Origin of the sequence: Maritalea sp. S77 (assembly GCF_049801075.1) — a bacterium.
Taxonomy (GTDB): Bacteria; Pseudomonadota; Alphaproteobacteria; order Rhizobiales; family Devosiaceae; genus Maritalea.
The window spans coordinates 1-56,460 of the sequence record NZ_JBNAGG010000006.1 but is presented as its reverse complement, the minus strand read 5'-3'; the positions used below and the strand labels follow the sequence as shown (position 1 = coordinate 56,460).

General features: G+C 51.4%; 58 protein-coding genes (1 of these 58 only partly in view). 24 read left to right on the top strand and 34 right to left on the bottom strand.

Translation table 11 applies throughout. The features are described 5' to 3' along the window. Positions 1-349 carry the 5' portion of a DNA-3-methyladenine glycosylase family protein gene (locus ACP15Y_RS15825; RefSeq protein WP_424984083.1) on the bottom strand. 299 nt of this gene lie to the left of the window's left edge, so only the first 349 of its 648 coding nucleotides appear in the window; the start codon lies at positions 347-349; its stop codon lies off the left edge, out of view. Between the two features lie 48 nt (positions 350-397). Between ACP15Y_RS15825 and gluQRS the strand changes: the two genes are divergently transcribed. Beyond that, positions 398-1,255 carry a tRNA glutamyl-Q(34) synthetase GluQRS gene (gluQRS, locus tag ACP15Y_RS15820; protein WP_424984082.1) on the top strand — a complete coding sequence of 286 codons (858 nt, stop codon included), beginning with the start codon at positions 398-400 and terminating at the stop codon, positions 1,253-1,255. Here the strand turns inward: gluQRS and ACP15Y_RS15815 are convergent. Continuing rightward, entirely contained in the window at positions 1,252-2,238 is a 987-nt protein-coding gene (locus tag ACP15Y_RS15815) for an NAD-dependent epimerase/dehydratase family protein (protein WP_424984081.1), read from the bottom strand. The two genes, gluQRS and ACP15Y_RS15815, sit on opposite strands and share 4 nt — an antisense overlap. A gap of 90 nt (positions 2,239-2,328) precedes the next feature. Between ACP15Y_RS15815 and ACP15Y_RS15810 the strand changes: the two genes are divergently transcribed. Genes ACP15Y_RS15810 through ACP15Y_RS15795 form a run of 4 tightly spaced genes read left to right on the top strand, consistent with a single transcriptional unit; the run spans position 2,329 to position 4,748 of the window. After that, entirely contained in the window at positions 2,329-3,237 is a 909-nt protein-coding gene (locus ACP15Y_RS15810; protein ID WP_424984080.1) for a LysR family transcriptional regulator, read from the top strand. Positions 3,238-3,249: 12 nt separating this feature from the next. Continuing rightward, positions 3,250-3,447: a twin transmembrane helix small protein gene (locus ACP15Y_RS15805; protein WP_342775948.1), complete on the top strand. Its 198-nt coding sequence runs from the start codon at positions 3,250-3,252 to the stop codon at positions 3,445-3,447. A gap of 9 nt (positions 3,448-3,456) precedes the next feature. Next, entirely contained in the window at positions 3,457-4,032 is a 576-nt protein-coding gene (locus ACP15Y_RS15800) for a cob(I)yrinic acid a,c-diamide adenosyltransferase (RefSeq protein WP_424984079.1), read from the top strand. Between the two features lie 35 nt (positions 4,033-4,067). Beyond that, positions 4,068-4,748 carry a rhomboid family intramembrane serine protease gene (locus ACP15Y_RS15795; protein ID WP_424984078.1) on the top strand — a complete coding sequence of 227 codons (681 nt, stop codon included), beginning with the start codon at positions 4,068-4,070 and terminating at the stop codon, positions 4,746-4,748. Positions 4,749-4,757: 9 nt separating this feature from the next. Here the strand turns inward: ACP15Y_RS15795 and ACP15Y_RS15790 are convergent, their stop codons facing one another. The 5 genes from ACP15Y_RS15790 to ACP15Y_RS15770 all read right to left on the bottom strand — a co-directional run bounded on the left by ACP15Y_RS15790 (position 4,758) and on the right by ACP15Y_RS15770 (position 7,626). After that, a complete protein-coding gene (locus ACP15Y_RS15790; protein ID WP_424984077.1) occupies positions 4,758-5,351 on the bottom strand; it encodes a TetR/AcrR family transcriptional regulator in 594 nt (197 codons plus the stop codon). Then, the gene (locus tag ACP15Y_RS15785) at positions 5,351-5,953 is read right to left on the bottom strand and encodes a GNAT family N-acetyltransferase (RefSeq protein ID WP_424984076.1); all 603 of its coding nucleotides are present in this window, start codon (positions 5,951-5,953) and stop codon (positions 5,351-5,353) included. Before ACP15Y_RS15785 ends, ACP15Y_RS15790 begins: the two co-directional genes overlap by 1 nt. Next, positions 5,954-6,547, bottom strand: coding sequence for a hypothetical protein (locus tag ACP15Y_RS15780; protein WP_424984075.1), 594 nt, complete (start codon positions 6,545-6,547; stop codon positions 5,954-5,956). It abuts the gene before it with no gap. A 220-nt stretch (positions 6,548-6,767) separates the two neighbouring features. Next, positions 6,768-7,265, bottom strand: a complete 498-nt coding sequence (locus tag ACP15Y_RS15775) for an SRPBCC family protein (protein ID WP_424984074.1) — start codon at positions 7,263-7,265, stop codon at positions 6,768-6,770. Continuing rightward, the gene (locus ACP15Y_RS15770) at positions 7,258-7,626 is read right to left on the bottom strand and encodes an ArsR/SmtB family transcription factor (RefSeq protein WP_424984073.1); all 369 of its coding nucleotides are present in this window, start codon (positions 7,624-7,626) and stop codon (positions 7,258-7,260) included. Before ACP15Y_RS15770 ends, ACP15Y_RS15775 begins: the two co-directional genes overlap by 8 nt. A 121-nt stretch (positions 7,627-7,747) precedes the next feature. On the opposite strand from ACP15Y_RS15770, the gene ACP15Y_RS15765 reads away from it, so the two are divergent. Both ACP15Y_RS15765 and ACP15Y_RS15760 read left to right on the top strand, forming a co-directional pair. Beyond that, positions 7,748-7,939, top strand: coding sequence for a hypothetical protein (locus ACP15Y_RS15765; protein ID WP_424984072.1), 192 nt, complete (start codon positions 7,748-7,750; stop codon positions 7,937-7,939). Between the two features lie 75 nt (positions 7,940-8,014). After that, positions 8,015-8,602 carry a sugar O-acetyltransferase gene (locus ACP15Y_RS15760; RefSeq protein ID WP_424984071.1) on the top strand — a complete coding sequence of 196 codons (588 nt, stop codon included), beginning with the start codon at positions 8,015-8,017 and terminating at the stop codon, positions 8,600-8,602. Positions 8,603-8,605: 3 nt separating this feature from the next. On the opposite strand, the gene ACP15Y_RS15755 is transcribed toward ACP15Y_RS15760, so the two are convergent. Then, positions 8,606-9,316, bottom strand: a complete 711-nt coding sequence (locus ACP15Y_RS15755) for a TlpA family protein disulfide reductase (protein ID WP_424984070.1) — start codon at positions 9,314-9,316, stop codon at positions 8,606-8,608. A gap of 23 nt (positions 9,317-9,339) precedes the next feature. On the opposite strand from ACP15Y_RS15755, the gene argH reads away from it, so the two are divergent. Both argH and lysA read left to right on the top strand, forming a co-directional pair. Next, positions 9,340-10,725 carry an argininosuccinate lyase gene (gene argH, locus ACP15Y_RS15750; protein WP_424984069.1) on the top strand — a complete coding sequence of 462 codons (1,386 nt, stop codon included), beginning with the start codon at positions 9,340-9,342 and terminating at the stop codon, positions 10,723-10,725. Between the two features lie 12 nt (positions 10,726-10,737). Continuing rightward, a complete protein-coding gene (lysA, locus tag ACP15Y_RS15745) occupies positions 10,738-12,000 on the top strand; it encodes a diaminopimelate decarboxylase (protein ID WP_424984183.1) in 1,263 nt (420 codons plus the stop codon). A 67-nt stretch (positions 12,001-12,067) separates the two neighbouring features. Here lysA and ACP15Y_RS15740 read toward each other — a convergent pair whose 3' ends face one another. Both ACP15Y_RS15740 and ACP15Y_RS15735 read right to left on the bottom strand, forming a co-directional pair. Next, positions 12,068-12,475, bottom strand: coding sequence for a response regulator (locus tag ACP15Y_RS15740; protein ID WP_424984068.1), 408 nt, complete (start codon positions 12,473-12,475; stop codon positions 12,068-12,070). A 36-nt stretch (positions 12,476-12,511) separates the two neighbouring features. Further along, on the bottom strand, positions 12,512-13,528 hold the full coding sequence (locus ACP15Y_RS15735; protein ID WP_424984067.1) for a zinc-ribbon domain-containing protein: 1,017 nt from the start codon (positions 13,526-13,528) through the stop codon (positions 12,512-12,514). 145 nt (positions 13,529-13,673) lie between these two features. Here ACP15Y_RS15735 and ftsE point away from each other — a divergent pair, with 145 nt between their 5' ends. The 4 genes from ftsE (at position 13,674) to ACP15Y_RS15715 (ending at position 16,652) form a co-directional block, all read left to right on the top strand. Beyond that, positions 13,674-14,333 carry a cell division ATP-binding protein FtsE gene (ftsE, locus tag ACP15Y_RS15730; protein WP_424984066.1) on the top strand — a complete coding sequence of 220 codons (660 nt, stop codon included), beginning with the start codon at positions 13,674-13,676 and terminating at the stop codon, positions 14,331-14,333. After that, entirely contained in the window at positions 14,326-15,252 is a 927-nt protein-coding gene (locus ACP15Y_RS15725; protein WP_424984065.1) for a cell division protein FtsX, read from the top strand. Before ftsE ends, ACP15Y_RS15725 begins: the two co-directional genes overlap by 8 nt. A gap of 33 nt (positions 15,253-15,285) precedes the next feature. Then, a complete protein-coding gene (locus ACP15Y_RS15720) occupies positions 15,286-16,077 on the top strand; it encodes a lysophospholipid acyltransferase family protein (RefSeq protein WP_424984064.1) in 792 nt (263 codons plus the stop codon). Between the two features lie 140 nt (positions 16,078-16,217). Further along, on the top strand, positions 16,218-16,652 hold the full coding sequence (locus ACP15Y_RS15715) for a hypothetical protein (RefSeq protein WP_424984063.1): 435 nt from the start codon (positions 16,218-16,220) through the stop codon (positions 16,650-16,652). Between the two features lie 44 nt (positions 16,653-16,696). On the opposite strand, the gene ACP15Y_RS15710 is transcribed toward ACP15Y_RS15715, so the two are convergent. Next, positions 16,697-17,215: a gamma-glutamylcyclotransferase gene (locus ACP15Y_RS15710; RefSeq protein ID WP_424984062.1), complete on the bottom strand. Its 519-nt coding sequence runs from the start codon at positions 17,213-17,215 to the stop codon at positions 16,697-16,699. A gap of 109 nt (positions 17,216-17,324) precedes the next feature. On the opposite strand from ACP15Y_RS15710, the gene ACP15Y_RS15705 reads away from it, so the two are divergent. Further along, the gene (locus tag ACP15Y_RS15705) at positions 17,325-18,299 is read left to right on the top strand and encodes a DUF2125 domain-containing protein (RefSeq protein WP_424984061.1); all 975 of its coding nucleotides are present in this window, start codon (positions 17,325-17,327) and stop codon (positions 18,297-18,299) included. Positions 18,300-18,308: 9 nt separating this feature from the next. On the opposite strand, the gene ACP15Y_RS15700 is transcribed toward ACP15Y_RS15705, so the two are convergent. The 3 genes from ACP15Y_RS15700 to ACP15Y_RS15690 all read right to left on the bottom strand — a co-directional run bounded on the left by ACP15Y_RS15700 (position 18,309) and on the right by ACP15Y_RS15690 (position 21,189). Beyond that, positions 18,309-19,253, bottom strand: a complete 945-nt coding sequence (locus tag ACP15Y_RS15700; RefSeq protein WP_424984060.1) for a prephenate/arogenate dehydrogenase family protein — start codon at positions 19,251-19,253, stop codon at positions 18,309-18,311. After that, the gene (gene hisC / locus ACP15Y_RS15695) at positions 19,246-20,340 is read right to left on the bottom strand and encodes a histidinol-phosphate transaminase (protein ID WP_424984059.1); all 1,095 of its coding nucleotides are present in this window, start codon (positions 20,338-20,340) and stop codon (positions 19,246-19,248) included. Before hisC ends, ACP15Y_RS15700 begins: the two co-directional genes overlap by 8 nt. A 108-nt stretch (positions 20,341-20,448) precedes the next feature. Then, positions 20,449-21,189 carry a class I SAM-dependent methyltransferase gene (locus tag ACP15Y_RS15690; protein ID WP_424984058.1) on the bottom strand — a complete coding sequence of 247 codons (741 nt, stop codon included), beginning with the start codon at positions 21,187-21,189 and terminating at the stop codon, positions 20,449-20,451. A gap of 87 nt (positions 21,190-21,276) precedes the next feature. On the opposite strand from ACP15Y_RS15690, the gene gloB reads away from it, so the two are divergent. Together gloB and ACP15Y_RS15680 are read left to right on the top strand one after the other, a co-directional pair. Further along, positions 21,277-22,050: a hydroxyacylglutathione hydrolase gene (gene gloB / locus ACP15Y_RS15685; protein ID WP_424984057.1), complete on the top strand. Its 774-nt coding sequence runs from the start codon at positions 21,277-21,279 to the stop codon at positions 22,048-22,050. A 140-nt stretch (positions 22,051-22,190) separates the two neighbouring features. Further along, positions 22,191-22,451: a hypothetical protein gene (locus ACP15Y_RS15680; RefSeq protein ID WP_424984056.1), complete on the top strand. Its 261-nt coding sequence runs from the start codon at positions 22,191-22,193 to the stop codon at positions 22,449-22,451. Between the two features lie 15 nt (positions 22,452-22,466). Here the strand turns inward: ACP15Y_RS15680 and fumC are convergent, their stop codons facing one another. After that, positions 22,467-23,858: a class II fumarate hydratase gene (gene fumC / locus ACP15Y_RS15675; RefSeq protein ID WP_424984055.1), complete on the bottom strand. Its 1,392-nt coding sequence runs from the start codon at positions 23,856-23,858 to the stop codon at positions 22,467-22,469. Between fumC and ACP15Y_RS15670 the strand changes: the two genes are divergently transcribed. After that, positions 23,852-24,523 carry a DUF2867 domain-containing protein gene (locus tag ACP15Y_RS15670; RefSeq protein ID WP_424984054.1) on the top strand — a complete coding sequence of 224 codons (672 nt, stop codon included), beginning with the start codon at positions 23,852-23,854 and terminating at the stop codon, positions 24,521-24,523. The genes fumC and ACP15Y_RS15670 overlap by 7 nt on opposite strands. A 62-nt stretch (positions 24,524-24,585) precedes the next feature. Here ACP15Y_RS15670 and rpmF read toward each other — a convergent pair whose 3' ends face one another. Next, a complete protein-coding gene (gene rpmF / locus ACP15Y_RS15665; RefSeq protein WP_236115093.1) occupies positions 24,586-24,768 on the bottom strand; it encodes a 50S ribosomal protein L32 in 183 nt (60 codons plus the stop codon). 203 nt (positions 24,769-24,971) lie between these two features. Here rpmF and ACP15Y_RS15660 point away from each other — a divergent pair, with 203 nt between their 5' ends. Further along, a complete protein-coding gene (locus tag ACP15Y_RS15660) occupies positions 24,972-25,874 on the top strand; it encodes a polyprenyl synthetase family protein (protein ID WP_424984053.1) in 903 nt (300 codons plus the stop codon). After that, on the top strand, positions 25,874-26,437 hold the full coding sequence (locus ACP15Y_RS15655) for a class I SAM-dependent methyltransferase (protein WP_424984052.1): 564 nt from the start codon (positions 25,874-25,876) through the stop codon (positions 26,435-26,437). Before ACP15Y_RS15660 ends, ACP15Y_RS15655 begins: the two co-directional genes overlap by 1 nt. 3 nt (positions 26,438-26,440) lie before the next feature. Here ACP15Y_RS15655 and ACP15Y_RS15650 read toward each other — a convergent pair whose 3' ends face one another. From ACP15Y_RS15650 to ispG, 3 genes are read right to left on the bottom strand one after another with little or no spacing between them, the layout of a single operon-like run. After that, the gene (locus ACP15Y_RS15650) at positions 26,441-27,826 is read right to left on the bottom strand and encodes a pyridoxal phosphate-dependent decarboxylase family protein (RefSeq protein ID WP_424984051.1); all 1,386 of its coding nucleotides are present in this window, start codon (positions 27,824-27,826) and stop codon (positions 26,441-26,443) included. Further along, entirely contained in the window at positions 27,816-28,316 is a 501-nt protein-coding gene (locus tag ACP15Y_RS15645) for a GNAT family N-acetyltransferase (RefSeq protein WP_424984050.1), read from the bottom strand. The genes ACP15Y_RS15650 and ACP15Y_RS15645 overlap by 11 nt, the downstream gene beginning before the upstream one ends. Further along, the gene (ispG, locus tag ACP15Y_RS15640) at positions 28,309-29,541 is read right to left on the bottom strand and encodes a flavodoxin-dependent (E)-4-hydroxy-3-methylbut-2-enyl-diphosphate synthase (protein ID WP_424984049.1); all 1,233 of its coding nucleotides are present in this window, start codon (positions 29,539-29,541) and stop codon (positions 28,309-28,311) included. The genes ACP15Y_RS15645 and ispG overlap by 8 nt, the downstream gene beginning before the upstream one ends. A 267-nt stretch (positions 29,542-29,808) precedes the next feature. On the opposite strand from ispG, the gene ACP15Y_RS15635 reads away from it, so the two are divergent. Beyond that, positions 29,809-31,005, top strand: a complete 1,197-nt coding sequence (locus ACP15Y_RS15635) for a multidrug effflux MFS transporter (protein WP_424984048.1) — start codon at positions 29,809-29,811, stop codon at positions 31,003-31,005. 121 nt (positions 31,006-31,126) lie between these two features. Beyond that, complete coding sequence (locus tag ACP15Y_RS15630; protein ID WP_424984046.1) at positions 31,127-31,447, top strand: YkvA family protein; 321 nt, start codon at positions 31,127-31,129, stop codon at positions 31,445-31,447. An 89-nt stretch (positions 31,448-31,536) separates the two neighbouring features. Here the strand turns inward: ACP15Y_RS15630 and pyc are convergent, their stop codons facing one another. Together pyc and ACP15Y_RS15620 are read right to left on the bottom strand one after the other, a co-directional pair. Continuing rightward, positions 31,537-34,980: a pyruvate carboxylase gene (gene pyc / locus ACP15Y_RS15625; RefSeq protein ID WP_424984045.1), complete on the bottom strand. Its 3,444-nt coding sequence runs from the start codon at positions 34,978-34,980 to the stop codon at positions 31,537-31,539. Positions 34,981-35,059: 79 nt separating this feature from the next. After that, positions 35,060-35,470, bottom strand: a complete 411-nt coding sequence (locus ACP15Y_RS15620; RefSeq protein ID WP_424984044.1) for a TIGR01244 family sulfur transferase — start codon at positions 35,468-35,470, stop codon at positions 35,060-35,062. Positions 35,471-35,693: 223 nt separating this feature from the next. Here ACP15Y_RS15620 and glpK point away from each other — a divergent pair, with 223 nt between their 5' ends. Continuing rightward, positions 35,694-37,199: a glycerol kinase GlpK gene (glpK, locus tag ACP15Y_RS15615; RefSeq protein ID WP_424984043.1), complete on the top strand. Its 1,506-nt coding sequence runs from the start codon at positions 35,694-35,696 to the stop codon at positions 37,197-37,199. A 1-nt stretch (position 37,200) separates the two neighbouring features. On the opposite strand, the gene ACP15Y_RS15610 is transcribed toward glpK, so the two are convergent. The 4 genes from ACP15Y_RS15610 to ACP15Y_RS15595 form a co-directional block, all read right to left on the bottom strand. Then, positions 37,201-38,232: a quaternary amine ABC transporter ATP-binding protein gene (locus ACP15Y_RS15610; RefSeq protein WP_424984042.1), complete on the bottom strand. Its 1,032-nt coding sequence runs from the start codon at positions 38,230-38,232 to the stop codon at positions 37,201-37,203. Continuing rightward, complete coding sequence (locus tag ACP15Y_RS15605) at positions 38,229-39,113, bottom strand: ABC transporter permease (protein WP_424984041.1); 885 nt, start codon at positions 39,111-39,113, stop codon at positions 38,229-38,231. Before ACP15Y_RS15605 ends, ACP15Y_RS15610 begins: the two co-directional genes overlap by 4 nt. A 75-nt stretch (positions 39,114-39,188) precedes the next feature. Beyond that, complete coding sequence (locus ACP15Y_RS15600; protein WP_424984040.1) at positions 39,189-40,187, bottom strand: ABC transporter substrate-binding protein; 999 nt, start codon at positions 40,185-40,187, stop codon at positions 39,189-39,191. Positions 40,188-40,431: 244 nt separating this feature from the next. Next, positions 40,432-41,409: a glycine betaine ABC transporter substrate-binding protein gene (locus tag ACP15Y_RS15595; protein ID WP_424984039.1), complete on the bottom strand. Its 978-nt coding sequence runs from the start codon at positions 41,407-41,409 to the stop codon at positions 40,432-40,434. A gap of 342 nt (positions 41,410-41,751) precedes the next feature. Here ACP15Y_RS15595 and ACP15Y_RS15590 point away from each other — a divergent pair, with 342 nt between their 5' ends. Beyond that, entirely contained in the window at positions 41,752-42,951 is a 1,200-nt protein-coding gene (locus ACP15Y_RS15590) for an ABC transporter substrate-binding protein (RefSeq protein ID WP_424984038.1), read from the top strand. A 112-nt stretch (positions 42,952-43,063) separates the two neighbouring features. Further along, positions 43,064-43,657: a class I SAM-dependent methyltransferase gene (locus ACP15Y_RS15585; protein WP_424984037.1), complete on the top strand. Its 594-nt coding sequence runs from the start codon at positions 43,064-43,066 to the stop codon at positions 43,655-43,657. A 54-nt stretch (positions 43,658-43,711) separates the two neighbouring features. On the opposite strand, the gene ACP15Y_RS15580 is transcribed toward ACP15Y_RS15585, so the two are convergent. The 9 genes from ACP15Y_RS15580 to ACP15Y_RS15540 all read right to left on the bottom strand — a co-directional run. Further along, the gene (locus ACP15Y_RS15580) at positions 43,712-44,998 is read right to left on the bottom strand and encodes a branched-chain amino acid ABC transporter permease (protein ID WP_424984036.1); all 1,287 of its coding nucleotides are present in this window, start codon (positions 44,996-44,998) and stop codon (positions 43,712-43,714) included. Next, the gene (locus ACP15Y_RS15575; protein WP_424984035.1) at positions 44,995-45,996 is read right to left on the bottom strand and encodes a branched-chain amino acid ABC transporter permease; all 1,002 of its coding nucleotides are present in this window, start codon (positions 45,994-45,996) and stop codon (positions 44,995-44,997) included. Before ACP15Y_RS15575 ends, ACP15Y_RS15580 begins: the two co-directional genes overlap by 4 nt. Positions 45,997-46,013: 17 nt before the next feature. Next, entirely contained in the window at positions 46,014-46,718 is a 705-nt protein-coding gene (locus ACP15Y_RS15570) for an ABC transporter ATP-binding protein (protein WP_424984034.1), read from the bottom strand. Further along, positions 46,715-47,485: an ABC transporter ATP-binding protein gene (locus tag ACP15Y_RS15565; protein ID WP_424984182.1), complete on the bottom strand. Its 771-nt coding sequence runs from the start codon at positions 47,483-47,485 to the stop codon at positions 46,715-46,717. Before ACP15Y_RS15565 ends, ACP15Y_RS15570 begins: the two co-directional genes overlap by 4 nt. A gap of 97 nt (positions 47,486-47,582) precedes the next feature. Next, positions 47,583-47,951, bottom strand: coding sequence for a methylglyoxal synthase (locus ACP15Y_RS15560; protein WP_424984181.1), 369 nt, complete (start codon positions 47,949-47,951; stop codon positions 47,583-47,585). A gap of 246 nt (positions 47,952-48,197) precedes the next feature. Further along, positions 48,198-50,567, bottom strand: coding sequence for a methyl-accepting chemotaxis protein (locus tag ACP15Y_RS15555; RefSeq protein WP_424984033.1), 2,370 nt, complete (start codon positions 50,565-50,567; stop codon positions 48,198-48,200). 122 nt (positions 50,568-50,689) lie between these two features. Continuing rightward, the gene (locus ACP15Y_RS15550) at positions 50,690-52,798 is read right to left on the bottom strand and encodes a methyl-accepting chemotaxis protein (RefSeq protein WP_424984032.1); all 2,109 of its coding nucleotides are present in this window, start codon (positions 52,796-52,798) and stop codon (positions 50,690-50,692) included. 157 nt (positions 52,799-52,955) lie between these two features. After that, positions 52,956-55,307 (bottom strand): methyl-accepting chemotaxis protein, encoded by a 2,352-nt coding sequence (locus tag ACP15Y_RS15545; protein ID WP_424984031.1) that lies wholly within the window; start codon positions 55,305-55,307, stop codon positions 52,956-52,958. Positions 55,308-55,419: 112 nt separating this feature from the next. After that, positions 55,420-56,460: methyl-accepting chemotaxis protein (locus ACP15Y_RS15540; RefSeq protein ID WP_424984030.1), on the bottom strand; the 1,041-nt coding region annotated here is incomplete at its 5' end.

Below are 56,460 nucleotides of genomic sequence, written 5' to 3'. Positions count from 1 at the left end.
CAAACTGCAGCGCGCCAGATTGCTCAGCCTCTGCCACAACGCACAGGGTGCGAAATTTACTGGCCGACAGCCCGGCACCACGCACTTTTTCTTCAGGATGAGTTAAAAACTCAGCGGCACACACATTTTCCATAAGCGCTGCAAAGCGCCCCCAAATGGCAGACGCGGCAGCAACAGACACCTGCTGCCCCACCACAATCTTGGCCATGCCTTCAAACCCATCGGTCGACTCGCGCAATGGCACTTCGCCGCAGTCGGCGATCACAGATTTCAAGCGCGGATCGCACGCAGCCAACCCATCCAAATGCGCCTCTAAAGCCGCGCGGCTTTTCAATCGTTCTTTATGCATGGCGTTCGCTCGTGTATGAAGAAAGCAACTTTTCAATAGCTTTGACTTATGACAGCAAAAACACAACCCGTTTTCCGCTTTGCGCCCAGCCCCAATGGCCATTTACATTTAGGTCACGCCTATTCTGCGCTGCTGACCAACAAAATTGCGCGCCAATTTAACGGAAAAACCTTGCTGCGCATTGAAGATATTGATCAAGGCCGCTGTACACCAGAACTCCTGTCTCAAATGCTTGCCGATTTGGAGTGGATTGGCTTTGAATTTGAAGGCACGCCAGAAAAACAATCTGATCATTTCGACCGCTATCGTACTGCTGCCGACACCCTAAGGCAGCGCGACCTAATCTATCCCTGCTTTTGCAGCCGCAAAGATATTCGCAAAAATGCCAGTGGCCAAACCGATCCTGACGGCGCGCCGATTTATCCAGGCACCTGCCGCCATTTATCATCTAGCGAAGTTGAAGAGAAACTGGCGCAAAATATCCCGCACAGTTGGCGGCTGGATATGAAAAAAGCGCTAGTGGAAACCGGCGCTTTGACATGGCGTGAACTTCACGCCGACCTTGAAACAATCAGCACCATTGAAGCTGATCCCATGAATTGGGGCGATGTGATTTTGGTGCGAAAGGATACGCCAACCTCCTATCATCTGAGCGTGGTGATAGACGATGCCGCCCAACAGATCACCCACATCACCCGCGGCAAAGATCTATATGCTGCCACATCGATCCATCGTGTGTTGCAAAAACTCTTTGATCTGCCCGAACCGCTCTATCATCACCATGATTTAATCCGCGATGAAGCGGCGGAAAAACTGTCCAAATCAAAAAAGGCACAAAGCCTCAAGGAGCTGCGCGCGCAAGGCTGGAGCGCGCACCAAGTACGCGCCGCCATCGGCTTGGACTAAGCTGCACGCTTAGCCTTGATTTTCGCCAATTCATGTTCGGGCAACAGACTATAAGTTGTTTCCGCCACGGCGCGATCAAACGGCGTGCCAAAATCCGGGCCTAAAATCGCATCCAGTTTGGGGTCCACCAATTCATGTGGCTCCTGCCACAGATAGCGCATTTTCACAATTTCCCGCATCATAGGGTTGAAAACCGCCATGGCGTTGAACACCCACCACGGCAATTGCACCACCTTATAAGGCGTCGGCAAGGCAGCTTGGATCAAAGTAATCAATTCGTCACCTGTCGCACGGTAGCCCGCAAAATGGAAATTCTCATAGGCACCCAATTGATCGCGCTGCGCAGCAACCTTTTCAAATGCACGACCTAAATCTGGCAGATAGGCCCAGCTATGCTTGGTTTTACCATCACAAATCCGTGTGATTTTACCCTTGTTAAACTCCCGCGCAATCGCCAAATCAAACCAACTACCCGTCGCATCAGGTCCAAAATAATCACTGGCGCGGATCACAATCACTTGGAAATTATAGGCTCGCCCGGCCTCAACCAACTCTTTCTCCATCTGCACCCGAATGTCGCCCTTGTCCGTGGCAGGGGTTTGCGGCAAATCCGGCGTTAGCCGATGGTCCTTCGCACCATAATTATAAACATTGCCAGCAAAGATGAGCGTCTTGCCGCTGCCTTTCATCGCCTCAATCACCACCCGATTGAGCACCACCGCACCCTTTTCCTTATCTGCCCATTTGTCATAGGGCAGGTTAAGCGCGTGCACCACCACTTCTGCACCAGAAACGGCGCGTTGCACATCTTGCAGATTAAAGCCGTCGCCCTTCACAAATTCAAAGCCATCAAATGGTGCGCGATTTTCACGGCCAAAGCCCTTCGCTTGCCACCCGGCATCGATAAATGCCTTGGCGGCAAATTGGCCAATGCGTCCATTAATGCCCAGAATAGAAACTGTTTGCGTGCTGTTCTCAGTCATTTTCAAAATCCCTTCATTGCTGATGGGACTAAGATGATATATTCATATTCAAATGAAAATTGACTGAAACCGCATTTGAGATATTCAAATATGAATACCACGACAATTGAACCTGACTGGTTTTTGTGGCGATCCTTTCTCGCGGTGATGGAGGAAGGCTCTCTTTCAGCGGCTGCACGTAAACTGGGCGCCTCCCAACCCACCATTGGCCGCCATATCGAAGAATTGGAAAACAGCCTGAGCGCGGTTTTGTTTGACCGTACCGGCCGCGGCTTAAACCCAACCCCTTTGGCGCATCAAATGCTCAATTCTGTGCGCGGCGCAAAGTCTGCACTGGCTGAGGCGCAATTGATGGCCAGCGGCAGCACCCAAATGCTGGACGGCACCGTGCGGATCACAGCATCACAAGTGCTTTCCCATCATATTTTGCCCGGCATTTTGAAAAAGGCACGGCAAACCTACCCCACCATTCAATTGGAAATTGTTCCGTCCGATTCGGCTGAAAATCTTTTGCTGCGCGAAGCAGATATTGCCATCCGCATGTTCCGCCCCAGCCAATTGGATGTGGTCGCGAAGAAGATCGGCCTTGTGCCCCTTTGCGCCTGCGCCCACCAATCCTATCTCCAGCAGCATGGGACGCCAGAAACCATCAATGATCTATTCAGCCATGAATTATTGGGGCTCGATCGGCAGGAAGATATTATCAAAATTGCCCGCATGATCGGGTTTGAGCTTAAACGCGAAGACTTCACCATTCGCACCGACAGCCAAACCGCCATTTGGCAAATGGCAACGCAAGGGCTAGGCGTCTCCTTCGCCCAGAAAAGCCTGATTGATAGCACACCGGGCATGGTGCGGCTGGTGCCAGAGTTGCAAATCCCCCCCATGGAAATGTGGGTCGCCGCCCACAAGGAAGTGCATCGCGCAAAGCGCATCCGCGTCATTTATGACCTATTGGCCAAGGAACTTATCCCCTATACTAGCCACCAAATCACCTAACCAAAAAGATTGATGATGGATCAAATACTCAACTATCTCATTTTTGCGGCCATCGCCGTGGTCGCGATCATTCTTGGTGCTGGCCTGATCAATATGTTCCGAGGCGGCAACCCAAATCTCAGCCAAAAACTAATGCGCGCACGGGTGATTGCCCAAGCTGTTGCGCTGTTGCTTTTGTTTATTGCAGCATTCTTTTTTGCACCCAAATAGGAGGCGAAAATGGTCAAACTGAATAAGATTTACACCAAAACCGGCGATGACGGCACAACAGGCTTAGTTGTTGGCCCGCGCCGTCCAAAGTTCGATCTGCGCGTGGCCGCCTATGGTACCGTGGACGAGGCAAACTCCGCCCTTGGGTTGGTGCGCTTACACACCGCAGATCATAAGGAAATGGATAAGGTGATCTTGCGCGTGCAAAATGACCTCTTTGACCTCGGGTCAGACTTGGCAACCCCTGACACAGGTGAGGATTTGGGCTTTGAACCGCTGCGGATCATCGCAAGCCAGGTGACTTGGCTGGAAGAAACCATAGACCAATTCAATGAGCATCTAGCGCCCATCAAAAGCTTCACCCTGCCCGGCGGTTCGGCGTTGGCCGCTCATCTGCATTTGGCCCGTACAATCGTGCGCCGCGCAGAACGCGACGCCATCGAATTGAAGGCGCAAGAAGCCGACGTGAATGCAGAGGCGATCAAATATCTCAATCGTCTGTCGGATTTATTGTTTGTCTTGTCGCGCATTGCCAATGATAATGGCAAAAGCGATATCTTATGGACACCGGGCAAGCACCGTTAAGGCGCGCCCCGACACACTGACAAAGCGAAGCGTTTATGTTTTTGCCCCTATATGACCAAAACCCAAAACGCTTCGTCATCAAGCCTTATGTGAATTATGGCCTGATTCTCATCACGACGCTTGCCTTCACCATTCAATATATCCTGCCGCAAAATGCGGAGAATTATGTGATCGCGACATTCGCCATGGTGCCCTATTGGTTCGCCGATGGCCGGATTGACCAGATTCCATTTGTGCCGGATGAATTCACTTTTATCACCTATGCGTTCCTGCACGGGGATTGGCTGCACCTTCTGTCTAACATGCTGTTTTTATGGGTGTTTGGCGACAATATTGAGGATGCACTCGGCCATTTCCGCTATTTGCTGTTTTATTTACTTTGTGCAGCGGGCGGCGCAGGATTGCATTTCCTCATGTTTCAAGGCGACCTCTCGCCACTGGTCGGCGCGTCCGGTGCTGTCGCAGGCGTCATCGGGGCCTATATCTTGCTCTATCCAAAAGTGCGGGTTTATGTGCTGGCGCGGATCATCATCCCGCTACCTTTACCCATTCCAGCGCTTTGGGTGCTCGGCGCCTGGATCATCATGCAATTTGTCTATGTGATTTTGCCGCAAACCGATTCGGTTGCATGGTGGGCCCATATTGGCGGCGTTCTTACAGGCATGGCCCTTGTGTTTTTGCTCAAGCGCCCGGAAGTAAAAATCTTCCAAGGCTAGGGACAAAGCTTAAAGCCCAGCGCCATCCAGCAGCAATCCCATATTGGTTTTCATTTTGCTATACAAGCCAGGTTCCCATTTGATCAGCGAGCCGATCAAATTTGCGCCTTCAAACTGCGTAATCAGGCCAAATGCAATTTGCGGCGCAATATCAGTTGGCTTGCGCTTCTTCAAAAGAGCCGTCTCAATCATTTCAGTGAGCAGCTGCTGATATTCTAAAAAGAAGCCCCGCACCATCTCTTTCGCTTGCGCATCACGGCCTGCAAATGAATAGAATTCCAAACCGATCGCGACAAACACATCATTTTCCGCCAGCACTTCTTCCGTCTGGTCGATCCATTCCATCAAAACCTGCCGAAAGTCACCTTCGGTTTGCCGCAAATGATGCAACACGTCCATGTTTTGTTCGAAAAAGCGCTTCATCAGCGCCGAAATCAAATCATCTTTGCTCTTAAAATATAGATAGATGGTGGCCTTGCTCACCCCGGCAGCTAACGCCACTTCCTCCAGCTTGGCAGACTGCAAGCCATTTCTAGAAAACACCAACATCGCGGCATCAAGTATTTGGGGAATCCGCTTCGCGCTCATATTGGGGCGGGGCATTATGTTTCCTCACTAAGCGATTTGGTCATCACGACATATTCAACGCCATCATCTTCATAGCGCGCAACCACCTGATAGCCCATATGTTGATAAATCACCACATTTTGCGGATTTCCCGTTTCCAGCGCTACGTTTGCTGGCCGTTCGACCAACCCATAAACTGCATCAAACAAACGCCCAGCGAGCCCTTTTCCCCGCGCGCGCTGATCCACCGCCACAAATTCAATAACCAACGCAGATGTGTGCGGATAGATTTTGAAACGCTTTCGCTCATGTTGCACCATATGCAGTGGTACGTTAAAGCCGAATGCCCGCCATTGCTGCCAAAACCAGCGCAGCAAAAATCGCAAGGGCGGCGCATGATTGCCGAGGCTAAAGATAGTGCCCGCAACAAATTCTTCCCCTTCATAGACCACAAGCACCTGCGATGGCGGCCATGCATTTAGGGTGAGATCAAACCAAGTAGTGAGCCGTTCCACCGCGTTGTCCTCATTGGCATTGACCAAAGACACCATCGCTTGGTCGTGCGCAAAGGCGCGGGCAAACATCTGCGCCAACGCCCACCGCCTTTCACCGTCCCAAATTCTAATCTCAACAGACATTTAACTCTCCGGTTGAAATGGCGCTTCTTTCACAAGATGACCAAGCAACAACTTTAGTGCCAGCAAAGGCAGAAGCCAGTTCAAATTCGACAGCACCATAATTGGCAGGAATGCGAGCAGAACAAACAAGGTCGCCACCCCAAACGCAATCGGGCGTTGCAAATAAAGTGGCGCAAACAAAATGATCAATGTGCCGAACAACAATGCCAGCGCTGCTATGGCGAAAAACACAAACGGATTTTCAGCAAACAGCATCGCCGCCAACCCCAAATGCAACAGATGCGCGCAGACAAACAAAAAGTGCTGTCGCTTGCCATGTCCTATACGATGATACCAACGCTTCGCTGCAGACGTTGCATTGGTGACAATGCCACCACCAATATCCAGCGCCAAAATAATCACAAAGACCCAATGCCAATTGCTGTGGTCGGGCGTTGCTCCCTGCCAGAACAGTGCAATCAATGCTGCTGCAATCACCGCACCTAAACCCAACTGCACCAATTCTTCAGCCGGTGTTGCGCCCGGCCCTACAAACTTATCCCAGCTGCCTGATAGCCCACTTCGCGGCGCTGGTGGTTCCCAATCTATTCGCATTATGCCCATCTTCTAAAATAACTAACTCGTCAGTCATAATATAAAGGTGTGAGTTTGGCAAGTGATTTTGGGGCGCGGAACATGGAAGCAAAAAGGCTGGGAGGCTAGGAGCATATTGAATCCCGTCGCCTAAAATGTCCGCATAGATCGCGAGGGCGAACTGGCCAACAAAAAAGGCGCACCGAAAGTGCGCCTTGATATTCGTAATATCAATCCAGACTTATGCGTTCTGCAATTCGTCCAAAATTTGATCGATAATTTTATAGCCGGAGCCCCAACCATTATCCATGCCGCGCATCATATTGGCGAAGGTTTCATTTTCTTCTGGTGTCGCATCCAAAGGCACTTGTACCAACGTGACTTTCGTTTTGGTGCCCACATCTTCAAAGCTCACTGTTGTGTGCAAGACCTTGGGCCAATTGGGCATCATGGGGCTGGAAACAACATTCCAATCCCTATCGGCCGAACAATGGTGCCACACAATTTTTTCTTCCGGCACGACTTCTTGAAATTTCATCACCGAAAGGTCAGATTTTTCACCCATCACCATTTCGTTGCGCCACTCGCCGCCGGGCTTAAGATCAAATTGGTGAATTTTCGTCTCAATATTCGGGCCATACCATCGCGCCAATAGCTCTGGATTGGTCCATGTCTTCCACACCAATGACCGTGGCGCATCAAACTCACGTTCAAACACATATTCTGCTGGGTTACTCATCTTTTCCTCCCTGTTTTTGGGCCTGCAATTTCACCAGCAATTCATCAAGCTGATCAAAACTATCGCCCCAAAACTGTTTAAAATAATTCATCCATTCCACAGCTTCTGCCATGGGTTCCGCCTTCAAACGAGCAGGCCGCCTTTGCTCATCAATGGCGCGCTCCACCAACCCAGCTTTTTCAAGCACCTTCAAATGCTTGGACACAGCAGGCTGGCTGATCTGGAACGGCGCAGCCAACTCCCCAACCGACGCTTCCCCTTCCGCCAAACGTGTCAGCATCGCGCGGCGTGTTGGGTCCGCCAAAGCGGAGAAAATTGCATCCAATTTTGCTGGATTATTTCCATAACCAATCTGTTCCATAACTTTATGGTTATAGAAAGATTCCGTCCCTGTCAAGCAAGGCGTTGATCAATCAAATTAGTAAAATATTAAGGCTGGTTTGCGAGAGTGGCTGTAACTGAACGCTAGGAAGGCAATTCAGATGGATATGTCATTGGTGACACAAGCCGTTGCCATGCAATCAGCACAGCGCCAAGAACAAGCGCAATTGTTGATGGTAAAAGCGGCAAACGACATGCAAAAAGCCATGATCAATATGCTTGATCAGGGCCTCGCCAATGCGAAAGCCATTCCCGCCCCGGGCACCGGCACCGTCGTTGATAAATCCGCCTAACAAACAGTCTAGCCAAATCAAAAAAAGCCTCGTAAAGATTGGTGAATAAAACCAATTTAAGACCATAGGCTTGTTATGTCCCGCTCCGTAAAAGAACGTATGCTTGCTGGTGAACACACCCTGTCAGGTGATCCTGAGCTTGGTGAAATCGCGGCGCGTTCCCGCCGCGCTTGCTATGCCTTCAACAATGCCCACCCCGATGACGAAACCCGCATGGCGCATTTGCGCAGCATTCTGGGCAAAGCGGGCGAGCAATTTTGGGTCGAACCGCCCTTCTATGTCGATTTTGGCGAAATGGTTGAAATTGGCGAAAAAGTCTTCATCAACACCAATTGCGTTATTTTGGACAGCTGTAAGGTGACCATCGGCAATGATGTGCTGATCGCGCCAAATGTACAGATTTTGGCAGCAGGCCATCCCGTCGCCGCGAACGAACGCATGGTCTATCCGTTTGAAGATGAGCCAGAGCGAATGAATTTCGTCAACCTCGCCGCCCCCATCACCATCGGCAATGGCTGCTGGATTGGCGCAGGCGCAATCATTCTGCCGGGCGTAACCATTGGCGATCGAGCCGTGATTGGCGCAGGTGCGGTGGTGACCAAAGACGTGCCTGCCGACAGCATGGCCGTCGGCAATCCAGCACGTGTGATCAAACAGATTTGAGCCTTAGCTTTCTTCCGCCAATGCGAGGGCAGCTTCAACAAACGCCTTCGCGTCATCGCCATGCCAGGCAGCAGGCCCAGCTAACACGCCCCACTCGCAGCCATCTGGCCCCAAGACCAGAGTGGCGGGCAAGCCCAACGCCACGCCGCGCTTTTTCAGCACTTCAAACGCATCAAATGTCGGATCACGATGCAGCGGCAATTGGCTAAGATTTTCCTCATCCATAAACTTTTGCGCCTTGGCAAGGCCATCATCGCCAATGTCTAAATTGATGGTCGCGACCGTAAAGCCTTTATCGCCATAATCCTTTTGCAACGCTTCCAGCTCCGGCATCTCAGCACGGCAAGGGGCACACCATGTGGCCCAGAAATTCACCAAGGTCACATTGCCCTCAAAGGCGTTAAAACCAACTTCTTCTCCATTCTCATGGATAAAGCTGATTTCATCGTAACGCGCGCCCTTGGCTGTGACTTGCACAGCAGCCAAATCGCCGATTGCTTTTTCATCCAGCGCCGTCTGCACCTCAGGATTTGCGGGGCAAGAATTGGCGACAGCCGTACCATTTCCGCCATTGTTCCCATTGCTAACCCACACTGCGGTCGCTATAGCTACGACAATTGCAGCGGCCGCGCCAATGCTTAGGCCCTTTTTACGGGCAGTGTTGGCACCATCTTCGCGGTCATTGCCGTTTGGATTTGATGGTTGAGAGGACATAGGTTCTCCTAAAAGAGGGTACAATGAGCAACAAAATGTGGGGTGGCCGTTTTGCCACCGGTCCAGATGCGATCATGGAAGAAATCAACGCCTCCATCGACTATGACAAACGCTTCCACACCCAAGATATTGCAGGCTCAAAAGCCCATGCGGAAATGTTAGCCAGTGTCGGCATCCTGACCGAAGAAGATAAAGATGCAATCCTATCTGGTCTAGATCAGGTAAGTGACGAAATTGCCGCAGGCACGTTCACTTTTTCGCGCGCACTCGAAGATATTCACATGAATGTGGAAGCGCGGCTGAAGGAAATCATCGGCGAACCCGCAGGTCGCCTGCACACAGCCCGCTCACGAAACGACCAAGTGGCCACTGATTTTAAACTGTATGTGCGCGATTGCCTCGACACTTTTGTGACCCAAATCCAAACATTGCAATTGGCCATGGTCGAGCGCGCCGAAGAACATGCAGATAGCGTGATGCCCGGCTTCACCCATTTGCAAAGTGCGCAACCTGTGACTTTTGGCCACCATATGATGGCCTATGTGGAAATGCTGGGCCGCGACGTTGGCCGCTTCCAAGATTCCCGCAAACGCCTAAACGAAAGCCCCTTGGGCTGTGCCGCATTGGCGGGCACGTCTTTCCCCATCGATCGCGACATGACCGCGACGGCCTTGGGATTCGACCGCCCAACGGCAAACTCACTAGACGCTGTGTCCGACCGTGACTTTGTGCTTGAATCTTTGAGCGCCGCCAGCCTATGCGCCATGCACCTGTCGCGCTTGTCAGAAGAGTTGGTGATCTGGTCCACCGCACAATTCGGCTTTGTCCGCTTGTCCGATAAATTCTCAACCGGCTCTTCCATCATGCCGCAAAAGCGCAACCCAGATGCTGCAGAACTGATCCGCGCCAAAATTGGCCGCATCTCCGGCGCATTGGTCTCGCTGATGACTGTGATGAAAGGTCTGCCGCTTGCCTATTCAAAAGATATGCAAGAGGACAAAGAAGTCACCTTTGATGCGTTTGACAGCCTGTCTCTTGCCTTGGCCGCGATGACAGGCATGATCAAGGATTTGAAAGTGAATAAGGACGCCATGAGCAATGCAGCAGGCGCCGGCTTTGCCACTGCTACTGATTTGGCCGACTGGCTGGTGCGCGAGGCAAATGTGCCGTTCCGCGATGCACACCATATCACCGGCTCCGCCGTGGCACGGGCAGAAGAAAAAAGCTGCGATCTTGCCGGGCTCACCATCGAAGATTTTAAAGAAATCGATGAGCGCATCGACGCCCGCGTATTCAAAGTGTTGACTGTGCAGGATTCTGTAAAAAGCCGCACTTCCTTCGGTGGCACATCGCCAGCCAACGTAAAAGCGGCAGCCAAAGTCTGGCGCGATCGCCTCACCAGCGCATAAGGGCAATTTATGGTGCACCATTTTCAATATCGCAACGGCGAGCTTTATGCCGAAGATGCGGCCATCACTGACATTGCGTCAGAAGTGGGCACACCTTTTTATCTCTATTCTCGCGCCACATTCACGCGCCATATCAAGGTGATGCAGGAAGCTTTTGCCGACCGCCCAACCCTTGTGGCCTATGCCGTGAAAGCCAATTCAAACCAAGCCATTTTGAAACTGGTGGCCAGCCTTGGGGCTGGCGCTGACGTGGTCTCCCTTGGCGAACTTATGCGGGCCGAAAAGGCAGGTATTCCAGCGGATAAAATCGTCTTTTCGGGCGTCGCAAAAACCCACGAAGAAATCGCCTATGCGCTGAATTTAGGCATCAAATGCTTCAACGCCGAAAGCGAACCGGAACTTTTGCGCATTAATGAAGTGGCGAAGTCCTTGGGCAAGATTGCCCCAGTTTCTGTGCGCATCAACCCAAATGTGGACGCCAAGACCCATGCCAAAATCTCAACCGGCAAAGCGGAAAACAAATTCGGCATCCCCTTCGAACGCGCAAATGAAGTCTATCAACTGATTGCCGACTGTGATCATTTGCAGGCGGTGGGCATCGATATGCATATCGGCTCGCAAATCACCGATTTAGAGCCGTTCGACAACGCGTTCAAGCTTATGGCAGAACTGGTCGAAAAGCTGAGCAATGCGGGCCACAAAATCAAGCACATCGATGTTGGTGGCGGCTTGGGCATTCCTTATGACAATTCCAATCAGGTGCCGCCAGAGCCCATGGCGTACGCCCAGATCGTACGCAAAAATCTCAACCATCTGGACTGTGAAATCGTACTTGAGCCGGGCCGCATGGTCGCGGGCAATGCGGGCATTTTCATCACCAAAGTGGAATATGTGAAAGAAGGCGCAGAACGGCAATTTGTCATCGTAGATGCGGGCATGAACGATCTGCTGCGCCCAACGCTTTATGAAAGCTATCACACGGTTCAACCAGTCAAGGAAGACGCGCAATTACAAGATCGGATTGGCGATGTGGTCGGCCCAGTTTGCGAAACCGGCGATTATATCGCCAAAGGCCGCCACCTGCCGCACGTGCAAGAAGGCGACCTCCTCGCAGTGATGAGCGCCGGTGCCTATGGCGCCGTTATGTCAGGCACCTACAACACGCGTCCCCTATGCGCCGAAGTGCTGGTTGACGGTGACCAGTTCCACATCATCCGCCCGCGTCAAACCTATGAGGATTTGATCGGCCAGGATTCTGTGCCGGATTGGATATAAAAAAGCCCCGCTATGCGGGGCTTTTTTCATAAGCTAGCAAGTCGCATTAAGCGTACTCGTAATTTTCTTAAGCGCCCAATTGCTGCGCCAATGTCACTGTTTTTGCGGCGCGGCCATCCAGTGCTTCTTTTACCTTTGCGCGAATATCGGCCAGCGTGAATGGCTTAGGCACAATATCATGCACCAAAGCATCAAGCCCATGCGCACGTTCCCGCTGGTCCGCAAAGCCAGTCATCAACAAAATGGTCACTTCAGGATATTGATCTGCCACACGCAAAGCGAGCGCGATGCCGTCCATCACTGGCATTTTGATGTCTGAGAGCAGGAGATCAAATTCGCCTTCATGTTCCAAAATAGCTTCCGCTGCGAGGCCGCCATCTTCGGTTGCCAGCACAGCATGACCATCCATTTCCAAGGCGCGGGCCACAAAGCCGCGCACACTAGGATCATCTTCCGCCAATAAAATCCGTGCCATTACCCAATACTCCTTACCCACGTCCTGTTTTTATTATTATTCTGAATTGGAAATTCTTGCTTTGCCAGACTGCCAATCCAGAAATGATAGCTTCACACGACGCACATCATTTGGCGGTGACAACAATTGAGTTGAAAACTCAAAAGAACCACCAGCCTCTAAGACGGATACGCCCGGTGTCATGTTCCATTCGTAGATGACAGTTTCGTCATCTCTAACCAGCGCCACCCTAATGGGAGGTAAATATGCTATTTTGCTGGTCACATTTTGAATGTCACCCGTCACGTTCAGGACCTCATGTCCGTCCTTCCACGAGCGAATTGTACGCACATTTGCAAAATCAAGTCCAACAACATTCACATTTGTCCCGAAAAGCCTATATAGGCTGGCCATCTCCGGGTAGAGGCGCACCACTTCAACACGGAACGAAAACAGCCCCAAAAGGATAGCGGCACTAAGCGCCAAACAGGTGGTGGTGATCATGCGGCGGGTGCGCGCCATCGGTAGACCACGGGCAATATCTCGGTGGCGTTTTGCCACGCGCCGCGCCCGTTTCATCCGGTCGATCCGCGTTCGGCGACGAGTAGCGTAAGACGCTGATTCCATGGCATTATCTTCGCCAAGTGCTTCGAGTTTTCCGGCACCCTTGCCAGATTTTCCCTCGCCTGAAGCATCGCCTTCATCATCAAGCGCGGCTTCGCCAGCGTCCAACGACTCTATTTCACGATCAAGAGCTGCTTCATCTTCAGTTTGGTTCGCATCTTGGTTCTTTTCCGAACCATTTTCTTCGTTGGCCGTCTTTTTCTTTTGCGCTTCGCGCTTGATCGGGTCTAAACCCTCTTCCTGCATCGCATCATCAAGCAAACGGGCAAAATCGTCCGAATCATCTGCCAATTCAACTTCGCGAACCTCAACCGGTTTTGGCTTTGGTGGCGCTTGTTTGGCACGCCATGATTGCGCGCAGCTCGCGCACTGCACCACCCGGCCGCTCTCACCAATGGCTTGATCAGCCACCTCATATTCGGCGCTACAATTTGGGCATACAATGATCATGGGTTCTTTAAGACACTTCTTCCAACACTTAGATGCATCTTAGACCGCAGAATCTTAACACTCCGAAAAAACCGGACTAGCTTTCGCCCAAACAATGCTTCATCACTGCTAACATGGTTGCCAAATAGTGATTCGGGAGTTGCCAGTGATCGAATTTGATAATGTGGGTCTGCATTACGGCACAGGTCCAGAGATTCTGAAAAATCTCAATTTCAAAATTGACCCCGGTTCCTTTCATTTTCTAACAGGCCCTTCCGGGGCAGGTAAAACGTCGCTTTTGCGGCTGCTTTTGCTGTCGTTGCGCCCCAGCTCAGGTCGGCTCAACATGTTTGGCAAAGATGTTGCAGGACTGGACAAAGAAGCCCTAATGGCCATGCGCCAACATATCGGCATTGTGTTTCAAGAATTCCGCCTGCTCGAGCATCTCACCACCTTTGAAAATGTGGCTCTGCCTTTGGCGGTGCGCGGCGAGCCAGAAGCATCATACCGGTCCAATGTGCAAGAGCTTTTGGATTGGGTCGGGCTCGGCCATCAAATTAACGCCCGCCCAGAATTATTGTCTGGCGGCGAAAAACAACGTGCGGCCATCGCCCGCGCCGTCATCGCCAAGCCAGAGCTTTTGCTGGCCGACGAACCAACCGGCAATGTAGATCCGGAATTGGCAGAGCGCTTGTTGCACCTATTCGTTGAACTTAACCGCATGGGCACAACCATTATCTTGGCCACACACGAACTGCATTTATTGGACCAATTCAGATTCCCCAGATTGCAGCTGCAAAATGGTGAGGTGAGCATTCATGATTGAAGAATTTCTGAACCGCAACCGCGCTGAAATCGCCATCGTTCCGCGCTCTTCAATTGCGGGGCGCACCCTTGCTCTGCTGGTCGCGATCATGACCTTTTTGAGCTGTGTCACCTTTGGGGCGGTTTATCTGGTGCAAAATTCCGCTGTCGCATGGTCTTCTGAGGTGGGGCGCGAAATTACCATTCAACTCCAGCCAGTTGACGGCGATGAGATGACATCGAATGTGCGCACAGCCATCAGCTTGGCGTTGGACAGCCCCGGTGTTGGCAGCGCCCGTGAATTGACCATTGAAGATAGCGAACGCCTTTTGGCGCCGTGGCTTGGTGACGAGTTTGATTTGGAAGGCTTTGATCTGCCCCGCTTGATAGTGGTGCACCTCACCAACCCAAACGCGTTTGACCAGGCGGCCTTAGAAGAGAAGCTCACCCAATCCCTCCCAGGATCAAGCATTGATACACACAAAGCGTGGCAACAAAAACTCAATGCCATGTCTGGCACGATTGTATTCTCCGGCCTCTTGGCACTGATGTTGATCATGGCAGCGACTATTTTGGCGGTCATTTTTGCTACCAATGGCGCCATGGCATCCAACCGTGAAATTGTAGACGTGCTGCACTTCATCGGCGCGTCAGATCGCTTCATTGCCCGCGCTTTCCAAACGCGTTTTCTTTCCATTGGCATGCAGGGTGGCGCAGTTGGCGGCGTCGCTGCTCTCATCTTCTTCATCTTGGCAGGCGTGATTACCAATTACCTGCTGCCCAGCCAAAATGCTGAGCAAATAGAACTCTTGTTCGGTCAATTTTCATTGGGATGGCTAGGTATTTTTGGCCTATTGATCGTTGTGGCGATCATTGCTGGGCTGACAAGCGCAACCTCACGGATTACAGTACACCGCTTTTTGGCGCAGGTTGCGCCTTAATCCCTGCTTGGACCTGATTCGATAGGCTGCAACATGATTGTGCAAACCATCCGCTCGCTACTTTTTTATGTGTTTTTCATCGGTGTCACCACAATTTTGGCGATTCCAATGGGGCTTTATTCCTTGGTTGCACCCAAATTTTCTGGCTATCCAATCGTTTGGCTTTGGTACCAATCCAATCTGTTTTTCCTACGCATCTTTGTCGGCATCAAATCGAAAATTGAGGGTGAGGAAAACTTGCCTGACGGGCCATTCATCATCGCCTCAAAACACCAGTCAGACTGGGATATATTTGCGCTTTTGCCCGCCACGGGCCGCCGTCCTTCTTTCATCGCCAAAAAGCAATTGCTGGACATTCCGTTTTTCGGCTGGGCGGCGCGCAACTTCCACACCATTTCTGTGAACAGGAAAAAGGGCCGTGAGGCGTTGCCGCAAATGATTGAGCAATCCAAAGAGGCAATCAAGCATGATTGCCGGATTGTGATCTATCCCGAAGGCACCCGCAAAGCACCATTGGCCGAGCCCAATTATAAATGGGGCATCGTGAAACTATATACGGAGTTGAACATACCTGTTGTTCCCGTGGCGCTGACGTCAGGGCTTTATTGGCCACGAAATTCGCATGTGCTGTGGCCCGGCACTGCCCGCGCTCGCTATTTAAAACCAATCCAACCCGGATTGGATGCGGACGAATTTCATGCCGAATTGCAACGGGTTATCGAAACTGAAACCGAAAAAATGATCTTTGAGGATCTGGAAAACGGAATCAGCCTGCCAATCTCGGAAGCGTTCCAAAATCGCATCGATCAACGCCGATCCGCATAACTACTAGATATTGACAAACTCCTGCCATAATCAATAGATATAGATCATATTATAAAGAAATTGACTCTACGCGGATTTTGTTCTAGTTTTGTTCCGTACCGCGATGCCATACGAAGTTGGGGAACCTTGCGAGGCAGTTTATGACTGAAGGAACACTTTACTCATTTGATTCTGCTCAATTTGACGCAGAAGAGTTGTGTATCTCGCCTTTCGAGATATCAACCAAATCATCCTACATCGCTGAACATCATCAAGATACGGCTGAAGATAGCCCGGTGTCCTTTGTAGGCCGGTCAGGCAAAACATATAAAGCCCAGCCCGCGACACTAGAAAAACTCCGCATTCGCGACGATCAAGTCTGCTTGCTCAGTGTAAGCTCCTCCACAGGCGAAGACGTTGTTTGGGTCGGCTCAGGCCAAAGCCTTGTGCACGATCAACCCAATCGGGCCGAATTCATGGATGTGGTCAACAAAGCGGATAAAGCCTATATCATCGATATTGAAGATTTGGCGGCTCAAAGCTTGATCAGCTGGGATTTGACACGCACCCACCACGAACTGCCCCGCGCCGCTTAAGGCACGGGCTTTTTACTCTAACAAATAAAGTGAAATGGCGCGCGCTAACCGTGCTTGAGTGCGCGCACCAAGGCGTCTAATCCATGGTCTTGAATACCCATGTCCACCAAATGGGCATAGGTATTCACCACATAATCCACGTTGGGGCCAGCCTGTCCCTGCCCTTGCCGCACCAACTTCAGCTGCTCATCATGATCAAGCCGCCCAGCATATTGCCTGTGGCGAGGATCTGCCAAATAAACCAGCGCATCTACATGCCGTCCATCATCCAAAGCAATGCGGCGCGACGTTTCCCGATAAACACCATTTTGCTGCTCTCGCGCGTGCAAATAGGCATAGGTTTTATCCCAAAGATGGGGATCAACTTCAAATGCCATGCCTCGACATGCCCCACCGCGGTCGAGCCCAAAAACCAACCCAGGACAATCTTCCGTACCGCGGTGCGTGAAGGAATAAATACACAGCTGGCGATGCGCCCCACGCAACAAGGCAGGGCTTTTGGTCAAAAACTCAAAACCGGGGTGCCAAATTAAGGAGCCGTAGCCGAAAACCCACTTTCCCATCAATTCGCCAAATCACCTGTTTGAAAAACCATCATTGAGATGTACAAACTTCTCTTTAAAGACACAAGGCGTGCGCAAACGAACGCCGCACAATCGTTAGGATTTGATCATGGCAAAATTCAAAATCATGCTGGCGGCAATAATTTTCGTGTGCGGGGCAGTTGCGGCTGCGTGGTTTTTCGTGGCGCGACAAATTGATCAGCAAATTCAAACGGCCATTGATGATCCGGAATTAAACCTCGAATGTGCTGACCGCAGCGTTTCTGGTTTCCCCTTCCGTTTTGATGTACGCTGCATGAACGCGACCCTACACTCGGGCGATGCAACCATCTCTATTCCAAAGATTGAGGCGACTGCACTTTTTTATCGCCCGACCCATATCCTGGCGTTCCTTGAAGGCCCCATCGAATATGAAAACGCCTTTACTGGTGCCAAAAAACAATTGCGGTTCGAAAAGGCCGAAGCCAGCGCGCGCGCCAATTTCTCCATGCAACTACAGCGGGTTTCTGCTCAATTGCTCAAGCCTGTCTGGTCGGATCAATTGATCGGCACAGTAGATGTCGCTAATGCCGATTTGATCGAAGCGCATCTCTTGGCCCATGCAGAAAAGGATAGCGGCTTTTTCGCCTACGCAACTTTCAAAAATGTACAAAGCCCACAAATGGGCGTGGAAACATTGGACACGCAAATTGAAGCGGAAATCACCACGCTCGATCAAAATCTGAACAATTGGATGTTCCCCGACATTTTGCGAAAATTCGCTGCTGAAGAGGGGCAATTGCGGATCGCAAAATATGAAACCAAAGGGCGTATAGTGCCGCTGGGGCAAAGTGAAGCACAAGAAATTGCACTGACTGCCGATGGTGAGTTTGGCCTAACTGAACAAGGTTTCTTGCAAGGTATTTTGCGCACAAAATCGCAAAATATTGTCAGCCAGTTCGACCTGTCCGCCCTTGGCCCCATGGCCGCGGCTATTGTTGGTGCCCCCGATCAAGAGGGCAACCACAATATTCCCGTGATGGCGAATGCAGGCGTGATCAGCTTGGGCATGGCACCAATCTATATGGTGCCAGCCCTATTTTAGGCAACAAACCTAAGCCTGATCTTCATCAGCTTCTGCCCGATGGTGCCGGCCAAAGTCGGCCTCATCAGTTTCCTGCCCCGCATCAATAATCGAACGCCGAATATTGCGGGTGCGGGTAAACAAGCCTTCCAGCATCTCGCCATCGCTATCGCGCACAGCCCGTTGCAACATGCTGAGATCTTCTAAAAAGCGCCCCAACATCTCCAACACCGCTTCACGGTTGGTGAGGAAAACATCACGCCACATAATGGGGTCGGACGCAGCAATCCGCGTAAAATCACGAAAACCACCAGCAGAAAATTTGATCACTTCTGACTTTGTTACGCTTTCCAAATCATCAGCGGTGCCCACAATGTTGTACGCAATCAAGTGCGGCACATGGCTGGTGATCGCGAGTACTAAATCATGGTGCTTTGCATCCATAATTTCCACGTCTGAACCAATAGCTTCCCAAAAGGCTTTCAACCGGTCGACGGACAATTGCGCAGCATTGTCCGTGGGCGTCAAAACACAAAACCGATGATCAAACAATTCCGCAAAGCCACTTGCAGGGCCAGATTTTTCGGTGCCCGAAATCGGGTGCCCGGGAATAAAGTCCACATGAGCAGGCAGCACATCTTGCAGCGAATTGACCACATGTTCTTTTACCGAGCCCACATCAGAAACAATCGCGCCCGCTTTCAAACCCGGGGCGATCTTTTCGCCAATTTCGCGATAAGTTCCAACGGGCGTACAAAGGATCACCAGATCTGCATCCTTCACCGCATCCAGCGGGTTTTGATGAAATGCATGTCCCAACTCAAGCTTCTCAGCTTCGGACAAATGCTGCGGCGAAGCGTCTGAAATCGCCAGCTCCGCGGTTAGATTGCCGCGCAAAATTGCACGCGCAATAGAAGATCCGATCAAGCCAATCCCGATAATGGCAATACGGTCAAATTGAATGGTCTCAGCCATGTTCACTCATTTCTTGTAACGTTTGGATCACCAATTTCATCTGCGCTTCAGTCCCCACGGAGATGCGCAAGCAATTGGGCAGGCCATAGGAGTGCATTTCACGCACAATCAGGCCCTTTTCCATCAATAGATTAAAGGCGTCAGCCGCTGTGAACCCTGGCTCATCAGCAAACTCGGTCAACACAAAATTGCACTGACTTGGATAGGTTTTAAAGCGGTTGGACTGCAATTCGCGCACCAATAGTTCGCGCATCTCAGCATTGTGGCGTTTCAATTCTGCTGTAAATTCAACATCTTGAACCGCCGCTTCCGCAGCAGCTTGCGCAATGCCATTCACATTGAACGGGCCACGCAGCCGATTATAAACATCCAAAATATGCGGCGGACCATAGAACCAGCCAACACGCAAATGCGCCAAACCGATCTTGGAGAATGTGCGGGTCATCACCACATTCTCAGCGCGGTTCACAAGCGCGATGCCCGCCTCATAATCTGATGCATCCACATATTCCGCATAAGCTGCGTCAAGCACCAACAATATGTCAGCGCGCAACCCTTGATGCAGGCGATTAATTTCATCCGCATCCAAATAGCTGCCAGTTGGATTGTTTGGATTGGCAAGAAACACAATACGCGTTTTCTCAGTCACCGCCGCAAGCAACGCATCTACATCCGCCTTTAAATCCATTTCAGACGCCTGCACGCAAGTGCCGCCCGCCGCTTTGGTGACGATAGGATAAACCAAAAAGCCATATTGCGACATCAAGGTCTCATCGCCCGGGCCTACATAAGCCTGTGCCAATAAGTGCAAAATCTCATCTGACCCTGCACCTACGCCGATGCGATTTGGGTCCAACCCATGCACCTCACCAATGGCCGTGCGCAAGGCTGTTGCGCCACCATCCGGATATTCCGCCAACTTCTCCGCATAATCCCGATAGGCATGAATGGCTTTCGGGCTGGCGCCCAAAGGCGACTCGTTGGCGGAGAGCTTGGCCAAAGCCTGGCCAGTTGGTGATTTGGATTTGCCAGGCTTATAGGCGGCAATGTCCAAAATCGAGGAACGTGCAATTGGTTTGTCTGACATTTTGTTCTTCCTGAAGAATTTAGCCGGGCGCACCATAGGCAAAGCCTTGCCAAGACGCAAAGAAAACTCTGTTATCCTTTGGTGTTTATCGCGGAAGGCGAACGGACTTTAACGCAAATGTCCAGTGGGCCAAGCTGGTTGCGACACCAAGCCCGGTACATTTGCAAATTTTGGCACCCGACGACGGCGGGTCACAGCGGGATACATTTCCTTACGCGCCCGCACCAACATAACTCCGGCAAGGCCGGAGCCCAACAAGCGCCCAAGCGTTTCAAATAAGCGAGCTGATTTAAGCAGCGGCGCAAAATTGGACGGCGGCAAATAAAGCGCCTCGCGCCAAACTTCCGGCGTGAAGGAATGATCCTTAAGCAAACGCGCCAACTGGTTTTGAGAAAATGGATGGCCATGGCCAAAAGGCGTAGTATCGCGCTGCGCCCAAAAACCTCGTCGCCGGGGCACAACCAGAATCACCCGCGCACCCGGCGCAGTGATACGCCATAATTCTTGCATAAATTCTTCTAGATCGAACAGATGCTCCAACGCGTGGATAGCAATCACAACATCGACCGCACTGTCAGTCAAAGGCAATTCAAGCGGGTCCACCAAGGCGGAAAGGCTTGGCGCATCCTGCGGCCAATGGGTCACGCCCTGGCGCTGCGGCATAAAGGCCATCACCCGCTCTGCATCAGCCCGCAAGCGGCTGAGATAGGGCGTAACATATCCAATACCCAACACCCGTTGCCCTTGCACCGGCGCAAGGGGCAACATGGTATCCGCAATCAACCGCCGGGAAATGCGCCCCAACGGCGACCGGTAAAATTGCATTAAATCATCAATCGTTACCGACATTGGCCCGGGTTCACCTCGCATTGCACTTGCATTAAATGTAGTCTGCCAGCAGCCATAATGCCAACGCCAATTTTAAGGGATTCACTGATGACGCAAAAGTTTGAAATTGAAATGCTACCGGTGCTCGACACCAATTATGCGATTTTCATCAAATGCTGCACCACAAACAAAGTGGCGATGATCGATGCCCCTGATGATGACAAAATATTGGACTTTTTGGATGCACGTGGCTGGCAGCCAGATATGGTGTTGGTGACCCACCGCCATTGGGACCATGTAGACGGGCTTGGCAAAATCAACGAACGGTATAACCCGATCATTGTTGTGCCCGAGGCGGAAAAAGATCAGATTTCACCCCATAGCGAAACAATCGCCCCCGGCGCAATTCTCCCTTTCGGCGCGGGCCATTTTACAATTCTATCAACGCCCGGCCACACCAGTGGTCACATTGCCTATTTCTTGCAGGAGCAGCCAACCCTTTTCGCTGGCGACGCGCTATTTTCTGTTGGTTGCGGCCGCATGTTTGATGGGCCGGCTGATGCCATGTGGCAAGGCCTAAGAGAATTGCGCCGACTGCCGGACGAAACCGCGCTTTATTGTGGCCATGAATATACCATCGACAACATCAAATTTGCGCTGAGCCTAACCCAAGACCATCAAGCCTTGAAGCAACATTTGCAGTGGGCTGAAGAGCGCCGCGCCGCGAACCAAGCCACGCTGCCCTCAACCCTTGGATTTGAGAAAGCCAACAATCCATTTCTGCGAATTGATGACCCTCTTATCGCCAAGGCAGTAGACAAATTGGGCGCGCCGGAACATGAGATTTTCGCGGCAGTGCGGAAGGCAAAAGACCAGTTCTAACGTTAACCTCCCGTCTTAACCACACCATCAGAAACCCGCGGGCAAAAGTTAACAAATCCTTTATGTGGCCATCATTTGCTGGCATACTTGCTGAAAAATAAGGGCAATAATGTCCCATTTTGAAACAGGTAGGCAAATTGATGGCTGCAGAACGGAACGATAAAGCAATGGCATATGTGCCGATTGTGATTGAAGGTCAGTCACATCAGGCTCGTCGTCGCCATGCCTATCGGCCTGAGGCCCACTTCGTCGCCCATCTGTTGGCACAGCGACCAAACGTGATGCCCAATCGGCGCCAAGCACGGCCCGGCACTCACGTCGCGCAATCTGCCTACCGCGCCAATGCGGAACGCATTATCAAGCGGATGCCTGCTGGATATAACCGCACGATTGACGCCTAGCAGCGGTTTGCAGCGCTAGGCCTTTGGCCCAATCATTTTTTCAGGCCGTACGATCTCATCAAATTCTTGCTCGCTCAGCAGCTCAAGCTTCAACGCAGCCGCACGCAAAGACGTGCCGTTTTGATGCGCATATTTAGCGATCTTGGCTGCAGAATCATAGCCAATTCTCTGATTGAGCGCTGTCACCAACATCAAAGATTGCTCCAAATGGTTCTGGATATTCTCTCGATTCGGCTCCAAACCCACCGCGCAATTGTCGGCAAAACTATTCAACCCATCCGCAAGCAAACGTACAGATTGCAAGAAGTTATAAGCAATCACTGGTTTGAACACATTCAACTCAAAATTGCCCTGGCTGGCGGCAATGCCAATAGTGGCATCATTGCCCATAACCTGTGTGGCAATCATCGTCAGCGCTTCAGATTGAGTGGGGTTCACCTTGCCCGGCATAATGGATGATCCCGGCTCATTCGCTGGCAAGTTCAACTCCCCAATGCCACAACGCGGACCTGAGCCGAGCCAGCGCACATCATTGGCAATTTTCATAGCCGCGACGGCCAATTGCTTGACGGCCCCATGCATACCCACAAAAGCATCATGCGCAGCCAAATAAGCAAACTTGTTTTCAGCCGTCACAAATTGATGCCCTGTTAGCTCCGCAATGCGTTGCGCCACGCGCGCTGCATATTCAGGATGTGTATTGAGGCCAGTGCCAACAGCGGTGCCGCCAAGCGCTAGTTGCAACATTTGCGATTCTTGCGCTTCGATTGCCTCCAGCGCAAAGTCGAGTTGGGCAACCCACCCGCTAATCTCCTGCCCCAAGCTCAGGGGCGTAGCGTCTTGCAAATGCGTGCGGCCGATTTTGATGATGTCGTCATATTGCTTGGCCTTTTTGTCCAAAATATCACGCAAGTGGCGCACCGCAGGCTTGAGCCGCTTCACCAACTCTTGTACCGCCGCAATATGCATGGCAGTGGGGAATGTGTCGTTCGAGCTTTGGGATTTATTGACGTGATCATTCGGGTGGATCGGCTCCTTGGTGCCCATCTGCCCACCTGCCATTTGAATGGCTCGGTTGGAGATCACCTCATTCACATTCATGTTGGATTGGGTACCTGACCCGGTTTGCCAGACTTTAAGCGGAAAATGATCATCAAGCTGACCAGAGGCGACTTCATCCGCTGCCGCAACAATCAAATCTTTCTTGTCGGCCTCCAACAAGCCCAACTCACAATTAACTTGCGCCGCCGCCTTTTTCAAAATGGCGAATGCGTGGACCACTTCAATCGGCATCAGCTCATTGCCAATGGCAAAATTTTGCATCGAGCGGGCAGTCTGCGCGCCATAATAACGGTCAACTGGCACCTCAATCTCACCCATTGAATCAGTTTCGATACGTGATGTCATTTGCCGCTCCTTTAAGTGCTGTTCAAAGTCTGCCGCATCATCAATTGATTTCATTTTCTTTGCAACCAATCTGCCCCACCCCCCGCGACAATTTCGCCCTGTCGCTCGACGCAGAATTGGCGTTTAATGCGCCCAATTGCATTGAGGACAAAGAAATGCGCGCAAAAGCCGACCGATTGCCCCTTTCCGCCAAACTCAACGAACATATTGGCCGAAAAGACTTCGTAGATTGTTTCAGCGTAGAACTCGGTGAAGTGGGGTCCCACATCACGATTGATGAACTGGCCCGCAGTTTCGCCACAACCCCACCCAAATGGGCGCAATTTTTGCTCATGCTGCGCAATATATTGGTAAAGCCGTTTGGGCTGCGCATTAAGTTTGACGGCAATCAATCGCAAAAGGGCGAGTGCAGACCCGGCGAACTCATAAATTTCTTTCGCATCTATTATCGCGACAATAATGAGATTTTGATGGGCGACGACGACACGCATCTAGATTATCGCGTCTCCGTCTATCGTTTGCCCAATCGCCCCAAAAAGCTCTATGCCGCCACATGGGTGCATCGGCACAATTGGGTGGGATACAGCTATCTGTTTTTAATCAAGCCATTTCACAAATTGATCGTGCGCTCCATGGTGACCCGCGGCGCACGCTCATTAAGCTGAACGCAAAAAAGCCTGCCTCCAAGGGAGACAGGCTTTAATTTCTTGCACAAAGCACAAACGACTTAGCTGTCGCGGGGCTCCATGATTTGACGACCGCGATACATGCCGGTTTTCAAATCAACGTGGTGCGGGCGACGCAATTCGCCGCTATCTTTATCTTCAACGTAAGTTGGTGCCTTAAGGGCATCTGTTGAACGGCGATTGCCGCGCTTCATGCCGGACACTTTTTTCTTAGGTACTGCCATGGTTCTAACTCCATCAACAAAACGGCACCTGCACGAAAAGTGAAAGCGCCATCTAGCAAACTTTAATCTGTTGGCGCGGGTTATACGCGTTCTTATGCGGTTTGGCTAGTCTTAATTCGCAACAAAACCACTATTGATCTTGTCAATTGGGGCCGATAGTACTCTTTTTACCCGTCAACCTGCCGCAAAGCAATAAGGGCACTATGTCTGACCTGAATGTCGCCATGGCTGAGACCGCTCAAAAAATCGAGCAGTTTTTAGAACATCACCTAACCGCACAACAGCTTAGCAGGCCCCTGCCCGCACCAAATCGCTTGGTTGAAGCGGTGCGCCATGGCGCGCTGAACGGCGGCAAAAGACTGCGCCCCGTTCTGGTGGCGCTTACTGCAAAGTTGTTTGAGGCGCCTCAAGGCAATTTCATTCAGGCTGGAGCGGCGATTGAATGCGTGCATTGTTATTCGCTGGTGCATGATGATCTGCCAGATATGGACAATGATGAATTGCGCCGCGGCAAACCCACAGTGCACATCGCCTTCGACCCCGCCACCGCAATTTTGGCTGGAGATGCCTTACTGACCCATGCCTTTGAATTGTTGGCCGATGCAAACTGCCACCCCGATCCGGCATTGCGCAATCAATTGGTGATTGAGTTGGTGCAAGGTGCTGGTGTGGGCGGCATGGCGGGCGGGCAAATGCGCGACATTGAGGGGGAACGCCAAGGCTATGATCCGAAAACAATCTCGCTGATCCACGCCATGAAAACGGGCGCACTTATCCGTGCCTCTGTGCGCATCGGCGCGCTGATGGGCGGCGCAAATAAAAATGAATTGGACATCCTCACTCAATTTGGCGAGGCAGCGGGCCGCATCTATCAATTGGCAGACGATATTTTGGACGCGACCCAAAGCTCGGAGCAATTGGGCAAAACCGCTGGCAAGGATGAAGCCCAAGGCAAATCAACCTTGATCGCCAGCCACGGCTTGGACCACGCAAAATCTGCGTTGCGGTCTGAACTGCAATCTGCCCTTTCCTTGCTCGATCCATTTGGCAAACGGGCAACGCCTCTGGCACAATTGGTCACCCACTTTGCAGAAAGGACGTCCTGATGAGCTTCTATGATGACCCCGAAAATGCCGAGAAATATGTCCAAATGGCTGAAGGCTATGATGGCGCAGAACTGATCAAAATTCTCACCAGCCATCTGCCAGATGGCAAATCTTTATTGGAATTGGGCATGGGCCCCGGTGTGGATTTAGACTTGCTGGCCAAGCATTATCAAGTGACAGGATCTGACTATTCAGCCTATTTTGTTGAGCGATATAAAAAGGCGAATCCCGAGGCTGACGTGACCGAGCTCAACGCGATCACCATGGACATTGCCCGCCAGTTTGATTGCATCTATTCCAACAAAGTGCTGCACCATTTCTCAGATGATGAGTTGCGCCAAAGCTTTGCAGCGCAAGCCGAATGCTTGAACGATGATGGCCTTCTCTTCCATAGCTTTTGGCGTGGCGACAGTATGGAAGAAATGATGGGCATGCGCTTTTACTATCGGCAACCCGAGCAACTGGCCGCCCTTTTGGGTGAACAGCTAAAATTGGTGCAAAGTGCGGTCTATACTGAGCTCGAAAAAGACGATTCTTTATGGGTGCTGGCACAAAAGCGATAAGTGCTAGGTCAAAAACTCTTTCAGCACCGTTTCAACCATCATCACATCGTCGCGGGTACAATCGAATTGACCGACCTGCACGCGGATCACCAAACGCCCCTTATGGTGCGTTTGAGTGAGATAGATACGCCCGTCATCATTGATCTTTTGCAACAGCTTTTCAGTCGCCACATCGCCTGCGTCCAGCGCAAAGCTGAACAAAGAGAGATGTGGCGGCGTGGTCATTTCAACACCAGGTAATTGTGCAATTTTGCCATAAAGCTCATTAGCCCATGCCACATGATTGCGGATGCGTTGCCGCAAATCTTCCAATCCATGCGCGCGCAGCAAAAACCAAATCTTTAGCGCTCTGAAACGACGGCCAAGCGGCACTGTCCACTCATTGAAATTGGTGACTTCTGACGTGCCCAAAGTTTCCAGATAAGTTGGCCGCAAACCAAGCGTGCGCACTTGATCAACAGGATTGCGCATAAACTGCACCGCACAATCAAATTGCGCTCCCAGCCATTTATGCGGATTAAAGACAATGCTATCAGCGCCTTCGGCCCCATCCCAAAGTTCACGAAACTCGGGGCAGATCATGGCGCTGCCCGCCCAAGCCGCATCAATATGCGTGGGCAAATCTTCTTCACGCGCGATGGCAATGCAATCCTTCATTTTGTCAAATGCACCAACCGACGTGCCGCCTGCACACAGCACAATGCCAATAGGCAAATAGCCCGCCGCGCGATCTTCCTTGATTGCCTGCGCCAACAGATCTGGCCGCATGGACAAATCGTCATCCACTGGGATTTTCACCAAATTATCTTGGCCAATGCCCGCAACCCGTATGGCCTTATCAATGCTGGAATGGGTTTCGCCACTGGCGTAAATCCGCATACGCGGCTGGCCCGAGAGGCCCTCATAAAGCCCCTTCCATTCCAACGCCGCCTCACGCATGGTCAAAATGGCCGAAAGGGTGGCCGTGGTGGCGCTATCATGGATGGTGCCGGTAAACGCATCTGGTAGGCCAAGCGCTTTGCGCAGCCACACCATCATCGCCTGTTCCACCTCGGTCGCGGCAGGTGCTGTCTGCCAAATCAAAGCATTGCTGGCCATGGCATTGACCAACTGCTCCGCCAACATGGACACAGGTGCCGCATTGGCTGGGAAATAGGCAAAAAAGCGCGGATGCTGCCAATGGGTCATCGCACCTGGCACCAACGATGTGAAATCCTCCCAGATTGTTTCCATCGCTTCGGCTTGCTCTGGTGCTGAAGTAGGCAATTGATCCCGCAACGACCCCGGTTCCAGCGTGGCCCGCACCGGCCGCTCTCTCAGGCCCCCATGATAATCATGTGCCCAATCTGCTGCCTTTTTGCTCCACTCTTTTAAGCCCTTATGATCCATATTTCTCCCCCCGGTCCGCGCGCTTTGCTGCACGCTGTACAATTGGATGCTGTCTCAACACATCTAGGCGATGGACAAACGCAACACCCTTTTCATTTTCTCGTATGATCTCAAAACCTAGTTTTTGATGAAAGTCCATCGACAGGCGATTGGCTTTATAGACATGACTTTCCACATGCACCTGTGGACTAGCATTAGTGCGCTCCAAAAGCTGCATGAGCAATTCACTCATAATTGCGGCATTGCGATGATCCGGCCGAATGGCAAAGCCACCCACAAACCAGCGATCATCTTTGGGCCAGATATAACTATAGGCAATTAATTCATCATCGCGCCAAATATCAATGATCTCCGCGCAATCAAACCGTTGTGCCAATGCTTGTCGATGCGATTCGCGTTCAAACCGATCTCCCGCAGCCTCGGTGTGCTCTTTCAGCAGCAACATATCGAGATCAACAATGGCGTCTAAAAGCGCGGTGTCCCTAACCACCAAACCTATTCTCAATATAGTCGGCCACCATCACTTTAAATTCATTGGCAATGTTGGGTCCACGCAAGGTTTTGGCCTTCTGCCCATCAATAAACACGGGGGCGGCTGGCGTTTCACCTGTACCGGGTAGCGAAATACCAATATCGGCATGTTTGCTTTCGCCCGGCCCATTCACAATGCAGCCCATAACTGCAACACTCAAACCTTCAACCCCAGGATATTTCTCTTTCCAAACCGGCATGGAGCTGTCCAGATGATCCTGAATATCTTTTGCCAATTCTTGGAACACAGTGGACGTGGTGCGGCCACAGCCCGGACAAGCGGTGACGACTGGCAGAAACTGCCGGAAGCCCATGGTCTGCAACAATTGCTGCGCCACTTGCACTTCCAAAGTGCGATCACCGCCCGGTTCCGGCGTCAGCGAAATGCGGATCGTGTCGCCAATGCCGCGCTGCAGCAAAATGCCGAGCGCTGCTGACGAGGCAACAATGCCTTTCGCGCCCATGCCGGCTTCGGTCAGGCCGAGATGCAAACCATAATCACAACGCTGCGCAAGGTCGGTATAAACATCAATCAAATGCTGCACATTTGACACTTTGGTGGAGAGCAAAATCTTATCGCGCCCCATGCCCAATTCTTCCGCCCGCGCTGCGGACATCAAAGCGGATTGAATGATCGCTTCGCGCTGCACCCGCGCTGCGCTCCATGGCTGGGCGCGTTCAGCATTTTCATCCATTAATTTGGTCAGCAACTCTTGATCGAGCGAGCCCCAATTGACACCAATGCGCACCGGCTTGTCATTTTGATTGGCAATGTCGATCATTTGCGAAAATTGCGTATCACGCTTGGCTTTAAAACCCACATTGCCCGGATTAATCCGATATTTGGCCAGCGCTTCAGCGCAAGCAGGATGATCCGACAACAGCTTGTGCCCGATATAGTGGAAATCGCCCACAAGTGGCACATTAATGTTCATGGCCATCAGCCGATCACGAATATGAGGCACGGCCGCCGCCGCTTCATCCCGATCCACGGTGATCCGCACAATTTCCGACCCAGCGCGCCACAGCTCGGCCACCTGGCGCACAGTCTTTTCAATGTCGGCTGTGTCCGTATTGGTCATGGATTGCACCACGATCGGCGCATCGCCACCAACCTGCACATCGCCAACCATTACGCCAACTGATTTTCTGCGGGAAATCACTTCGGATCCAAGATCAGACATGGAGAACTCCTTTATTGCCTACAGCATATAAGGCCAACCGCAGCCCGGTGCAACCAAACTATCGGTGAACCAATGAACGCGAGGTCGCATCTTCAATTCACCTTCTCCGCTTGGCAAATTGCTCATTTCATGTTTTGTTTCCGTCCCCCGAGTCGTGCGGCACATTGCCATATGACCTTGCATTTTTCATGTCACCTTGTTGGCGACGTGATATTTTTCTTTTCAAATTGCCGACCCTTGTTCGACGCCCTAATCGAAAGACTATTCATGGACCGCAACATACTTAAATTTTCGCTCATACTGGGCTTAATGAGCGCCATCGGTGCCTTCGCCATCGATATGTATTTGCCCGCATTGCCGCTATTGGCGGAAGATCTGCAATCTTCAACCTCTGCCGCGCAATTGACCCTTATGTCTTATTTCATCGCCTTCGGCGCAAGTCAGCTCTTTTATGGCCCGGCCAGCGATATGTTTGGCCGCAAGAAGCCCATATATTTTGGCCTTGGATTGTTTTTACTGTCGTCCATTGGATGCGCTTTTGCGCCCAATATCGAAACCCTAATTGTGCTGCGCTTCCTGCAAGGCATTGGCGCGGCGGCCCCCATGTCCATTCCACGGGCGGTGATCCGCGATCTCTATACAGGGCAAAAGGCAACCCGCATGATGTCGACCATCATGATCGTAATTTCGATCTCCCCCATGCTCGCGCCACTTCTGGGCAGCATGGTTATCGTTCCATTTGGTTGGCGCGCTGTATTTCTCACCATCGCGTTCGCCACCATATTGTCGATCGCACTGGCGGCCTTTGCCTTACCAGAAACTTTAAAGCCAGAAAACCGCGTAGCCTTTGATGCCAAAACCATGTTCAATAGTTTTGGTGTCTTGCTGCGTGATGCCAACTATCTCGGTCTCACCTTTATTGGTGGGCTGGGCATGGCAGCGTTTTTCACTTTTTTGGGCAGCGCATCATTCGTCTATATGGAGCATTTTGGCCTCACGCCAACCCAATTTTCCTTGGCATTCGCGGCCAACGCATCTGGCTTCTTTGTCGCCTCACAATTCGCCGCCACCCTCATGGGCAAATTTGGCGCTGAGCGGCTAATCCGTGCTGCAACATTAGGCTATGCCATCATGGTGTTGATCTTGCTCGGTGTGTTCTTCTCGGGCTTTGGCAGCTTAACGTCACTCATCATTCTTTTCATCATCGCCAATGGCTTCATGGGATTGATCATTCCAACTTCCATGGTGTTGGCGCTGGAAGAGCATGGGCCAATTGCAGGGGCAGCCGCATCGCTTGGCGGCACCATGCAAATGATGCTCGGGGCATTGGCCATGGCCATATCTAGTCTCGTGTTTAATGGCACCCCTGTGCCAATGTTGGCCGTGATCGCCCTATGCGGTGTTGGCGCCTTCATTCTGTCGCGCATCACGGTGCGGCATCCGGCGACCACCGCGGCAGAGTAAGCCGCAGTCTTAACGGTCAAATTTGGCCATAAATCTTGAAATTGAACCCATCTGACCTATCTATAGTTCAGGTGGGTTTATTTTTGCCGCCACATTTGGCTTGATTTCGAGGAGGGTGAATATGAATTTGATCGTTCAAAGATTGGTCCGGTTTCGCCGCGAAATCGTGACTTTGTGGCATGCTTTCTGGCATCCACTCACCCCAACCTATCTCAAAGCACTTACGATTTTGACTGCGCTATACGTGATCAGCCCGATCGACCTAGTGGCCGATTTCATCCCGGTCTTGGGCTGGATTGACGATTTTGTCATCGTATCCTTCGCCGTGTCGTGGATTGTGTCGCGCTTGCCCCGCGCCACCACGCAGACACAAACGCATCAATATGATGAACCTTTGTCAGACGATGACAAAACCATCGATGGCACCGCGCGTCGCCGATAGGCCGGACAACAAAAAGGCGGACAAAATGCCCGCCTTTTCGAATTTTCATGATCAGTCAGAGCCTAAGTTCACCTAGGCAATCTCCCTGTTTATTCTTCAAAGCGCACCAGCAAATCCTTGGCATCAATCTGATCGCCCGGCTTCACCAGCACTTCGGCGATCACCCCATCATTCTCCGCGTGGATGGCTGTTTCCATCTTCATCGCTTCAATAGAGAGCAACACATCGCCCGCCTGAATTTCCTGCCCGGCTTTCACCGCCAAGGTAGAAACCACGCCCGGCATTGGCGCACCCACATGATTGACGTTTCCAACTTCAGCTTTTGGCCGCGCAACAATTTCGCTGGCCATTGAACGATCAGGCACAGCAACCGTACGCGGCTGGCCGTTCAGTTCAAAGAACACCCGCACCATGCCTTTTTCGTTTGGCTTGGATTGGCCCACGAGCTGGATCACCATGGTTTTGCCTTTTTCAAGGTCAACCAACAGCTCGTCACCCGCTTCAAGCCCATAGAAATAGGCAGGCGTTGGGATCACGGATGTTGGTCCATAAGTCTTTTGCGCCGCCATAAATTCGGTGAACACTTTTGGGTACATCAAATAAGAGGCCAAACGGAAATCATCAATCTCCAACTCGGTGATTTCTTCGATCTCTTTGCGCTTGGCTTCAAGATCAACAGACTCGAGATAAGCACCCGGACGCTTATCCAGCGCCTTTTTGCCTTTCAACACCTTGTCCTGAAGGCCCTTTGGGAAACCGTTGGGCGGCTGACCCAAATCTCCAGCAAAGAAGCCCACAACAGAATCTGGGAACGACACGTCGCGGCTTGGGTCTTCAACCTCTTCGCGGCTCAAGCCGGAAGAGACCATGGCCAAAGCCATATCGCCCACCACTTTCGAGCTTGGCGTCACCTTCACAATGTCCCCGAACATGTCGTTCACATCAGAATAGGTTTGTGCCACTTCGTGCCAGCGCGACTCAAGCCCCAAGGAACGCGCTTGCTCCTTAAGGTTGGTGAACTGACCACCCGGCATTTCGTGCAGATAAACCTCAGATGCACCTGAGCGCAGATCACTCTCAAAGGCCCGATATTGCGTGCGCACCGCTTCCCAATAGAACGAGATTTCCCGGATTGTTTTCGCATCCAATTCAGGGTCACGTTCTGTGCCGCGCAGTGCCGCCGCAAGCGAGCCAAGACATGGCTGCGATGTGGTGCCAGAGAAGCTATCCATCGCCGCATCAATCGCATCAACGCCCGCATCGACGGCCGCCAAAACGGTCGCCGCAGCTGCGCCGGAGGTGTCGTGCGTATGGAAATGTATCGGCAGGTCGGTTTCTTCCTTCAAGGTCGAAATCAATTTGCGCGCGGCAGCTGGCTTCAACAACCCGGCCATATCTTTCAGCCCAAGCACATGCGCGCCTGCTTTTTCCAACTCTTTGGCCAAGCCCACATAATATTTCAAATCATAGGTGGCCCGGTCCGGATCAAGCATGTCACCGGTATAGCAAATCACGCCTTCACAGACTTTGTCCGCCTCGATCACCGCATCCATAGAGACGCGCATGTTTTCCACCCAGTTCAGGCAGTCAAACACGCGGAACACATCGATGCCGCCTTTAGCCGCTTGTTCCACGAAGAACTTCACCACATTATCCGCGTAATTGGTGTAGCCAACGCCATTGGAACCGCGCAGCAACATCTGCGTCATAATGTTAGGCGCTTCTTCGCGAATGATCGATAGGCGCTCCCATGGGTCTTCGGTCAAGAACCGCATAGACACGTCAAAGGTCGCGCCGCCCCAACACTCTAGCGAGAATAGGTTGGGCATGCCATGGCTATAAGCCTTGGCAATTTTGACAATATCGTTGGTCCGCATCCGTGTGGCCAATAGGCTCTGGTGCGCGTCCCGCATGGTGGTGTCAGTAAACAACACCTGCTTTTGCGCCTTCATCCATTTGGCCAACCCGTCTGGCCCGTCACGATCCAGAATTTGGCGCGTACCGTCCAATACAGGTGGTGGCGCAAATTTAGGCACAACGGGCGCCGCCGCTTCCGCTGGCGGCTTTGGGCGATCCTTAACCTCGGGATGGCCGTTCACTGAAACGTCCGCCAAATAGGTCAACAAACGCGTTGCCCGGTCGCGCCGTTTTGGGAAATCAAACAGCTCAGGCGTATTGTCGATAAAGCGCGTGGTGTAGCTATTATCCCGAAACTTTGGATGAGAAATAATGTTCTCAAGGAAATTGAGGTTTGTGGTCACGCCGCGAATACGGAACTCGCGCAAGGCCCGGTCCATCCGTGCAATCGCATCTTCCGGTGTCTGCGCCCAACACGTCACTTTTTCGAGCAAAGGATCGTAATAGCGCGTGATCACCGCACCAGAATAAGCGGTGCCACCGTCCAAACGTACGCCGAAACCTGTCGCGCCGCGATAGGCAGTGATGCGGCCATAGTCAGGAATAAAGTTTTCTTCCGGATCTTCTGTCGTCACCCGACATTGCAGTGCGTGACCATTCAAATGAATGTCTTCTTGGTTCGGCACGCCAGACTTGGGATCACCAATCTTTTCGCCTTCCAACACGCGAATTTGCGCTTTGACGATATCGATGCCCGTCACTTCTTCAGTGACAGTGTGTTCCACCTGAATGCGCGGGTTCACCTCGATGAAGTAAAACTCGTCACTATCCGCATCCATCAAAAACTCAACGGTGCCCGCACCGCGATAATTAGCTGACTTGCCCAATTTGATCGCCGCGTCGGTGAGGCCCTTGCGCACTTCTTCGGTCAGATAAGGCGCAGGTGCCCGCTCAACCACTTTTTGGTTGCGGCGCTGCACCGAGCAGTCCCGCTCAAACAAATGCACCAGATTGCCGTGATCATCACCAATCAACTGCACTTCCACATGGCGTGCACGCTCGACCAGCTTTTCAAAATACATTTCGTCTTTGCCGAAAGCTGCTTTGGCTTCCCGCTTGGCTTCCGCCACTTCCGCCCGCACAGCCTTCTCATCGCGGATCACGCGCATACCGCGACCCCCGCCGCCCCAGCTGGCTTTCAACATCAATGGGAAGCCAATTTCCTTCGCCATTTTGACGACTTCTTCAATATCGTCTGGCAAGGGGTCAGTTGCAGGCACCACAGGCACACCTGACTCAACAGCCAAGTTCCGCGCCGCAACCTTGTTGCCCAATGCCCGCATTGTCTCAGAGCGTGGGCCGATAAAGATGATGCCCGCATCCGCACACGCATCGGCAAACTCAGGGCTTTCAGAAAGAAGGCCGTAGCCAGGGTGAATAGCATCCGCGCCACATTGCTTGGCAATGCGGATATATTCATCAATCTGCAAATAGGCCTCAACAGGTCCCAAGCCCTTGCCGATCAAATAGGCCTCGTCCGCTTTGAACCGATGTAACGCCAATTTGTCTTCTTCAGCAAAAACCGCAACGGTTTTTAGGCCCAATTCATTGGCCGCGCGAAAAACGCGAATGGCAATTTCACTTCGGTTTGCAACAAGGATTTTTTTAATCGACATAGCTTCTCACTTTTTCAAAAGTGTTGAACACAAACCTATCCAACGCGCCACAACGCAGTTGGTTCGGTCATGGGTGGGGTTATTCGCCTAAATATTGCGCCAAATGCGACACATCATATCCCGCCTGCGCGGCAGATTTGATGATTTCGTCAGCGGGCATCTCTCCCGCTTGGCTCAAGGCCCAAAGGGTGGTGGAGCGTGTACCAGACCGACAATAGGCAAACACTTTGCCGTCGCTGGCCATCGCATTGCGTGTGGCCTCGATCATGTCGGGGCTTACACCCTCGCGCCCCATTGGGATCGCAATATAGTTTAACCCTAGCTTTTTCGCTTCTTCTTCAATCACCGCGCCATCTGGTTGCTCAGGCGCTTCGCCATCTGGGCGATTATTGATGATGGTTGTAAAGCCTGCCTCTTTGAGGGCGGGCAAATCATTGGGCGAAATTTGCGGTGAGACACTCACCTTCTCATTGATGGTTTTAATGTCCATCTTATCGTCCTTTCATCTCGACCGCACGCTTCAACATGCAGGTCACGAAGGTTATAGGCGGGGCGAAAGGGCCATGGCAAGCACATCTGAAACCAAAACGTCACCAAATAAAGAAATATATTTATCAATTGGGATGAGTTGGGCACTAAAATTCAGTTTGGCTTGAATTTTTAGACCATATGATTGAAATTCTTGAGCAAATATCAGAGGAGGCCTGCGGCAAATGTCTAAACAACATAAAAACTATTTACTCGCCATCGATCAGGGAACCACATCCAGCCGCGCCATCATTTATGACGCCTCCTTGCAGCCTCTCGCCAGCGATCAAAGCGAGTTTGAACAAATCTTTCCGCGCGATGGCTGGGTTGAACACAATGCCAATGAGATTTGGGACACGGTGCTCGCCACCATCAAGGGCGCCATCCAGAAGGCCAACATATCTGCCACAGATATCGCCGCCATCGGCATCACAAATCAACGCGAAACCGTCACCCTGTGGGACCGGACAACTGGCGAGCCGCTGCACAATGCAATTGTTTGGCAAGATCGGCGTACCGCAGGCTATTGCGCCGAACTGAAACAAGCTGGTCACGAAAAGACTGTGACTGGCAAAACCGGATTGCTGCTCGACCCCTATTTCTCTGGCACCAAAATCAAATGGCTTTTGGACAATGTGGACGGGGCGCGGGACCGCGCAAAAAAAGGCGAGCTGGCCATCGGCACAATCGACAGCTGGCTGATTAACAAACTCACAGGCGGCGCGTCACACGTAACCGACGCCACCAATGCCAGCCGCACATTGCTGTACAATATTCATGAGGGGAGATGGGATCAGGACCTTCTTGATCTATTCGATATCCCTGCTGCACTCTTGCCTGAAGTGAAAGACTGCGCTGCCGATTTTGGGATGACTGACGAAGCCCTTCTTGGAGCAACCCTGCCCATCACAGGCGTCGCAGGCGACCAACATGCAGCAACCATCGGCCAAGCCTGCTTTGAAAAGGGCATGATCAAATCGACCTATGGCACAGGCTGTTTTGCCATGATGAATGTGGGCGACAAACCCCTCGCCTCCTCCAATCGCCTATTGTCGACCTTGTGCTATCAACTCGATGGCAAGCCAACCTACGCGCTGGAAGGCTCCATCTATATGGCAGGCGCCACGGTGCAATGGCTACGCGATGGATTAAAAATTATCGAAAATTCATCGGAAGTGAATGATCTCGCCGCTGAGGCAGACGAAACCCAATCGGTCTATTTGGTCCCCGGCTTTGTGGGCCTAGGCGCACCCTATTGGGATCCAGACGCTCGAGGTGCCATCTTCGGCCTCACCCGCAATTCTGGCCCCAATGAACTGGCCAAAGCGGCGCTGGAATCTGTGGGTTATCAAACCCGAGACCTGATCTCAGCCATGAATGCAGACTATGGCGACAATGTTGAAGTGCTGCGCGTCGATGGCGGCATGACCGCATCTGACATGACCATGCAGTTTTTGGCCGATATGTGCCAGATCCCGGTGGACCGCCCCACCAATCTAGAAACCACTGCCAAAGGCGCCGCCTATCTCGCAGGCCTACATATCGGCATATGCCCAAAGCCCAGCGAGATGATGGAAAAGTGGGATCTAGATCACCAATTCAAACCCAACCAATCAACCGAATGGGCCGATAAAAAATATGCGGGCTGGCAAGATGCCGTCGCCCGCACACTATCTGATCATAGCGGATAACCTAGCCCGTGACACCACTGTGCCGCGCGAGGGCTTTGATCACCTGCTTGGCTGTCACCTTGCCCACAATTTCATCTTTGGCATTGGTGACGCCTACCCAGTCATATTCGGCAAACAGGGGCAACACATCTTCGCAGCGGGCGCTTTCAGATACGGAGGCCTCGCAATCTGTGAAGACGCCCTGTTCCATTATGGTGTGAACATGGATCGCGCGAGCGCGATTAACATCCTGCACAAACTCTTGCACATGCGCATTGGCAGGGTTCAACACCACCTCTTCCGGACGGCCCGATTGCACCACCGCGCCATCTTGTAGCACCGTGACTTGATCGCCAATTTTAAGCGCCTCATCAAAATCATGCGTGATGAACAAAATGGTTTTGTTCAATTCTTTTTGCAACGCCAACAACTCGTCCTGCATACCGGAACGAATAAGCGGATCAAGCGCCGAAAAAGCTTCATCCATCAGCAAAATATCCACGTCCATTGCCAATGCGCGCGCCAACCCGACACGTTGTTGCTGACCGCCAGAAAGCTGGTGCGGTCTTGATTTTTCATAGCCATCCAACCCAACGGTAGACACCCATTGCGCTGCAATCTCGAGCCGTTCTTTTTTCTCAACGCCGCGAATTTCCAAGCCATAGGCCACATTGTCGATCACCGAGCGGTGCGGCAAAAGTCCAAATTTCTGGAACACCATCGCAATTTTGGTGCGCCGAAACGTGCGCAGCTCTTCAAGACTCATATCGAGCACGTTCTGCCCATCGACAAAAATTTCGCCCGCAGTCGGATCGATCAATCGGTTGACATGGCGGATAAGCGTTGATTTGCCGGAACCGGAAAGGCCCATCACTACATGTAATTTGCCGGGTGCAACCTTTAAATCAACATTATTCAAACCGATCACATGGCCAGTGTCTGCCTGCAATTGATCCTTTGATCCACCAGCCTGCAATTTTTGCAAAACCATTTCCGGCGACGGACCAAAAATCTTGGTCACTCCGCGCATTTCAATCTTATATTGATTGCTCATGAGCGACCTCCTGCCAAGCCGATCTGTTCTTGTAGCTGCTTGCCATAAGCCTGCGTAATCCGGTCAAAAATAATCGCCAGAACCACAATGCCCAAGCCCGCAAACACGCCGCGGCTGACCTCTAGGCGTCCAATGCCTTGCAGCACTTGATAGCCCAGCCCCCCTGCGCCAATCATGGAGGCAATCACCACCATCGCCAAGGCCATCATGGTGGTTTGGTTCACCCCAGCCAAAATGGTGGGCAAGGCCAACGGAATTTGCACCCCAAATAATCTTTGTCGTGGCGATGCGCCAAAGGCCTGTGCCGCTTCCATCACGCTTGGTTCAACCTGCCGGATACCCAAATCCGTTAATCGCACCAAAGGCGGCGCGGCATAAACAATTGTGGCCAGCAAGGCAGGAATTTTGCCTGGGCCGAAAATCATTACGGTCGGGATCAAATAGACAAAGCTCGGCATGGTCTGCATCAAATCCAAAATTGGCGTCACAAGGCGTTGCACAATATGCGAGCGTGCCATCACGATGCCCAAAGGAATTGAGAAAACAATGGCCGTCACGGTTGCGGAGATCATCAGCGCCATGGTTTTAACGCTATCTTCCCAAAGCTCCATCAGCCCCATAAACACAAGGCCAATAATCACAACCAATGGAAGGGTCCATTTGCGGGTGGCGCCATAGGCCAATGCAGCGAAGGTTAAAATGATCATCCACCAGGGCACGGCCAACAGCCAATCTTCAATTGTGTTGAGCATCACCAGCAATGGATAGGCTGCCGACTCAAACGCGTCACCCCAATGACGCACCACCCAGTTCAGGCCATCATCCAGCCAAATCCGAAGCGGTCGCGTATTAATGAATTCTGGAAATTCGCCTTCAAACATGCCCAAAACTTTCTCATGCAAAATGGCCAGACGATCTTATCGCCTGGCCATCTCAATCATTCTTTTCAACGCGCCCTAAAGAGCCGCCTTCACTTTTTCGGCCACCTCAGCAGATACCCACTGGGTCCACACGGCTTCTTCCGTTTTCAAGAAGTTTTCCGCTGTCTCTTCTGCACCCGCTTTGTTTTCAGCGCCCCAGTTCAACATGGTCGAGATTTGAACATTGTTTAGCGCAACATCACTCAAATATTCAAAAACCACTGGCGCTTCGTCCGCCACCCACGCAGCAGTACCAACAGTTACAGGCGGCGTTGGGAAAGCGCTTTTGCCTTTGGTTTCACAAGCGGAATCAACGTTACATGCCCAAACTTCTGGATCATGCGCAGGCATTTCCAGCTGCACCATGTCATATTTACCCATGATGGCTGTTGGGCCCCAATAATAGAACACGATCGGTTCTTCACGCTCAAATGCACGAACAATCGAGGCATCCAAATTGCCGCCAGAGCCTGGTGAGAACAAATTGAAGCTATCTTCTAACTCATAAGCTTCAAACAATGCCGCATTGGCAATTTCGCACCCCCAACCTGGAGGGCAAGAATAGAAACGGCCCTGATCTGGATCGTCTGGATCAGAGAACAATTCTGCGTGCGCAGGCAAATCTTCAACTTTTTTCAAGTCTGGGTTTTCTGCTGCCAAATAAGCAGGAATCCACCAGCCCTCAACCGCGCCGTCTGAAATGGCAAGGCCAGCATCTTTCACCGCGCCTTCATCCAAACCTTTTTGCCATTGGTCTTGAATGGTGCCGATCCACAACTCAGGGGCAATCGCCGGGCGACCTTTGGTCAGCATCGACGCTGAGGTTGGCACAGTATCACCAGCCACCACTTCAACATTACAGCCAAAGCCATCTTCAAGAATTTTGGCATGAATATGCGCCAAAGCGGCCGCGGAGGGCCAGTTCATTTCAGCGATATCAATTTTTCGGTCCGTGCCACATTCGGCTGCCATTGCACCGCCTGCCGCGCCCACTGCAACAATGGCTGTTGCAATCGCCAATTTAAGTCTTTGCATGTCTAGTTCTCCCGACTTTTCTGCAAGATCTTTCACCAGCATATCTAGGCTAGATATCACGGTCAAATATGAGAGACACAAGGAAAGAAGCGCATTTACTTAAATAAGACCAAATAATAGCGACACCATCAAAAACAGCATCAAGTTGGCCAGCACGAATATTCAAAAATTCAGAAGGTTCTTTCCCGTAAAGTGACCGCAAAACAATTTTATTTGAACAAGATTGACCTAAACGGGCCTAGAATCAGGGCGCCTCAACCCAATTTTGCCAAATATCAGGGAAGGTCGCGACAAAATGCGTCGCCGTGGCCTGTGCAGAAAGCCCCTGCCGCTCTTGCACGGCCAACAGCTCATTCATGGTCGCGATGGGTAAGCTGGCGCGGCGCAAATAGCCGAGCAATTCGGGCATATCAACACGCACCTCACTCGCAGCCACCAGCCCGATTTGCTCACTCGGAAAGTTGCTTGCGATCGGCGACGCGCAATTAGCTTGTGCCAAACACGGATAGGCATCCGCATTAAACTCGCCGAGGGAAAGGGCCGCAAACTCGAACTGGTGCAACACAGCATTGGGCTGCCAATAATAAAAAACGGCAGGTTCACGCGCAGAGATCACCTGACTGATCAATTGATCCATTTCGAAACGGGATTGAGGCACCACCACTTGGAACACATCACTTAGCCCATAGGCGCGTATCAAATTATCATTGATGATGTGGCACGCCCATTTTTCCGGGCAGGTCACAAATCGAATTTTCTCACGCTCATAAAGCGCAGGCATTTCGGTCAATTTGGACGCATCACGCAATTGCGGAAAATCGGACACCACTTTGGCCGGCGCAAACCACCCTTCCAATGTGCTTTCATCAAATGTCGAGGCCGCCATAAAAGCGCGTTGAGCTTCGCCAATCTGGTTCCACTGCGCCGCCACACGGGTCACCCAGAATTCGGGCACAATATTTGGTTCCTGCGCCGCATCAATGGTGGCAGCCACATTGGCCAAATCGCTTGGCACCACTTGTGCGTCACAATCAAACTGGCTGCGGATCAATTGCTGATGAATATGCGCCAGAATGCTGGCTGATGGCCATTGCAAATCGGCAATCGTTACAGCTTCGCCCCGACAGCCTTCAAAGTCCTCATCATCTGTTGATTGCGCGGATGCGCCTAGCGCACCCAAACCAGCGATCAAAAAGACTATTATTGCTGCCCAATTGCGCATTGCGCCCATCCTTTGCCGAACCGCTGCCAATGTGACCAGTTTGTCGCGATAAATCAATCTGCCAATCACAAATCAAACATGAGCGACACAACACACAATTCTACGCAGAATTGCGTTAAACCCCTTATTTTGTAACCATTTTTGTTACGTTTGAAATTAACACTATTCGCAACCTTTTGCTGATTATTGCGACAAAAGCTGGTGACTCTTATTAAAAAATCGTTATTGTTGAGCCAACGAGGGAGGAACACGACCTCGGCCATAAACGGATAGGGCATTAATAAGCTTGGGAAAAAGTTCGCCTTATCCGCTGAACAAAGATGTACAAATTAGAGGGAAATTATGCGTCATCTTAAACTTGCACTTACAGCAGCCGCTGCACTTTCAGTTGCAACACCGGCTGTGGCTGAAGACGTAAATATCGGTATTCTTCTGGGGTATACCGGTCCACTTGAAACATTGGCGCCACCAATTGGTGACGCAGCCAAATTGGCTTTGCAGCACGTTAACGAGCAAGGCGGTATTTTGGGCGGCGAAGCAACATTCACCATTGGTGACTCAACTTGTGCCGATGCCACTGCAGCTGCCACAGCAGCTGACCGTTTGATCAACGCAGACGGCGTTGACGCCATTGTTGGCGCAATGTGCTCTGGTGCAACAATTTCTGCAGCCAACACTGCAGCGATCCCAGCAGGCGTTGTGATGGTTTCTCCATCAGCTTCATCACCTGCTGTAACCACAGTTGAAGACAATGACTTGCTTTTCCGCGTTGGCCCATCTGACGCTTACCAAGGTGAAGTTGTTGCCCGCATGCTGTTGGCCAAAGGTATCAACGACATTGCAGTTACATATGTGAACAACGACTACGGTAAAGGCTTCGCCGATGCCCTGTCTAACGCATACGAAGCTGGTGGCGGCGATGTGATGATTTCTGAAGCCCACGAAGAAGGCAAATCAGACTACCGTGCTGAATTGGGTTCTTTGGCTGCTAGCGGCTCACAAAATCTGATCATCTTGGCTTATGCTTCTGGCTCAGGCCAAACCATTCTTCGCCAAGCAATCGAAGCGGGTGACTTTGTAACCTACTTCGGTGGTGACGGCATGGTTGCTGACGCTTTGGTAACTGGCATTGATCCAGCCGCTGTTGAAGGCATGTTGGCTTCTCGCCAAGGTCGTTTGGAAACAGAAGGTACTTCAGTTTACGAGAAATTGGCGACAGACGCTGGCCTTGACCCAATCGCATCATTCGGCCCACAAGCCTATGACGCAGCGTTCTTGTTGGCTCTTGCTTTCGAGCAAAAAGGCAACACAGACCGTGAAGGCGTAAACGAAGCTCTTCGCTCAGTAGCAACTGCTCCTGGTGAAGTGATCTTGCCTGGTGAATGGGAAAAAGCCAAAAAGCTGATCGCTGAAGGCAAAGAAATCAACTATGAAGGTGCCGGCGGCAACCACGAGTTTGACGAAGCTGGTGACGTATCAGGTGCCATCGTAGAAATGACCATCAAGGATGGTGTATTCGTTGAAGTTGGCCCATTGATGTAAGCCACACTGAAACAGTGAATTTTAGAACCCGGTGCTTCGGCACCGGGTTTTTTATTGCCTCCGTCAAATCCGCATCATAAACTTTCCATCACACCAAAAGATGGACAATTCCATGAGCTATGATCCGGATACATTTGCCTTCTATGCGCAAAACGCTAAAAGCTATGCCCAGCGTCGGCAAAAGCCTTCCGACAGTCTAATCCAGTTTCTTGAAACACTGCCCGATGGCGCAAGCATTGTAGAATTGGGATGTGGTGCAGGTCTTGAAGCCCGCTACATGAAAGATCAAGGCTTTCGCGTTACCCCAACCGAAGGCAACCCCGCACTTGCGGCAGAGGCCGAACAAAACTTTGGTGCACCTGTCAAAATTATGCGTTTTGACGAGCTTGAGGCAACAGACCAATATGACGCTCTTTGGGCCAATATGTGCTTACTGCACGCTCCATGGGAAAGTCTGCCAGACATCATTGCGCTAATCCATCAGGCCTTAAAACCAAATGGCGTGGTATGGGCCAGCTTTAAAACAGGTGACGGCGCTAAGCGCGACGAACTGGGCCGTTATTACAATCTGCCCACCGCCGAAATGTTGCAACAAACATTTGCAGATGCGGCCCCTTGGCAGAGTTTCCGTCAACAAGATGGCGTTGGCGGCGTGGGGGCAGACAATCAAGCCTATCATTCCATTTGGTGCATCGCCCAAAAATAAAGCGCCGCCTCAAATGAGGCGACGCCTGAAACTTCATCCAACAAAGCAAAGGGCCTATTTTTCGGTGCGCACGCGCTCCGGAATAACCCCTTGTGGGAAGTATCGCAGGGCGAAGGTGATCACCAGACCCAACACAAACACACGCATTTGCAACGCACGTGATTCAATGTTTGGGATGGCACCAATGCCTGCCCCTTCCGAGAAGTCGGAAATAATGTCGAACAAGATCACCGAAGCTGGTTCAGAAATTGTCCAAACAATATAGATGAACACCCCGCCAAATAGCGCGCCATAATTGTTGCCGGCGCCGCCAACAATAATCATCACCCACACAATGAAGGTGTGGTTGATCGGCTGGTAGCCACTTGGGTCCAAAATCTGTGAGAATGACGCCAAAATCGCGCCGCCAATACCCATCAAAATGGAGCCAAGAATAAACACTTCCAGCTCGCGCTTGGTGACGTTTTTACCAATTGCAGAGGCAGAGACATTATTGTCGCGGATAGCGCGCATCATGCGGCCCCACGGCCCTTCATAAGCCTTTTGCAAGAAGTAAAAGATCACCGCGATCATCAGAACAGTCAATGACAAGAACCCTGCCCGCGCCAAAATGGTCGACATGGTTGCATCATCAAGGCCCGCCGCCACAATGTCATTTGGTGAAGGTGTTGGCCAAGGCAACGGCGATACAGTCAGCGTACCCCGTGTGAACCAATCCATATTTTTCACCAGCGCACGGATAATCTCGGAAATACCGATCGTTGCGATCGCAAGATAGTCTGTGCGAAGGCCCAGACAAATGCGACCAACCACATAGGCAATGGCGCCAGCCAGTACACCACCGAACAACCAGCCCAAGACCACAGGCAAGCCCAAACCGCCAACAAAGCCAGCTTCTGCTTCGATCAAGCGTGCAGCCGGGTCAATTTGCGAGCGATAAACGATATAGGCAATCGACCACGCCATCACCATCAGGAAGGTGCGTAACTTGCCCTTAATCCCAAATCGCTGCGAATTGGTGGCCAGATAGACCAGCACCCCGCCAAATAGCGCCGCTAATAATGCTTTGAACAGCATGAATGGGCCATCAGATGCCCAGAACGCTTCATTGATCGGATAGGACACAAAGGTTACGGCAACGCCGCCAACCATCAAAAAGCCCATCACACCGAAGTTAAACAGGCCAGCATAACCCCACTGTACGTTGAGCCCCAAAGCAATCAGCGCATAGGCTGACGCGGTAACCAACATAAACAATGTGGTTGGAATTTGCTGCCACATGGCAACGGCCAACAAGAAAACACCCAGGGCCAAAAACAGCATTGCATCGCGACGCATCATGATGAAACTCCTTTAAAGATACCCGTTGGGCGCACCAGCAACACAACCACCAAGATCACGAAGGCCACGGTGAGTTTGTATTCGGTCGGCACAATGGAAAGGTCGTTTGGAACCCATTCGGGCAAATTGTCCCGGAAGGGACGCAACATGATCGCCCAGTTAAACACAGACATTGTTTCCGCAAAGCCAATCAAAAAGCCCCCGGCAATCGCGCCATAGGCTTGGCCCAAGCCGCCAACAATCGCCGCCGCAAAGATCGGCAACACAATGTTAAACGCCAAGTCAGGCTTCAAGATCACGTCCAACGCCAGCATGGTGCCCGCCATCGCGGCCAAGCTGCCTGCAATAATCCAGGTCGCCCGTACCACTTGGTTTGTGTTGATGCCTGAAACAAGCGCGAGGCTTGGATTGTCAGCCATAGCGCGCATGCCCTTGCCCAACCGCGAACGGGTGAGGAAGAAGTGCAAGGCCACAACGGCAATCACGGTTACAGCGATCAATAAAAGCTGCGGTTCAGACACATTGATTGTGCGCGTTGCGCCCAACCAAGATACATCGAACCGGAACAATTGCTTGGTCTCGTTCTCAAAGAAGCTGCGGGTTTGTACCCCACCAAACAAGCGGATCAGACCTTGGATCATCAAGGTCACCCCGATAGAGGCAATCAGCAAGGTAACCGGCCGCACGCCCTTGGCGCGCAAAGGTTGGTAGAAGGTGCGATCAATACCAAGCGCTAAGCCCGCCGTAATGAGCATTGCAAAAGGCAGTACAATAAAGCCTGTTGGCCAAAATGTTGAAATGCCCATTGCACTGGCGATAGACGCCAAAACAAAGGCAACAAATGCACCCATGGTCATCATGTCGCCATGCGCAAAGTGCGCAAATCGCAAAATGCCAAAAATCAAGGTAATGCCGACCGCACCGAGCGCATAAACGCTGCCCAATACTGCGCCAGACACAATAACCTTGTTAAAGAAAAAGATGAGTTCGTTCATCATAGCGTCTACGTCCCCCGTTAGCCGCCAAGGAAGCTGCGAGCGACCTCAGGGTCGTCCAACAGTTCCCGCCCGGTTCCTGTGAACCGATTTTTACCATTCGCCAAAACAAAACCCTTGGTCGCAAATTCAAGGGCTTGCCGCGCATTCTGCTCCACCATCAAAATGCCAACACCGGCTTTGTTGATGTTCACAACAGTTTCAAAAATTTCCATCATATAGCGCGGACTTAGCCCAGCAGATGGTTCATCCAACAACAGCAACTTTGGCTGGCTCATCAATGCCCGGCCCATGGCCACCATTTGCCGTTGACCGCCCGAAAGCTCGCCAGCATTTTGCTTGCGCTTTTCCTTAAGCGGCGGAAACATGTCGTAAATTGATGCAATTGTATCTGAGAAATCGTCTCGACGAATATATGCACCCATCTCCAAATTCTCATGTACAGACATGGAGGTGAACACATTAAATTCTTGCGGCACAAACCCTAGGCCCAATGGCACCAATTTGTCGGCCTGCATATTGGCAATCTCGTTGCCTTCAAGCTTGATCGACCCGTCAGTAACTTCCAAAAGCCCAAAGATTGCTTTCAATGTGGTGGATTTACCCGCGCCATTCGGCCCAACAATCACACCCACATCTTCTTTATCGATGGACATGTTGACGCCATTCAAAATCGGCGCACCGCCATAACCGCCATGTACATCTTTTACTTCTAACAAACTCACGATACAGCCTCCACAGCACTGCCGAAATAGGCCTCGATAATTTCAGGATTGGCGCGAATTTCCTCCATCGGCCCTTCCGCAATCACCGTGCCCTGCGCCATCACAATTACCGGATCACAAAGCTCAGCAATCAAATCCATATCGTGTTCGATCACGAAGAATGTGTAGCCCAGCTCTTTGTTCATGCGCTGAATGTTGGCAGCCAAATCTTTCAGCAGGGTGCGGTTCACCCCAGCGGCTACCTCGTCCAGCAACACGGCTTTGGCGTCTGTCATCATGGTGCGGCCCAATTCCAGTAGCTTTTTCTGCCCGCCAGATAGGTTGCCCGCCAATTCGTTGCGCACATGCCCAAGCTTCAAAAAGTCGATCACATCTTCCGCCATTTTGCGGATTTCCATGTCGAATTCGGCCACGTGTTTAGGATTGAACCAGCTTTGGAACAGCGATTCACCTGGTTGGTCAGCCCCGGCGACCATCAGATTTTCCAGCGCTGTCATATGAGAGAATTCATGCGCAATCTGGAATGTACGCAGCATACCCTTTTTATATAGCTGATATGGCGCCAAACCCGTCACATCCTCGCCATCAAAAATGATTTGACCCTCGGTTGGCTTCAGATTGCCCGCTACCATGTTAAATAGCGTCGATTTACCCGCCCCGTTTGGACCGATCAAACCCGTAATCGAGCCTTTGGCCACCGAGAGCGAACAATCATTTACGGCCTTCAAGCCCCCAAAACTTTTGGAGACATGACGCACCTCAATCATGTTGTCTTTTTGCACCCCGTATTCCCCTCTTGTCGGAGTTTATTTTGTCTAAATGCTCACCTCTTCACAGTCCGGTCAACTGCGTCGAGTTTAGCAATTAGAACAATGTCAAAACTGCATCTGCCGTCGATTTATTGCAGGCGAATGGCACATCATACAATGTGGCCAAACGGATCAACGCTTTCACGTCAACATCGTGCGGCATAGCAGTGAGGGGATCAATGAAAAAAACCAGACCGTCGAGTTCGCCCTCAACAATCATGGCGCCCAATTGGGCATCACCACCTAAAGGCCCGCTTTTCAAAAGCGTAACCGACAAGGCGGTGGCGTCTATAATTGCCTTGCCGGTGGTGCCGGTGGCAAACAATTTATATTGAGCCAGTTTATCCTTCGATTGACTGCACCAGACCGTAAGGTCTTGTTTTTTCTTATCATGTGCAACCAAGCCAATTTTTTTGCTCAAAATACTACCCTTTGGATCAAGTCGATCCAGCTTCTCCCAAAGCTCCCTCGCTCGGGACAAATACAACAAAGCAACTCATGTGAAAAGCTACAGCATCAAAAAAAGTTGTACTTTTCTTGAATTTCATAATGGATGTGCGCGAATACCCTTACACATTGCAACAATGCGCAAAAATGCCGCCTCTTTTACCCAATTGGATAAATATAGAGGCGGCACTATTTCGATTTATAATTATAAATTGAGTTAAACTTAGAACTCTTGCCAATCTGGATCTTGCTGAACCGCAGCAGCGCCATCACTCAAATACGCATTTGCCGCATTTTGCGGGGCTGCATTTGGTTGCGCAGCCAGCATGGCCCGGTCTGCAACTTGTTCGTCGAAAGACACATCCATGTCCGCTTGATCGATCACAAACTGATCAACAATTTTGTCCAGCTCAGAAGCTTGCGCTTCGGTTTGGTCAATGGCCGCATTGGTTTCTTCAACCAGCGCCGCATTGTGCTGGGTCATCTCGTCCATCTCGCGGATAGATTGCGAAATCTCATTGATGGCTGAAGACTGTTCCTGGCTTTGGCTGGCAATCTCATCCATAAGGCCAGTCATGCCTCGCACAGAGCTCACAATGCCCTCAAGGCTCTCAGATGCCTGCGCCACCAATTTCGAACCGCCATCCACTTCAGTGACCGATTGTTCAATCAGCGTTTTCACTTCATTGGAGGCTTCCGCTGCAGACTGCGCCAAACGCCGAACCTCAACGGCCACAACAGCAAAACCCTTACCTGCTTCGCCTGCCCGTGCTGCCTCAACCGAAGCGTTCAAAGCCAGCAAGTTGGTTTGGAAGGCAATATCGTCAATCATCCCGATAATGTCGGAGATCCTGTTGGAAGAAGCTGTAATCCGCGCCATCGCTTCATTGGCGGAAAGCATAACTTCGCCACCGCGTTCGGCAACTTGTCGTGCTTCTTGAGCCGAACCGCGCGCCTGCTGCGCCCGCTCAGTATTGTCTTTTACCGTGTTGGCCAATTGTTCGGTGGCGGCAGATGTTTCTTCAATCGCAGCCGCTTGTTTGGTGGTGCGTTCAGAAAGATCGTTTGCGCCAGACAAAATTTCGCCAGTTGCACTTTTGAGCCCGCGTGACGTTGAGCGCAATTGACCAATCACTTGGCTCAATTTCTCGCCCACTGCATTGGTATCATTTTTCAATTGCAGGAATGACCCACGGAAATCACCTTCAACCCGACGGCTCAAATCTGTGTTTGCCATTGCAGACAATACAGCACCTGTTTCCTGCAACCCGCGATCAACCGTATCCACAAGGCTATTCACGCCATGGGCAAGTCGGTTCAATTCTTCGTCCGGAAATTCCGCTTCAACCCGTTTGCTGAAATCGCCATCAATGGCAGCATCAACAACCTCGCCAAAGGCGCCTTGCAGTTCGCTCATCATCGTAGCGCGCTCAATAGCCCGCTGCTTGGACGCCTCTTTTTCTTCCTCGGTCATTTCATTGACCCGCAAGCCATTATTGCGGAACACTTCAACCGCGCGCGCCATTTCACCCAACTCATTCCGGCGCTGGGTGAATGGCACCTCAGCGTCATACTCACCTTTGGCAATTTTGCCCATCACACCGGTAATCCGGTTCACTGGTGTGGTGATAGAGCGCCCAATAATGAAGCCCAAAATGGAAATCGCAACAAAAGCGATACCAATTGTGCTGAACATAAAGATCTTGGTTTGCTCCGTCATGGATGCCAAGGTTGTACGTGCTTCTTGGCCCTTGCCCATGGCAAACATGATGATGTTTTCAAGCTCAACAGCTATTGTGTCGTAGAGCCCGTCCATTTCCTCACTGAGCGCGTTGAACCGTTCTTTCGATCCGGCATATTCGTCAAATGCCACATTATATTTTTCAAGCTTGTCAGCGATCTCAAACTGGAAGTTTGGCTCCGCACCCGCTTTTCCCGCCTCGCGCGTAACCCGCTTGATTTGCTTATCAACGCCCATAATGTTGCGTGCGCCGCCGAACAGCAAAAATTCGCGTTCGTAATTGCGCATCTCTGAAAAGGCCAAGTCTGTGCTGTCGCTCTTCAGGCTGCCCACATCCTTCTCAACAATTTTCGCGGTTTCGCGGAAACTATTGATAAAACTTTCTTCCTGATTGATTGAAATCTCGGCAGCGGTTTCAACCATCAATTCGAAAAGGCTGGCATAGCTGGTGAGCGCATCCTGCACCACTGTGAAGCTGCCCGCAATTTCTTCTTGATCCAGCGCGGTGCGCAACTCGGTCAACCGATTTTGCGCCGCAGCAATTTGATCGCGAGTCAATTTGGCATTTTCTTCGCTATCGAGGGAAATGTAGTCTTTTTGAAAGCGCCGCACCTGCAATACATCCAGCCCAAAAATCTGCGCTGTATTTTGGGCTTGCGTGAAATGGCGCTCTTCCAAAATAGTCGACGCTTTTTGTTGTTCGGAAACATAAAACATCAAGCCAATCAACCCAATGGTGATGGCACTCAATGCTGTGCTGAACACAATACGTGTGGAAATTTTGGTTGACCGTACAGAGGGCAATTTGAATTGCCATTTAGACCGCAGTTTTTGCACTAGAGACCGAACCATTTTAATACCCCCCGATACTTAATGCCGACAAGATACCCCCAATTGGTAATAAATTGGTTATCAACCAATTCAAAAAAATAGGCGCCCGGAGGCGCCCATTATTTGACAAATATTTCAAGGTTCTAGAACTCTTGCCAATCCGCATCTTCAGCCAATGCTTGGCCCCCTGCTGCCACGTAGCCGCTTGATGCCACTTTTTGGAGCGCTGGCTTTTCCACTGCCTGCATCGCTTCCATTTGCTGGTCCGCCGCAACTTCATCGAACCGACCGCCTTGCTGGCCTTCTTCAATGACAAACTGCTCCACCACACGATCCAATTCAGAAGCCTGCGCCTCTGTTTGATCAATCGCTGCATTGGTTTCTTCCACCAATGCCGCATTGTGCTGGGTCATCTCGTCCATCTCGCGAATGGATTGCGAAATCTCGTTGATGGCTGTGGCCTGCTCCTGACTTTCGTCTGCAATTGCGTTCATCAGCTTGGTCACACCACGCACTGATGTCACAATGCCTTCAAGGTTCTCAGAAGCTTGCGCCACCAATTTGGACCCGCCGTCAACTTCAGTCACAGACTGCTCGATCAAAGCCTTCACTTCATTGGAGGCTTCCGCCGCAGACTGGGCCAAGCGCCGCACTTCAACAGCCACAACTGCAAAGCCCTTGCCCGCCTCGCCGGCACGCGCCGCTTCAACCGATGCGTTCAGTGCCAACAGATTTGTCTGGAACGCGATATCGTCAATCATGCCGATAATATTTGAAATCTTATTGGACGATGAGGTGATCCGCTCCATTGCCTGGTTGGCTTCGCTCATCACTTCGCCGCCACGTTCTGCGACCTGCCGTGCTTCCTCAGCTGTATTTTGCGCCGTTTTCGCCCGCTTGGTGTTTTCATTCACCGTGTCGGCCAACTGTTCGGTAGCTGCCGAGGTTTCCTCGATCGCTGCCGCCTGTTTGGTCGTCCGTTCAGAAAGATCATTGGCGCCCGACAAAATATCGCCTGTGGCATGTTTCAGCGCACGCGAGGTCTCTCGCAATTGACGCACAACATCACCCAGTTTCTCACCAACTGCATTGGCGTCATTTTTCAGCTGTAAGAATGCGCCCTTATATTCGCCTTCCATACGCCGCGTAAGGTCTGCCCCCGCCAATGCCGCTAACACATCACCCGTTTCGGTGACGCCCCGATCAACGGTTTCAACCAAGCTATTTACCCCATGGGCCAAGCTGTTGAGCTCTTCGTCGGGGAACTCAGCATTCACACGTTGAGAAAAATCGCCCTCGGCCGCAGCGTCCACAACCACGCCAAAGGCACTCTGCAATTCGCTCATCATGGCAGAACGTTCAATCGCCCGCCGTTTCGACGCTTCTTTTTCTTCCTCGGTCATTTCATTGACCCGTTCCCCATTGGAACGGAACACCTCAACGGCACGGGCCATATCGCCCAACTCGTTTGTGTTCTTCAAATAGGGCACTTCATATTCTAGATTGCCATTGGCAATTTCTGTCATTGCTGCAGAAATGCGCGGTACCGGTCGCATCAAGAAGCGCGCCGCAATCGCGGCGACGATGGATGCCACCGCCAAAGTCGCAAGCGCCACCAGCATGATTGTTTGCAACAATGATGTTACCGCCTGATTGGCCACTTTGGTTGGCGTCGCCACAAACAAAATCCCTGCAACGCCTTCTTTGTTCTGGTTGAGGAATGGCTGATAGGCGCTGAAATAGCGCTCCCCAAATAAATCAATCTGCCCCTCAAACCGTTCGCCTGCTTTGAGTTGCTCAAAAAGCGGATGCCCCTCAGCAATCACGCGCTCATGGTCACGTGTTCCGTCTTCCAACGCCAAAGTGGTGGTGAATTGTTCAAAATTGCTCGCCTCTTCATTCCAACGGAAAATCGAAACTTCACCTTCGGTCAACCGCGACACGGCATCTACAAGATCATCGGTGCGCAAGCGCGGCATACGACGCGTTTCAACAGCTTCGAGCGTGCCATCCTCTGCCCAGATAACGTTCGTCCCCGGCAATTGCACTTCAAAAATCGACAAGGCAACAGACATATCAACCATCTGATTGCGCTGCGCTTCGCGATAGGTATCAGACGACATTTGCATGTAAATCGCAGCTGCAACTGCCATAATAGATACCGCAATACTCACGACAACGAGCAACGCGATTGATGTGGTCAGTTTAAAACCACCAAAGCTTAATTTTTTGAATTGAAAGCGCTTTTTCATTATAACCCTACAGTGCGTGAGCACCTTCCCCATGTGTTCATGCGGGGAATATTATCGATGGGAAGTAAAATCATGATTAACATTAATATAAAGTAGTTCTTAAACAAAAAACGGCACCCGAAGGTGCCGCCCAATTTAATACCTATTATAGATATTTCTAGAATTCACTCCATTCATCTTCCGACTTTACAGCATTATTGCCACGGGAAATGAATTGCCGTGCCGCTGTTTTGGCACGCTCTTGATATTCCTTAACATTGCCAAATGCATGTTTTGGCTGCTCAGCTGGCAACTCGCCATTCACACCAATTGGCTGACGTGGCCGACCGCCATCTTCGGTAACAAACACATCGACAATATGATCAAGCTCATTGGCCTGGTTTTCGGTCTGCTCAATCGCTGCATTGGTTTCTTCCACCAAAGCCGCATTGTGCTGTGTGGTTTCATCCATATCGCGCACCGCAGTGTTGATCTGCTCAATAGCAGACGCTTGCGATTTGCTCTTATCCGCAATCGAAACCATGATTGTGTTGTTAGACCGTGCTGCCTCCAGCATCGCTTCCAAACTCTTGGCCGCTTCTGCCACCAATTTAGAGCCGCCATCAACCTCGGTTACCGATTGTTCAATTAGGCTTTTCACTTCATTGGAGGCTTCCGCAGCCGATTGCGCCAGGCGCCGCACTTCAACCGCAACCACCGCAAAGCCCTTACCGGCTTCACCCGCCCGCGCCGCTTCAACAGAGGCGTTAAGGGCGAGCAAGTTGGTTTGGAAAGCAATATCGTCGATCATACCAATAATATTGGAAATCTTATTAGATGAGCTTGTAATCCGCTCCATGGCCTCATTGGCCTGACGCATCACATCGCCACCTTCTTCAGCGGTCGAGCGCACGCGATCCGCCACACTCGACGCTTCTTCAGCTTCTCTCGCATTTTCCAACACTGTGTTGGCCAATTGCTCCATGGCTGCAGAGGTCTCTTCAATCGTTGCAGCCTGACGGGTCGTACGATCAGAGAGATCGTTGGCGCCGGAAAGGATTTCGCCTGTTGCAGTTTTCAAAGCGCGCGATGTGGTGCGCAATTGCTTGACCACTTCGGTCAACCGATCCCCAACCCGGTTGGTATCGTTCTTCAACTGCAAGAACGCACCTTCATAGTCGCCTTCCATGCGCACAGTCAGATTGGTGTTCGCCAAGGCGGCCATAACTTCGCCTGTTTCTTTCAGACCCCGGTCAACCGTATCCACCAATGCGTTCACATTGTCGCCGAGCTTGGCCAGCTCTGGATCTGGAATTTCCACATTCACCCGTTGCGAGAAATCGCCCGCTGAAGCGGCGCCCACCACGCTGCGGAAAGATGACTGCAAATCTTCCATCATTTTAGAGCGTTTCAACACTTCTTGCTGGCGAATGGCCTCCTCTTCGCCCAGCTTCGCCACACGAACCGCATTTTGGTGGAACACCTCAAGTGCACGCGTCAACACGCCGATTTCGCTCTTCGAGCTGTCAGGGTGAATGTCAATATCCAAATTGCCTTCGCCCAACTCACCCGCATTTTCCGCCAACCGTTTCAACGGGTTGGAAATTGAACGACCAATGATCAGACCTGCGCCCAAAATCAATAATGTCGCAACACCAATAATGGAGAAGGAAACAATCAACACCAGCTGATTGACCGAATTCAATTGCGCCACAGCTTCTGCCGCGCCTTCTTCCGCTTCTGCCGCCAATGAGTCAACTGTGGGCAACAAGCTTTCAAAATCCGCATCCAAAGTCGCCGTCAAATTGTTCAGCTCAACCTTGCTTTGCGCAAACTCGTCGAAGCGCGACTTATAGCCCTCAATCAGACCCGAAATCTGTTGTTGGTCCCCGGCGGACAAATTGCTGTCGCTCAGCATACCGCCGAACTCTGTGACGCGATCTTGCAATCGGCCAATATATTTTTCGTCACCACGAATAATGAAATCTTTCTCATGCCGACGCATCATCAAGATTTTGACCGTGAGACTATCTAAATTGGCCGCATTGACCTTTTCTTCTGCGCTTTGCACTGCAGAACGCAAACTACCACGCAGCCCTTCATCTTCAGAGTAGCCAATCTTTTCAACAAGGGCTTGAATCTCGGTAAAATGTTTGGATTGGAGTTCGATACCTGCATTCACGCTATCAACAAGTGCAACCATTTCTGGTGTGGTAACAAGTGTAGACAGTTTTTCGAACTCATCATGAATAACCCGCTCTTCGGCTGCAATCTGAACCAATTTATCGTCGGATGGCTCACTCATAAAGTCGCGTTCAATCGTGCGAATTTTCAAAACCGACGTTTGAATATGCTCAACAGCCTTATCAATCTGCTCAAAGCGCGCTTCATCTTTTTTCACATCGCTGGTGACGATGTAGCCGTAAAAATATCCTGCCCCAAGGAGCGCAAATAGCATTGTCCCAGTGATCGTCAACAAACGGATACGGGACCCAATGGTCATGCGTTCTAACGCTTTAATAAAATTCATTTTGTACTCGCGCTCCAAAACTTAAGGGGTACACTGGAGTTTTCAGGCTCCAGAACACCCCTCAATCTAAATCGAAAAGCATTTAAGAATGTGTTTCAGGGTGAAACATTTCTTAGAACTCTTCCCATTCCTGATCGACAGCGACAGCATTGTTGCCGCGGGTGACCATGGACTTTGCCGCAGACATGGCCTTGGCCTGCATTTGCTTTACGCCACCAAGTGGTTTGGCAGCAGGGGCACTGGCTGCGGGCCGGCTTGCGGCAGCAGCGAGCTGCCGTGATTGACCACCCTCTTCTGTCACAAACACTTCAACAATATTGTCGAGCTCATTAGCCTGGTTTTCAGTCTGCTCAATCGCCGCGTTGGTTTCTTCCACCAAAGCCGCATTGTGCTGGGTGGTTTCATCCATGTCGCGCACCGCAGTGTTGATCTGCTCAATCGCAGACGCTTGCGATTTGCTCTTATCCGCAATCGAAACCATGATTGTGTTGTTAGACCGTGCTGCCTCCAGCATTGCTTCCAAGCTCTTGGCTGCTTGCGCCACCAATTGTGAACCACCATCAACTTCGGTTACAGACTGCTCAATCAAAGCCTTCACTTCGTTTGACGCTTCTGCCGCTGATTGCGCCAGACGCCGCACTTCAACAGCAACCACCGCAAAGCCTTTACCGGCTTCACCTGCCCGCGCCGCTTCAACAGAGGCGTTCAAGGCCAACAAGTTGGTTTGGAAAGCAATATCGTCAATCATGCCGATAATGTTCGAGATCTTATTCGAAGAGGTTGTAATCCGTTCCATCGCCTCATTGGCCTGACGCATCACATCGCCACCTTCTTCCGCAGTTGAGCGGACCCGCTCGGCAATGTTTGAGGCTTCTTCAGCTTCTTTTGCATTTTCCAACACTGTGTTGGCCAATTGCTCCATGGCTGCAGAGGTTTCTTCAATTGTCGCGGCCTGACGGGTCGTACGATCAGAAAGATCGTTGGCACCAGAAAGGATCTCGCCTGTTGCTGTTTTAAGGGCACGAGATGTCGTGCGCAGCTGGCCAACCACTTCGGTCAACCGATCACCAACCCGGTTGGTATCGTTCTTCAACTGCAAGAACGCACCTTCATAGTCGCCTTCCATCCGCACAGTCAGATTGGTGTTCGCCAA

Bases quoted from the DNA above. Each gene is read 5' to 3' on its own strand.
- gluQRS (WP_424984082.1), top strand. From the start codon at position 398: ATGACAGCAAAAACACAACCCGTTTTCCGCTTTGCGCCCAGCCCCAAT.
- ACP15Y_RS15815 (WP_424984081.1), bottom strand. From the start codon at position 2,238: ATGACTGAGAACAGCACGCAAACAGTTTCTATTCTGGGCATTAATGGA.
- ACP15Y_RS15810 (WP_424984080.1), top strand. From the start codon at position 2,329: ATGAATACCACGACAATTGAACCTGACTGGTTTTTGTGGCGATCCTTT.
- ACP15Y_RS15805 (WP_342775948.1), top strand. From the start codon at position 3,250: ATGATGGATCAAATACTCAACTATCTCATTTTTGCGGCCATCGCCGTG.
- ACP15Y_RS15800 (WP_424984079.1), top strand. From the start codon at position 3,457: ATGGTCAAACTGAATAAGATTTACACCAAAACCGGCGATGACGGCACA.
- ACP15Y_RS15795 (WP_424984078.1), top strand. From the start codon at position 4,068: ATGTTTTTGCCCCTATATGACCAAAACCCAAAACGCTTCGTCATCAAG.
- ACP15Y_RS15790 (WP_424984077.1), bottom strand. From the start codon at position 5,351: ATGCCCCGCCCCAATATGAGCGCGAAGCGGATTCCCCAAATACTTGAT.
- ACP15Y_RS15785 (WP_424984076.1), bottom strand. From the start codon at position 5,953: ATGTCTGTTGAGATTAGAATTTGGGACGGTGAAAGGCGGTGGGCGTTG.
- ACP15Y_RS15780 (WP_424984075.1), bottom strand. From the start codon at position 6,547: ATGCGAATAGATTGGGAACCACCAGCGCCGCGAAGTGGGCTATCAGGC.
- ACP15Y_RS15775 (WP_424984074.1), bottom strand. From the start codon at position 7,265: ATGAGTAACCCAGCAGAATATGTGTTTGAACGTGAGTTTGATGCGCCA.
- ACP15Y_RS15770 (WP_424984073.1), bottom strand. From the start codon at position 7,626: ATGGAACAGATTGGTTATGGAAATAATCCAGCAAAATTGGATGCAATT.
- ACP15Y_RS15765 (WP_424984072.1), top strand. From the start codon at position 7,748: ATGGATATGTCATTGGTGACACAAGCCGTTGCCATGCAATCAGCACAG.
- ACP15Y_RS15760 (WP_424984071.1), top strand. From the start codon at position 8,015: ATGTCCCGCTCCGTAAAAGAACGTATGCTTGCTGGTGAACACACCCTG.
- ACP15Y_RS15755 (WP_424984070.1), bottom strand. From the start codon at position 9,316: ATGTCCTCTCAACCATCAAATCCAAACGGCAATGACCGCGAAGATGGT.
- argH (WP_424984069.1), top strand. From the start codon at position 9,340: ATGAGCAACAAAATGTGGGGTGGCCGTTTTGCCACCGGTCCAGATGCG.
- ACP15Y_RS15740 (WP_424984068.1), bottom strand. From the start codon at position 12,475: ATGGCACGGATTTTATTGGCGGAAGATGATCCTAGTGTGCGCGGCTTT.
- ACP15Y_RS15735 (WP_424984067.1), bottom strand. From the start codon at position 13,528: ATGATCATTGTATGCCCAAATTGTAGCGCCGAATATGAGGTGGCTGAT.
- ACP15Y_RS15725 (WP_424984065.1), top strand. From the start codon at position 14,326: ATGATTGAAGAATTTCTGAACCGCAACCGCGCTGAAATCGCCATCGTT.
- ACP15Y_RS15720 (WP_424984064.1), top strand. From the start codon at position 15,286: ATGATTGTGCAAACCATCCGCTCGCTACTTTTTTATGTGTTTTTCATC.
- ACP15Y_RS15715 (WP_424984063.1), top strand. From the start codon at position 16,218: ATGACTGAAGGAACACTTTACTCATTTGATTCTGCTCAATTTGACGCA.
- ACP15Y_RS15710 (WP_424984062.1), bottom strand. From the start codon at position 17,215: ATGGGAAAGTGGGTTTTCGGCTACGGCTCCTTAATTTGGCACCCCGGT.
- ACP15Y_RS15705 (WP_424984061.1), top strand. From the start codon at position 17,325: ATGGCAAAATTCAAAATCATGCTGGCGGCAATAATTTTCGTGTGCGGG.
- ACP15Y_RS15700 (WP_424984060.1), bottom strand. From the start codon at position 19,253: ATGGCTGAGACCATTCAATTTGACCGTATTGCCATTATCGGGATTGGC.
- hisC (WP_424984059.1), bottom strand. From the start codon at position 20,340: ATGTCAGACAAACCAATTGCACGTTCCTCGATTTTGGACATTGCCGCC.
- ACP15Y_RS15690 (WP_424984058.1), bottom strand. From the start codon at position 21,189: ATGTCGGTAACGATTGATGATTTAATGCAATTTTACCGGTCGCCGTTG.
- gloB (WP_424984057.1), top strand. From the start codon at position 21,277: ATGACGCAAAAGTTTGAAATTGAAATGCTACCGGTGCTCGACACCAAT.
- ACP15Y_RS15680 (WP_424984056.1), top strand. From the start codon at position 22,191: ATGGCTGCAGAACGGAACGATAAAGCAATGGCATATGTGCCGATTGTG.
- ACP15Y_RS15670 (WP_424984054.1), top strand. From the start codon at position 23,852: ATGTCATTTGCCGCTCCTTTAAGTGCTGTTCAAAGTCTGCCGCATCAT.
- fumC (WP_424984055.1), bottom strand. From the start codon at position 23,858: ATGACATCACGTATCGAAACTGATTCAATGGGTGAGATTGAGGTGCCA.
- rpmF (WP_236115093.1), bottom strand. From the start codon at position 24,768: ATGGCAGTACCTAAGAAAAAAGTGTCCGGCATGAAGCGCGGCAATCGC.
- ACP15Y_RS15660 (WP_424984053.1), top strand. From the start codon at position 24,972: ATGTCTGACCTGAATGTCGCCATGGCTGAGACCGCTCAAAAAATCGAG.
- ACP15Y_RS15655 (WP_424984052.1), top strand. From the start codon at position 25,874: ATGAGCTTCTATGATGACCCCGAAAATGCCGAGAAATATGTCCAAATG.
- ACP15Y_RS15650 (WP_424984051.1), bottom strand. From the start codon at position 27,826: ATGGATCATAAGGGCTTAAAAGAGTGGAGCAAAAAGGCAGCAGATTGG.
- ispG (WP_424984049.1), bottom strand. From the start codon at position 29,541: ATGTCTGATCTTGGATCCGAAGTGATTTCCCGCAGAAAATCAGTTGGC.
- ACP15Y_RS15635 (WP_424984048.1), top strand. From the start codon at position 29,809: ATGGACCGCAACATACTTAAATTTTCGCTCATACTGGGCTTAATGAGC.
- ACP15Y_RS15630 (WP_424984046.1), top strand. From the start codon at position 31,127: ATGAATTTGATCGTTCAAAGATTGGTCCGGTTTCGCCGCGAAATCGTG.
- pyc (WP_424984045.1), bottom strand. From the start codon at position 34,980: ATGTCGATTAAAAAAATCCTTGTTGCAAACCGAAGTGAAATTGCCATT.
- ACP15Y_RS15620 (WP_424984044.1), bottom strand. From the start codon at position 35,470: ATGGACATTAAAACCATCAATGAGAAGGTGAGTGTCTCACCGCAAATT.
- glpK (WP_424984043.1), top strand. From the start codon at position 35,694: ATGTCTAAACAACATAAAAACTATTTACTCGCCATCGATCAGGGAACC.
- ACP15Y_RS15610 (WP_424984042.1), bottom strand. From the start codon at position 38,232: ATGAGCAATCAATATAAGATTGAAATGCGCGGAGTGACCAAGATTTTT.
- ACP15Y_RS15605 (WP_424984041.1), bottom strand. From the start codon at position 39,113: ATGTTTGAAGGCGAATTTCCAGAATTCATTAATACGCGACCGCTTCGG.
- ACP15Y_RS15600 (WP_424984040.1), bottom strand. From the start codon at position 40,187: ATGCAAAGACTTAAATTGGCGATTGCAACAGCCATTGTTGCAGTGGGC.
- ACP15Y_RS15595 (WP_424984039.1), bottom strand. From the start codon at position 41,409: ATGCGCAATTGGGCAGCAATAATAGTCTTTTTGATCGCTGGTTTGGGT.
- ACP15Y_RS15590 (WP_424984038.1), top strand. From the start codon at position 41,752: ATGCGTCATCTTAAACTTGCACTTACAGCAGCCGCTGCACTTTCAGTT.
- ACP15Y_RS15585 (WP_424984037.1), top strand. From the start codon at position 43,064: ATGAGCTATGATCCGGATACATTTGCCTTCTATGCGCAAAACGCTAAA.
- ACP15Y_RS15580 (WP_424984036.1), bottom strand. From the start codon at position 44,998: ATGATGCGTCGCGATGCAATGCTGTTTTTGGCCCTGGGTGTTTTCTTG.
- ACP15Y_RS15575 (WP_424984035.1), bottom strand. From the start codon at position 45,996: ATGATGAACGAACTCATCTTTTTCTTTAACAAGGTTATTGTGTCTGGC.
- ACP15Y_RS15565 (WP_424984182.1), bottom strand. From the start codon at position 47,485: ATGATTGAGGTGCGTCATGTCTCCAAAAGTTTTGGGGGCTTGAAGGCC.
- ACP15Y_RS15555 (WP_424984033.1), bottom strand. From the start codon at position 50,567: ATGGTTCGGTCTCTAGTGCAAAAACTGCGGTCTAAATGGCAATTCAAA.
- ACP15Y_RS15550 (WP_424984032.1), bottom strand. From the start codon at position 52,798: ATGAAAAAGCGCTTTCAATTCAAAAAATTAAGCTTTGGTGGTTTTAAA.
- ACP15Y_RS15545 (WP_424984031.1), bottom strand. From the start codon at position 55,307: ATGAATTTTATTAAAGCGTTAGAACGCATGACCATTGGGTCCCGTATC.